This window comes from Larkinella sp. VNQ87 (genome assembly GCF_049445795.1).
In the GTDB taxonomy this organism is placed as follows: Bacteria; Bacteroidota; Bacteroidia; order Cytophagales; family Spirosomataceae; genus Larkinella.
Window position 1 is genome coordinate 402321 of the sequence record NZ_JBMSDT010000001.1, and the last position, 56526, is coordinate 458846.

The window sequence follows — 56526 nt, forward strand, 5'->3', positions numbered from 1 at the left end:
TGCCAAAGTACAACCCCGAACGCGGCAACTTTCTCTAATTAGCTTAGACGGCTGGGAAAGTACAATATCCGAGTTTTCCGCCGAACTGCGGAAAACCCCGTCTTGCCTTTGCCTGGAAGGGGTCGCGTTTCAAACGGACACTGATTATCAGGTTTTTACAGGTTCGGGCAAAAACCTATCTATCATTCTTTGCTTAACCAAAATGTTAAGCAAAAAGGGTGTGACAACCCGTAACACCCTTGTTATAGCTATCGAAGTCAGATTTCCTGACTTCGATAGCTATAACAAGGGTGTCTGATTTTGCGACATCCCCTAAACTCCCCAATATGGGTAGTTTCCATTTCCGTCCGCTGCCAATGGACGCTATTGCCAATCGAACGTGTCGCGTTTGAAACGCGACACGTAGCGCGTTATCCGTTTTTCGGACTTCGCTTATGGATGCCCCGAGAGGGGTATGGAGGTTCCATACCCCTACCTGTTATTTACCTGTTACCAGGTGCGGGGCAAACCTGACTTAGATTGAATCGAACTTAGCATGTAACGGATCGTTACGCCTGGCGCGTAGCTGGTGGCTACATACCGGCTTAAGGGTCGCGTTTCAAACGCTGCCCTTGCTCACCCTTTTGGACAAAAAAAGGCCAGCGATTAAGCCAGCCTCTACGCCCCCACCATAGGGTTCCCCCAATATCGGGTAAGTGAAGATAGCAACAACCCCAACGATTCACAAGAGAAGGACGTAATTTATTTACGTTCAAGGAAAGAAGCCACCCGGTTCTCCGCTGCCGACCTCTGCAAAAAAGCCAGCACCTAACCAGGCACTGGCTTTTGAATAAGGTCTCCTACTGTATTAAATTGCATTGCCGGGCTTAAGACAAAATTTATCAATATCTCACTTACTGATTACAACCCGCTGATTATCTAGTTTTTGCCCCATTTTGATGCGTACGTAGTATATCCCTTTCTTTAAGTTTTTCACTGAGAAATTAACCTCTTTCTTTGACTGAAAGTATTTATTTGCCTTCGCGCCCTTGACATCAAATTGCTCAATAATCTGACCATCACTATCTGCCAAGGACACCTCGTTTAACATTAGGTCTGTGTACTCAGCATCATCGAATGAGACAGTGACTAGATCATTAGACGGGTTAGGGTATGCCATTGAATAGCCACTGTACGCTTCACTCGTTACCATAAACACATCCGACTCTCCTGCCCCCAGACTGTTACTTGGCTGAACCTGCATTCTTATGTAATTGGTAGGAACTACGGTACAGATATGAGGGCTACTTGGATTAACCCAGTAACTTCCACTGCCGCCCACCTGCGTCCAGGTGTAAGAAGTTGCTTTCCCGTCTGTGCTGACGGCGCAATCCCCACTATAATTGGGGGTTGTGATATATGGGTAGCTCCCCACTGGAGCACCATCGAAGTAACGTTGAGCAATATACGGCGGTCCAGTAAAATAGCTGATGGCACTCGACACCCCACAGCCATTTGTGGCCCTCACGGAAACCGTTCCACCAAAATTTGTCGTACTGATTGTTTGACTGTTAAAAGTACCTGTATTTCCCGTTGTGCTACTCGTGCTACTATTTACCCTGAGTCCATAAGTAGTTTGCCACGTTACGGAAGTGTAATAGGTTGGATTGTAACAAGGTCCTATTGCTGCGGAGCCGGGCTGATCTTTAACTTGAACAGTGAGGGTACCTGATTAAAAGGCTTGAAGGGATGGAGGGGAAGAGAAGGTAAGTGTTGGCGTAGATTCCACGTTAAATGTAAAGGTATGTTGAACACTTCCGTCAACACCCTTAAACTTAATGATCCCGTTCTGAGGATAGCTATAAGAAATGCGAAGAATGCTTGGATCAAGTCCATTTGATGCGCTGTAGCCAGGCGGAAGAGATAGTACATTTGAGGCCGAAAGATTAGCCATAGTTCTGTAGGCAGAACCGTCATAATAACTTGCATATATATCAAAAGAATCCCCTCCGCTACTACAAGGGACAAGTAAAATGGCTCCGTCAGAATATTCCTGACCATTACTCGTGCTTTTGATCTTAAAGTTGGATTGAGCCCAAACAGGTACAGAGTTGTTTAAAATCCAAGCACAAAGAAGAAATAGAGATAGGTTTTTCATCTGGCATGAAAGTTAAAAGTGAAAACTAAGGCCAATTGTATTGATGGGAATAAATTGGTAGCTGTTCCGAGGGAATTCCAAATAGGTGTGATATCCACTGGCGAAACCCCGCTCATTCTGGGAATAGAAAACGCGGCTAATCTGAAAACTTGATTCAATCGATAAAGACAGAAAACGGGTCACAAAATATTGAAAGCCAATTAGCGCTGCTCCGCCCCGTTCCTGTGTTGTTTCGATCACATCCACGCCCGTTCCGCTATAGGGTTCAGGGTTTGGGATATCCCATATACTATAATTATCACGTTGGTAGCGCGAGAAAAGGTCAATACCACCATACATACGTGATTTGATCGCGCCTTTGCTAATCGTCAGAATCTTCTGATGTTCATACCCAATTCTCAACAGGGAGGCCTGGTTGTAATTTCGGTCTCTGAATGCGATGTATTCAGAGTTTTTTATGTAGCCCCCTCGAAGTCTGAAGGCTCCGTTTCTGCCAACTTTTCGTCGGACTAAAAGGGAATAGTTAGGCAGTGTATTCTTATTTAACAATCCCAGCAGATCCGTGCCAACCTCCCACTTTGGTTGGCTGGAAACACTATCCTTTGTCAAACCTTGCGCCTGTACCAAAAAGGTATTCAGCAGTAGATTGATGAGTATGAAATAACGTAAATTTTTAGCCATAAGGACCCGGTTTAGCAGGGAACACAGATGTTGTAGAGCAACTAACTTGAAGGCTACTTCCCCTTCTATTTCTATATGACTATACATCGTTTAACTTCGTTGCGATCACGATAAACAAAATTTGAAGGTATGTTTATGATTATGACGATTTAGGTTCAACGGCTGAGGAAAACCAATCGACCTTCATCCTGACCAACATCGTACCCCAGGCACCCCGGCATAACCGGGAGGGCTGGAATCAGTTGGAAGCTTACACCCGTAAGCTCATCACAGAGGGAAACGAAGCCTACATCATTGCGGGCACCCACGGCAAAGGTGGTGAAGGCGACAACGGCAAGGCGGAAACCATCGCGGGCGTCAAGGTAACGGTTCCGGCCGTGCTGTGGAAGGTGATTGTCGTGCTGCCGGTGGGTATTAATGATTTGAGCCGGATCAACACCCAGACGCGCGTTATTGCCGTCTGGATACCTAACACTAACGCCTACGGGGAGGAGCCCTGGAGCAGCTTCCGGGTCAGTGTTGACGACATCGAGCGGTTGACGGGCTATGATCTGCTTTCAAACGTTCCCGACGCGGTGGAACGGGAGATTGAGAGTCAGTCGGACAAGGTGACGGTGCAAGCGGTGGAGGTGGATTGGTGACAACAACTCGTTAAACACCAACAATTCTGCACTTAGATTTATAGAATGAGTTCTTGAAGAAGTAGTATAGGAGATGTCTTCTCAATCAGCACGGAACCTACTGTTTGAGGTCGTAAAGTGATCCCTCGTTTTATGTACTCAAAAAAATATCAACTCTCGTTGTCTTGGCTGAAGTCAATAACTGTTTTGACATGCTTATAATGAGCAATAATAGGGTGACCAGAAGCGACGCCACGGCTGTAGGAACAGATTAAGTAGCCCCGATCGTTTTTGAAGATGGCCATGACAACCTCACGACTGGTCTCCGACACCCGACCGACGGCTTCAGTAGTCAGTTTTCCGTCTAACTCATAGTCAACTTGATATACACGATCAGTTAGGGGTTCATAGCCTAGTTTAATCAAATAAGCAACAATGCGCTCATAGACTCTTTTGAGTTGGGATTCCTCAGTGATAAAAGGAATGAAGAATTTCATACGTGACGGTTTAGGAGTCCTTAGCCGTCGACTCTGAAAGAAAGAGGGGAGGGAGAAAGCTCGAAGTGAGACTAATGGGGTAAAGGTATCAATATAAAGTCACCAAACAATTTTAATGTAATAAACCTCCGAATCTCAGTCACATTAACCTCTCATTTATTGAACCGATTGCAACTATTTAAAACCTCGGCAACCTCATGACTTCAATCAATTCTCCGGAAGCGAAACGTGCTCGGATCAGAGCCCCCGGTATTGAGAAACAGTCTATTGCTCGAAATCTGTAGACCCGGATTGCGTATATACCAATTATCTTCTCTGGGTTGAGCATTGGTTTCGATTTGGAAAAAAGTAGCTATTTTGATCATCTCAAAATTGACTTGATCCGTCTGCTTCCCTTCCTGAATAACCGTAATCTGGTTGTTACCGACAACAAGTTGGACTTTGGGTACAGGTGGGTTAGGAATCATCGAAGTAACGGCAATCAACTCCCATCTCCCATTGAACCATTGCTGGGCTTGACTCAAATCGTCCGTATAGGTAAGATCCCCTGGATTATCTTGCTCAGGGGTCATAGCGTGATGACAACCAGCAACAATAATTAGTAACCACAGCAAGAGGCTTTTCAGAACAGGTTTCATAGGAAGAATGAGAAGCGTTTGACAAACGACCCTAAAGAATCGCCGATGGTTGGAGTTGGTAATTGTTTTAGCACCTGAAAAATTGGCGGGAAGGCTAGTTTTAGAAAAAACAGGCGCAGGAATAAGTATAATCAAATAAAAATCACCAGTCAAACAATCCTCCATTTTTGGAAAGATCTATTACGGCTATATATCTTTCAGCTAAGCCTTATAATGACAATACTAAACCTGAAATAACAATGATGAAACAACACATCTGTGCCGTACTTGCTACCTTATTTTTCACCCAATTAGCAATTGCCCAATCTACTGGCACCTTCATTGACTCGCGAGATGGCCAAACGTATAAAACGATCAGCTTTAAGGAAGCTTCGACGGGCAAAACCGTTACCTGGATGGCACAAAACCTGAACTATAAAGTTGAAGGTAGCTATGCATATGATGACAATGAGACTAATCGAAAAGAACTGGGCTTGCTTTACACTTGGGAGGCTGCGAAAAAAGCCTGTCCCAACGGTTGGCATTTATCAACCGATAGCGAATGGGCTAAACTTGTGAATCAGTTTGGCGGTATGGACTATGCCGGTGAAGCGCTAAAAAGCGTCAAAGGCTGGAAAGAAGACGGTAACGGCACGAACAGTAGCGACTTTGACGCTCTTCCGGGAGGTCAACGCAGACCCGATGGTAGTTATATGGTACTGGGTAGTCTCGGTTTCTTTTGGACGTCCTCACCCGCGGGCGCTGAAGGCAAAGCCTGGGGATGGAACTTTCACTATGGCGGCCCTCCCAGTAGCAATAAACTAAATTTAAAAAAAGCGTTCCGTTTCGATGTCAATGTCGCTGGCGGAGTCTCAGTTCGTTGTGTTCGGGATTAAGTTATTCGCATGCGGTTATGGAGATGAAAACAAAACCATACACCCAGGAATTAGAAAAAATCCGGAGGCTAATGGAAGGGCAAGACAGAAAAAAATTACTTGAATCAAACAAACGTCCCATTCATTAACCACCCGATTTATGGACTTTGAAAGTGTAGCAAAAATGGAGCGTTTAAAGAAACACTTGTCGTTATTCTTTTGCTTTCAATAGCCGGCTAATGTCATTCTCCAGATCAGCTAGATCAAGCCCGCCCGCATTGGCCAATAACACAATCAGTTGATTAGACTGGCTTCTGCGGCTCAGAAAACTGGTACAGCCCGGAAGATCACCTTTGTGATAGGCCACATCCCAGATACCACCCCGTTCGCGCAAGTACCAGCCATAACCATATTTTTCTTTGACGTGCTGGTGAACCATCAGGTTACGCATCTGTTTTGACAAAAATTCATTGGAATTCAGTCCCTGATTAAACTTGATCAAATCGGCCGTCGTTGAATAGAGCGAACCGGCGCCATCGACGACCACTAGGGAATACGGTATGACCGCGGGCTGGGCCTGATCAGTCGTCTGGTAGCCAACGGCCAGGTTCGGGATAGTATCCAACTTCCGGGCTACCCCCGACGATGCCATACCCAAGGGTCTAAAGATCAGCTCACTGAGTAAGTCAGGAAAAGACTTTCTGGCAGCTATCTCCGCTATTCTCGCCAATAGAACATAGCCCGAATTGGAATACTCGAAATCAGCTCCCGGCTCGAACTTGAAGCCGATCTGGCTCAAGTCGGCTTCGAGAAACGGACGCTTCTTTGAAATAAATTCCTTGATGCCTGACGTATGCGTCAATAAATGGTGGAGGGTGACCTTGCTCAGCTTTGCCTGATGAACCGTTTTAAAATACTTGGTCAGCCCATCGGTCAGGTTGAGCTTGCCTTGGTCGGCTAATTTTAAGATGAGTATCGCGGTAAAAGGCTTGGAAAGTGAAGCCAGTAAGAAGCGAGTACTATCAGTGTTGACTAAGTTGGCAGCTACATTGGCTTTCCCAATGCTTTTTTTATAAATGACCTTCCCTTGGTCCAGCACGAGCACATTTCCAACAAACCTATGCGCTTGAGCGGCTTTTTCAACCAGGTAATCGATTTTCTCCGGTTTGGTTTTTCCTGGGTTCGAGTCGCAACTGATCAGGTTACACACGGCCAATAGCCAGCCTACAGCCATGAAAATGGCCCTTATTACCTTGTTCATATGATAGAAGAATTAGTTAGTTAATCGATGTCTAGTAGATCGCCCGGCTTACAATCTAAAGCCCGGCAAAGGGCTTCTAAGGTCGCGAATCGAACGCCTTTTACTTTTCCGGTTTTAAGCAGTGATAAGTTCGTCATAGAGATTCCGAGTTTCTCGGATAATTCGGTCAGCGACATCTTTTTCTTGGCCATAGCCACATCCAGGTTTACGATAATGGGCATGGCTTATAGAATCGATTCGCTGTCGGTCTGGTACTCGTATCCTTGCCGGAATACTTCCGCCAAAATCAATAGCAGCAACCCCAGCGTGAACGTACGGAAATCAAAATGAAATGGATACTCGTCGAAGGTGGCCCCGGAAAGCCGGATCGTGGAGGTGGTATAAAGCCGATGCAGGATGTCTTCCAGCACATCGAAAAATACCAGAAATAACACCGAGAAGGCCATCCATTTGATCCGGGCCGCATTATTACCTGCAAACGGCTGATTCTTCGAAAAGCCGGAGAAAATCTGCTTGAGGTGCCCGGTGACAAACAGGATTAACCCGATGTAAACCAGGTTATGCAGAGTTTGAAGTAATCGCCGGCCCAGTGTGCTGTCCTCAAACGAGAGCGTCTGCCCGGAGCTGGTGACTTCCGCATCTGAGCGGCCACGCAGTTCAAACGCTGTGATCTGATCACTCACCGGACTGAAAGTCGGCTTGGTGCTACCGGAAGTCAGGGTAATGGGCCAGTCATAGCGGATGCCGTCATCATCGAGGAAAACCAAGGGGGGCGTCAACAGCAGCAAGAATTCCAGATACCACACGAAGGTAGTTACCCTATTGAGGAGCGAAGAGATTGATCGATTACCTAAAGCCTTCATACATTATTTTTTACGAAGGTAACTATTTTACGTAAAACATAAAAATATTTATGTTTTACGTAAAAACTGAGTAACTCTGGTTTAGTTACTAAATCATGGAAACAGGCGCGAGGGCCAGTTGAGGCTGGGCAATACGCTTGAAAGTGAAAGTACAGAATGGGTTTGGGTCATGACTTGTCTGTCAAATAGATAAATTACAGCAGGTGGCTTCAGACTAGCAGGATAACGACTACACCTATCTCTTAAAACGCCCGTTTTCCAGGGACAGTGGTCCATCCTGTCACGTAGGCCTTCTAGGCATAATCCAACAGTCTCAAATAGCCGTCTCCTGAATCTATGTTCCATTTTCAGTACTACGTATGAGTTTGTGACACAAAAATCAAGTAAACAAAACCTCCGAATCCCGTACAATGTAGGGCATACTATCCAATCGAGCCTACCCGAAATACATCAATATATCCTTAGCCATTCCCTGCGCAGCCTGCTGCTCGGTTTCGTCCTCAGCCACTCCAAAAACAAAAAGCCAGCCGTGAAGCTGACTCTTTGCGGGACTACCAAAAAACACCGTATGAAACCATCTTCCCTAGGGCACACTCAGGGTGATACCAAAGCGCTGGCGAATCTTAGCCAGGCCCTTCTCCAGCCGGGGGATGTATTCGTAAAACTCATGCTGAAGAAGCTGCTTTTTCAGATCACCAAAGACCTCATTTAGCAACTTTGGGGCTTGGTCTGGCGCTCGTTGATACAGGAGTGCTCCGTAATGATAAGCCCGCCGAAGGTTCGAATTGGGCGTCACCAGCCAGCGCCGAAAGGCCGTATCGACCTCGTCGGCATACGTGGCAATTCGCCACTGCTCTTTGGGCAGGCCCTGGCTCATGACCGCTTCCAGCCGAACATCCCCGAAATACGCCCGGTAAAGCACATCGACCGGATCAGTAGAAGGCTCAGCAACGGGTTCAGGCAGAACAAGCGGCAAGAGCGATGCGGCCGGTGCCACGTCCTGGCTAACGTCCACAAAACGGGCCTGAAAGTCCTTGCCGATTTTCAGCAGGTAATCCTGAAACCGCATGTCGTAGAGTACATCAAACGAATCATTCATACCCCGATCTGTATATTTCGGAGAAGTTGACCAGGTGATTCCGTGGCAAATTGACCACCTATTTGACTCGCAGACGACTTGCGAAAAGAGGCTATTGAAGCACTGGTAAAACTACAGATTTTATCCCTTTATTGATAATTTGTTTCTACTTGAGGTTTACGCTTACGACGCATCGACTCTCCCGTCAATTCCAGTCGATGTGCATCATGAACAATCCGATCCAGAATAGCATCCGCAATGGTTTTTTCGCCAATAACCTCATGCCATTTACTGACCGGTAGTTGAGAGGTAATGATCAAGGCACTCTTACCGTGTCGATCTTCAATGATTTCCATTAACGCGGCCCGACTCTGGGCATCAAAGGGCTGGATGCCGAAGTCGTCCAGGATCAAAAGTTGTTGTCGCTCAATGCGAGTTAGCTCTTTGAGATAGGACCCATCCGCTTTGGCCATTTTTAATCGGGCAAACAACTTGGGGGTGCTGGCATATAACACGGCAGCGGCCGACCGTCCGATACCCCAGAATACAGGCTTGATGGCCTAAAGCTGACGCAATATAGCTCTTGCCAATACCCGTGCTCCCCGTAATGAGTAGAGCCTCATTGCGCTTAATAAAATCGCAATCGGCCAGTCGTAACAATTGATTACGATCCAGGCTTCGCTCGGTCTGATAAGAGAGTTCCTCAATGAAGGCTTTATAGCGGAAACGGGCATTGGTGATTTGACGGTCAATCCGGCGATTCTGTCGATCATCCCACTCGGTCTCAATCAGATAGCCAATCATCTCGTCAATCGTATAACCAACCGGCTGGCCACTTTCCAAACTAGTTTTAAAGGCCTGGAACATGCCAAACATTTTCATTTTACGCATTTTGTCTAAGCTGTTGTTATTCATTGGTGTACTGGTTTAGCGTTATCGATAATAGTCTTCTCCCCGGATGTTCTCGTGGGTAGGCATCGTGGGTTGTTCAGTTAGTAGTTCGTCTTCGTAATAGTTATCCATTCCCTTTTCTAAAATTGCCTGGATGGTTTTGTAATTGTAGATACCAAAGCTCAGCGCTCGCCGACAGGCATTGGTAAGCCGCTCTTTACCCACTTTACTGGCCAGGCTTAGGATACCCATGCAGGAGCGGTATGCTTGTTCGGGGTGTTGACGACGTTCCAACACTTTGAGGATGTAGAGTCTAACATCTTCGTGGATGTCGGCAGCCCAGTCGACAAAACGGTCGGGTGACCAATCGGCCACGAAGCGGTGAGTGGATGCCAGATGTTCCTTATCGGTGGTATAGCTATAGGGACGATATTGTCGTCGGTGCAGGGCTACTCGTTGATAGCGGACAAAAATCTCCACCGTGGAGCTGGAGTAAAGCAGCTTGACTTTGCGGCCAACATAGCGATAAGGTACACTGTAGTAGTGTTTATCAGCACCCAGACACACATGTCCGTTCTTCATTACCGTCGCATGGGTTTGCTTTTTAAACTCATAGCGTAAGACGGGAACGGAGCCAGGGCTTCCCGTTCAACTTCATCAAACTGAACCGGGCCGCCGGGGCGGTCGGCGACTATAGGTGCGCCCTTTCAGTGGTTTGCCATTATGCTGCTCCAAGAGGGTCATAATGGCTTCATTGAGTTCAGTTAATGAAGCGAAAAGTTGCTTTCGTAAGGGGGCGTAGATGCGATTGTAGACAATCTTGACAGCTCCCTCGACCAGGGCTTTATCACGGGGCCGGTAAGCTCGGGTCGGCAAAATACTCGTACCATAGTGATCAGCAAAGTCGGCAAAGGTCTCATTGAGAGTGGGTTCAAAGCGGCTACTTTTGGTGACGGCCGCTTTAAGGTTATCGGGCACGATGGCGGCCGGGACGCCCCCATAATAGTGCAGTGCGTTTTCACAAGCGGCAATAAAATCTTCCTTTTGCTGGCTCATGACAGCCTGCACATACGTGAGTTGACTCGCTCCCAGGATGGCGATGAAGACCTCAACTGGCTTTTCTTCCCCCCTTATCGGATCAACCAGGCTCAACTTAACACCGGCGAAATCCACAAATAGTTTGTCCCCTGCTTTGTGGTCCAAATGCATCACAGGCTGCACACGCGCCTTCCATTGGTTATAATAAAAACAAAACTGGGTGTACTGAAACCCATCTGGATGCTCGTTGCGGTAGGCTTCCCACAGCATCAACCGGGTTACGCCTTTTCGTTTCAGTTCTTTATCGACTTGCGGCAAGTAAGCTGGTTAAATAGCGCTTGACGGTGTTGCGGGAAACACCCGTCTGAGTAGCAATGGAGAGTTTGCTACGTCCTTGGCTAAATAGCCGAAAGATGTGTCGAATCTTGCTCATTCGGACCGCCGATGCGGCTGATTGTCGAGTTAGCCATACGGATCTGGAAGTCAAGGTTGGACCGCACATGCGGTTGATCTTCCAAAAGTATGGTTGCTTCGACAGCCTGCTTTTGCTCGACACGAGGTGGTCAGTTTGCACCGAAATCACCTGGTCAATCGTTCGCGGAATTGACTGGTCAGTTTACGCCGAAATCAGGTGGTCAATATCTCCGAAATCTCCACTACCAGCCTGACTATTCAACATATGAGCTGGTTAGATAAGATCTTGCCAAAGAAGACCAGTTATATTTTTCAAAAGCCCGTTGAATTTGAGTAACCCCACTCCCAAATAAGCCTGCATTGATCAATGTGTTAAGGAAAGCGGACCTGATGAACTGGCTAATCGTTTCGCTGACGGCGACAGCTAAGGCAAAATCCAGCAAAAACAGTAAGGATAATGACTGAAATTCGCTGGCCATTCTCTACTCGAAATAATGCTGTCCTAAAAAACTGAAAAAATAAAAGCTTTTTCAGGGTTACATTTCCCACACTTCCTCCAGTGTTTTAGCCATGACGGGCTATTGTAATAATATTTAGGTTTCATTTTTTATAAACGTTAAATATTTATTGATTATCAATAAATATTTATTATTATTGCAACAGGATACAAAATCAAATTAATCATCATGAAAAGATTTTCAATCGTATTCCTACAGGCAGTTATCGTGCTTATAGGTGTTGTGGCGCTTGCCATTTTGATTCGGTTTCCCTTAACCGAGGGACGGGCCACCAATCTAGACTTGTTCAGCATTTACGCTGACCCACTCATCTTGTATGGGTATGTAGCATCGATCGCCTTTTTTGTTGCCCTCTACAAGGCTGTTCAATTTCTCGGATACGTCGGACAGAATAAAGTATTCTCATCAAACTCGGTTAAGACTCTAAAGAGGATAAAGCAATGTGCTATCCTATTCAGTATTTTCATTGTGATGGCAGGCGTCTACATAAGGGTAGCGCATCATCAAGATGACGATCCTGCGGGTGTTATTGCTATTTGTATCGTAACTACGTTTGCTTCAATTGTGGTGGCAACTGCCGCAGCAGTATTTGAAAAATTATTGCAAAATGCCGTCGATATGAAATCTGAAAATGACTTAACCATTTGAGCCATGCCCATTACAGTAAACTTAGACGTGATGATGGCAAAGCGGAAAATTTCTTTGAATGAACTTTCGGACAAAGTCGATTTGACATTATCAAACCTTTCAATCTTAAAGACAGGAAAAGCCAAAGCCATTCGTTTCAGCACCTTAGAGGCTATTTGTAAAGCATTGGACTGCCAACCGGGTGATATTTTGGAATATGTCAATGAGAAAAATGAACAAGGAACGGCCAACATCGCCTGATTAATAATGAAATTGACCTGTAAGCTGCCCTGCGAACGTTTCGCTTCTCAAACGCGATCCAATCTAAGTCAGCGTATAATAGCTCACCTGCGAGTAGCTCATGGTCTTGAATAACGGCTAACAGTGTCAACCGATTTTCATCACACTGAGTTAGAGCACACTTAACTTAATGTCCGGTAAAATGTGCAGGTCCAATTCGCACCAGCATCAGGCCGCCAGTGCCAGCGAAGAAATTTCATCACGGGCGGGTACCTGGGCAATCTTGTTGACAACTTCCTGCAGTGCCTGGTCGCGCTCCTCAACGGTTTTATACCGGATCGTGCCAATCAGAAGATTGTCAGCGCCATAAAACAGGTTAAACCGAATGTTACCGGCCAAATCCCAAAGCGGGTAGTTGGTGGCGGCAACACCAGACCGCCGGGCCGCATCCAGAGCCACCAGGCAATCCACCTTGGTAGCGAATGTCTCGCTGACCAAGATCGTTTCCCGGTTATTTTTCATCAGCCGAAATTGGTAGCCATTGCCGGATTGCGGGTGTTGTTCGATGAGAAAAAACATGGTTGTATGTATGTCAAGGAGTAAAGCGTCGAATGTAATCTGGCCCTATCAGACCAAATGCTACAATTACAACACAAAAGTAACTAATTCGTGAGATTTTATACTATACATATATTATACTATTTAAAAATTAGCACAATTGATGTAACTTTGCACACACACAATCTACATTAATTAAGAGTGTTTGGTTAACCCGGTTTCGCTCGAAGCCGGGTTCTTTGTTTTTCCCTCGGAAAATACTTGGCTGATACCCGGCCCAGCAGACCCACAAAGAGTTTATATTTACGGTATTTCTGATTCAACACGCATTCCACTCCCAATTCTTTTAATTCCTAACTGCTAACGTTTACCACCCGAATGGCTTCTTTTACCAGCAAACGAACCAAGCTGTACATTTTTTTAAGTGCCGTTTTTCTGACCAACGCCATTGTGGCCGAAATTATCGGTGTCAAAATTTTCTCGGCCGAAACTTTTCTGGGCATCGCTCCGGCCCAACTGCATCTGTTCGGCGATTTTGTGCTCGATTTCAACCTGACAGCCGGAGCTGTGATCTGGCCTTTTGTGTTCATCACCTCCGACATCATCAATGAATATTACGGTGTCAAAGGGGTTCGTCAAATTTCCTATGTCACGGCCGGTTTTATCGCCTATAGCTTTATCATCATTTATTTTGTTACCACGCTGCCCCCGGCCCAGTTCTGGCTCGACGTCAACGCAACCGATGCCGTCGGAAATAAGGTCAACATCAACAATGCCTTTGCCATGATTTTCCGGCAGGGGCTGGGCATCATCATTGGTTCGATTACCGCCTTTCTGGTAGCCCAGTTGCTGGATGCCACGGTTTTTCAATCCCTGAAACGCATCACGGGAAGCCGTAAGATCTGGCTTCGGGCCACCGGTTCGACCCTGGTTTCACAACTGATCGACAGTTTTGTGGTGCTGACCATCGCGTTCTATGTGTTCGGGAACTGGCCGTTTTCGCAGGTCATTGCGGTGGCCATCGTCAATTACATCTACAAATTTGTGGTCGCTGTAGCCCTCACACCGGTTTTATATCTGGCTCATTATCTGATTGATAATTATTTGGGGAAAGAACACGCCCGTGAATTGGCAAACGAATCGAGCATGAGTACGTTTATGTAGTAAATCGACTCATCCCGATCCCTCAACGTGTTATGATGACGAAAACCGTCTTTGCCCTGGTAGCTTGGTTCGCGACCCTCCTACCGGTTTTTGCCCAAAGCCCGCTCTTGACAATGGTCAATGCCGAGAAGGCTTTCGCTCAGTTGTCCCGTGACAGCACGACCCGCACCGCTTTTCTGCGGTATCTGGCTCCCGACGGTATCCTGTTCGTCAAAGGCAAAGTAACCAACGGCCGGGAGTTCTTTACCGCCGGGCCGGAGCGTGCCGGAAAACTGACCTGGCAGCCGGTCGCGGCAGACATCTCGGCTTCGGGTGATCTGGGCTATACCACCGGTCCCTGGGAGGCCCGGCCCAAAGCGTTGACGGATAACCCCACCCGTTTCGGGCATTACGTAACGCTCTGGCGCAAGCAGGCCGACGGAACCTGGCGGGTTGCCCTCGACATCGGTATCTCCCACCCGGCCCCACCAGCCCCACCCGCCAATCAAATCCGGGCCGTAACAGGGGTTCGTAGTGTGACCAATGCCGATACCGCCCAAAGCCGGGACGAGTTGCTGGCTTACGATCATCAGTTTGTGAAAGCACTGGAGAAGAACGGGGCTGCTACGACCTACCCACAGTTCCTGGCGGCACAAACCCGCCTATACCGCATGAACCAGCAACCCTTCCTCGACCGGACCACCATCGACTCTGCGCTGAAGCAGCCCGTTACGCTCGGTTTTCTGCCCCTCAGCGCGTCGGTGTCCGAATCGGGTGATTTGGGGTATGTATACGGTAACGCGCAGGTACTGACCAATGTAGCCGGAAAAGCCGCAAAACAAACTGGTAATTTTCTGCGCATCTGGAAAAAGGAAAGCCAGGGACAGTGGAAGATTGTGCTGGACCTGATCAGCCTGGAACCGGCGGAGTGAGGAACAAAGAGAGGCTGAAAACCGCCTTTAGCGATGTTTTCTTGTAATAAGAAATCCCTCGCTGCGAAGAAAGACGGGAAGTGCGGCAGCTTCACCGTTAGAGTCTTCGTTGGCGAGGGATTTTTTGCAAAACCGGACTAAAACCCGGTTTTAATTCAGGAGCGAAACAAACCGCTGGGGTTCTTTCACTTCAACTTTCTGGGTTTCGAGCCGGAACGATTTCGTAATTTTCGTAAAACCGTCACTGACTTCGAAGGTATAGAGCCCGTCTTTCATGGTCGCCATATCAAACTTCCGCCAGTATTTTTTGAGCCGTTTTCCGACTTTTTCCGAGTGCAGTATTTCCTGGTTGTCGCTCATCAGGGTTACCTTCAGCGGTACTTCGATGTAATTCTCGATCATCAGATTCATTTTTGCCGAGTTCACCGAGCGGTAGATGGCTACGCCCATCGATTTTGTGCGGCTGACGTTAGGAGCCGTTGCCCCCATCATTTCCTTTTCATCCGGCGTCGTTTCACCACCGGGCGTTACGGCCATAACCGGGGCACTCAGCGCCAGAAGGAGTGCGACCATTTTCAGGGTGCGTTTCATACGTATCTGCTGTTTTCTGTTGTAGTTAGGTGACTGTGAATGCTGTGTCGGATAGTCAATTAGTGATCTAAAAGTAGCGGAGTGTAGCCAGGCTCATCTACCGCAAAAGAGGGGATATTGGTAAGCTCGTCCCGATTCGGGATGAGCGGCAATATGGCGTGATAAAGCAAAAACCGGCCTGATTTGGCCGGTTTTCACCCCTAATACTTTCGCGTTAGGTCTACCTGTAAGCAAGCAACCGATTAGTCGACATCCCACCAAACGGGGGTCAGCACATCGCCGGGAGCAATGCCGGTTTCGGAAACATTCGGGTTTCGCTGCAACTCAGAATCCACATACGGCAATCGTTTCATGAATTGATTCCCCGTCAGGTTGACTACCGGTAGCGTCAGCGCCGGAACACCCGTCCGACGTTGTTCCGCCCAGGCTTCGGCGCCATTCAGGCCATATAGGGCCAGGTATTTCTGCAAAGCAATGGCCCGGATTTTATTGGTTTGTTTGGCGTAATCGACCTCCGCTTTGGTCAGGTAATCGCCGGGTTGCACCCCAAACCGGGCCATCGAAGCCGTAATGCCTTCGTTGTAGAGCTTGGCAGCGTCGTCGGTGGTCGTTCCGGTCCAGCCCCGGGCGATGGCTTCGGCCCGCAGGAACAGGCTTTCTTCGTAGGCGACCAATACGACTGGCCGGGCTTTGGCGGCATTGTCGTCGGCCGCCGTCACCCCGCTGTTTGCCGCGGTGCCCAGAATGGTTCCGTTGGCAAACCGCTGCCCAATGAAGTATTTGCCCGGATAGGAGGTATACGTCGCCGTGTTGGTCGAGGTCGTTCCGTTCGGCGTAAAGACGTATTCAATCGCGGGCGTGCGCAGATCGGCATCCAGGAAGTAAACCGGCATGCGCGGATCATTGAGCGGGGTCATGATATTCCCGATCGTGGTGCTGGCAGTCAGGTTATTCGACAATCGAAAGTTGGCCTGCCAGAGCGGGTTTTCGGTGTTAGTCGTCGTTCCGTTGGCCAATTGCAGACTTTCACCGGCCTGCAAAAACATCGATCCGCTCCCCGTGTAAAGGGCCTGAATACCGGTTCGGGCAGTGGTTGGTTCCACCTGGCTCAGCCGGAGATAAAACTTCAGCTTCAGCGTATTGGCCAGCCGAACCCATCGGTCCATCCCGGCTTCGTTGGCAGCCTGGTAGAGCATATCGGCCGTTCCCGGAAACCGCCCCTGTTTTTTGGCAATATCGGCTTTGGCCTCATCCAGCAATGCCTGCAAACCGGCGTAAATATCCTTCTGTTTGTCGTATTTTGGCGTAATCGTCCGGTCGGCGTTGAGGGCTTCGGAGAACGGAATATCGCCGTACAAATCCGTCAGAACGCCATAGGTGTACGCTTTCATGATTTTCGAAATACCGACCATGCGCCACTCGTTCTGCGGCCCGCCCTGGTTAATGACATACTGAAAATCCTGCAAAGCCCCCGAATACAGCGTAGCAAATTGCCCCCCCTGTCCGTCGAACGTCGTTGAGGTGATGTTGTATTGATCCCAGGTCCGGTACTGGTTGCCGCCTTTCGGGATGCTCCAGTACTGCGCCATAATTCCGCCCAGAATGTTGAACTGCCCTCCGACAATAAACGCCACCTGAGCCTGCCCCGCCGGTAAGGCCAGGTTGACATCCGCGACGGCCGGGTTATTCGGGTCCGTGTTGATGTCCAGATAATCTTTTTCACAAGCGGTTGTCAGGCAAACCAGTACGGTCAGGACGAGCGCTTTCAGCAAATTTCGTTTCATATGACTTGAAAAAATCAGGATCGGTTATAAGACAATTTTCAGACTGGCCCCGTAGCTCCGGGCCGATGGATACGCCAGAAACTCATAGCCCTGGGCGTTACCTGTACCGAACGAGCTGACCTCCGGGTCAACGTTTGGCTGCGACTTGGGGGTCCAGAGCATCAGGTTCCGACCAATCAACGACACCTGGATGGTCGAGAACGGCGTTTTGCCGATCAGCGATTTCGGCAGCGCGTAACTCAGGCTCATCTCCCGCAGCTTCACAAACGACGCATCGAACAGGGTGTTTTCACCGAAGTTCGACACCGTCGACCAATATTCGTAGCCACCGTTGGTTTTGACGGTCGTGTTGGGTGTAAAGGTGCCGTCCTGATTCTGAAGAACCGAGTTTGGATAGATAAACGGCTCGCGGTCGTTGTAGGTGGTTTCTTTCAGGAAACCGCCAAAACGCCCCAAGCTCGTGGTTTGCGAGAAGAATTTACCGCCCTGGCGGGTATCCACCAACACGTTGAAGCTCAACCCTTTGAATGAAACCGTATTGCTCAACCCGGCCGAAAAGTCGGGCTGGATATTCCCCAAAACCTGCAAAACCGGGTCAGCCAGCGGACGGCCCGTGTTGGGGTTCACCACAATGCGGCCTTCCGGATCGCGCAGCATTTTGCTGCCAAAGAACGTCCCGTAGGGTTCACCCAGCCGCGCCTGTAAACCGGGCGACGCTAGACCACCCAGCCCCACCGGCGCCAGCGGATTGTACAGTTCGGTTACTTCATTCCGGTTGCGGGTAAAGTTGAGCGACACATCCCAGCGGAAACCCGACACCGATTTCACCGGCGTTCCGGTCAGCAAGAGTTCGATGCCTTTGTTGGTCATGGCCCCGGCATTCAGGGTTTGGGCCAGAAAACCGGACGTACTCGAAATCGGCACGTTCACGATCTGCTGGTCGCTTTTCGAATTGTAGTACGTAAAATCGATGCCCAGTCGGTTGTCGAAAAACAACGCTTCGGCCCCCACTTCCCAGGAGGTGGTCAGCTCCGAGCGCAAATCCGGGTTCCCGCGAATGTTACCCACCGAGAAACCGGGTACGCCGTTCAAGGGAAACTGGTAGGCTGCCTGGAAACCGTCGTTAATGGCCGTCCGGGTGAAAACCGGGTTGATCTGGTAAGCGTTAGCTACTTTTCCGACCTGCGCTATGTTTGCCCGCAGTTTGGCGTAACTCAAAGGGCCTCCCCGCAAACTTAGGAAAGCCGAGGTCGGAATAAAGCTGACGCTGGCGCCCGGGTAAAAGAATGAGCGGTTTTTCTTCGGCAGCGTCGACGAATAATCGTTCCGACCCGTTACGTCCAGAAACAGGTAGTCTTTGTACGACAACTGCACATCCCCGTAAAAACCGTACAACCGCGTCCGTTGATCGACCCGCGTGGTCACCACCGTACTGGCATTGCTCAGGTCATAAAAACCGGGCACCACCAGCGGCTGGCCGTCGTAGACGCCCCGTGAGGTGTTGTAATCCTGGAGGTTATGGCCCAGAATCACCTTCAGGTTCAGGTCCGAACTCAGGTCGCGGTTGGCGGTCACGATAAAATCGGAAAGCAGGCTTTGGAAGGTCGTGTTATCTTCCACATAGCGGCCACCGAGGTTATTAATGGTTCCCTGCGCAAAGGTCTGTTTCCGGTTGTCGGAATACATATCCGTCCCGATCCGGTACGTCAGGTTGAGCCAGGGAACGGGGTCATAGCTGACTTGGGCATTTCCGAAAAACCGGTTCACGTTGTCTTTCAGCAGGTTATTATCGAGCAGCCAGTACGGGTTGTTCCGGAAACCGGCCAGGTAATAGCCATCCAGGTTGTATCGGGGATCGTTGTAGTCCTTCTGCTCGGTCACTTCTATGTCGCGCGGGGTATTGTAAATCGTTTGCAGAATGTTGGAGCGGCCCTGCCCCTGCACCCCGCGATCGCCCCCCGAGCGGGTGAAGGTCGCCGACAGGTTCGTAGAAACCTTGTTGTTGAAAAACCGGGTTCCGGCCCCCACGTTCACGGCCGTCCGGCGGTAGGTGGTGTTCGGAATCATGGATTTGGTGTTCACGTCCGAAACCGTCAGGATGTAATTTGAAGTCCCGTTGTTGTTCCGCAGCGAAAATGAATTGTTGAGCGTGACGCCGGTTTTGAAAAAATTCCGGACGTTGTTCGGTTTGGCGGTCAAAGCCACCGAATCGGGGTTCTCCTGCTGGCCCAGGGTATACAGTCCATAAGTCCGCCAGTCAGGTACTTTCTGTCCCTGTATTTTCGGCCCCCAGCTCACGTTCCCGGCGTCGACCAGGTCGTAAACGCCGTCAAAACCGGCCCCAAACTCATTCTGAAACTGGGGTAAACGAAGCGGATTTTCAAACGATACCGAGCTGTTCAGGCTGATCTGGGGCTTGTCGGTCACCGACTTGCTGCGATTTTTGGTCGTGATGATGATCACGCCCGAAGCCGCCTGTGAACCGTACAATGCCGCAGCCGCCGGACCTTTCAGAATCGAGACGGATTCGATGTTGTTGGGGTCAATGTCGGCGGCCCGGTTCGTAATGTCGACTCCGTTGTTGAGGTCGCCCCCGCCTACCGTCGAAACCGTTCCGTTGCCGTTGACAATCTGCGTGGTGGTGTTGTTGTTACTGACAATAATCCCGTCGACGACATACAGCGGCTGGTTGTTGCCGTTGAACGATTGTGCCCCGCGAATCACGACCCGCGTGGCCCCCCCGGCAGCTCCCGAAGCGCTCGAAATCTGGACGCCCGGCACCCGGCCCTGCAACGACCGCAGCATGTTCGATTCGTTGGCCCGGATCAGTTCGTCGCCTTTCACATTGGTGACCGCGTAACCGAGCGTTTTCTTCTCCCGTTCGATGGCCGATGCCGTGACGACAACTTCATTCAGCACGGCGGCTCCTTCTTCGAGCAGGATGTCGAAATTCGTCCGGTTGCCGACCGGAATTTCCTGCGTTTTGAAACCGATAAACGAAAAAATCAGCGTTGCCTCCGCCGGTACACTGGTGATCCGGAAGGTTCCGTTGGCATCGGTGGTGCCGCCCTGCGTCGTGCCTTTGATGCCGATTGTCACGCCGGGCATCGGTTCTCGGTCCGAAGCGCTCCGCACCGTGCCCGACACGGTTCTCGTCTGTGCTAACCCAATCTGACAGGTCAAAAGCAGCAGGACAAATCCTCGTAGTAGTAGTAATCTCATCGGTTTGTTGATCCGTGTTTAGTTACTGAAATCGTTTTTAAACAAAGGTCAAGAACCGAACGAGTCGGAAAATCCCGCAAAGCGGGTGATTTTAGTTTCGATACATGAAATAATGATGAAAAGTGAGAAAATGCAGTTTCCAGACGCCAAACGCCCGGTTGTCGAGGGTAGGTTGGAGAGAGCCTTGAGGGATAGAGCTACGGCTGTACTCCAAGAAAAAAACCAGCCGAAGCGGCTGGTTTTTCCATTCACGTTCATCTCATAGATCAGGTTCGGATGGCTCAGAACCCGTACTTCATTTTTCCTGTCGATGGGTACAATGGTTTTGCCCTGCCCACGTCAACGATACAAAAGTAAGGGCCTGAACCAGCGGCACTCTACCCCATACAAGGGGATTTTGTGGCTTAAATCAGGCGTTCTTTGATGGCTTTTTCGATGGCTTCGGCTTTCGAGTGGACTTCGAGCTTCCAGTAGATGTTCTTGATATGCGTCCGAATGGTTTCCTTGTCCACAAACAACTGCTCGGCGATGGTCGTGTAACTCTTGCCCTTCGAGAGCAGTTCGAGGACTTCCGTTTCGCGCGCGGTCAGGGGCGAATTGCGGTTTTTCTGAAACGAAGCCACCACCATCCGGGCGATGTTGGTGCTCATCGGCGCCCCGCCATCCTGAATATCGCGGATGGCTTCCAGCAACCGGCCCGGCTGCATGTTTTTGGTCAGATAACCGCCCGCACCGGCGCATAACGCCTTGAACACCAGCTCATCATTCTCATAAACCGTAACGACAATGATGTTGGTTTTCGGACGAAGTTTTTTAATGCGCGCAATCCCCTCGATCCCGTTCATGCCGGGCAGTTCAATGTCCATCAGCACCACGTCGGGCGCGTCCGACTGGAGGTTTTTGAGGGCATCTTCACAACGATAGTACGTATTGACAATCTTAAAACCGTAGGTACTGTTGATCAGCAATGCAAAGCCGTCCCGAATCAAATTATCATCCTCTACGATACATATTCGTATCGTCTGCGGGCTACGCAAAAGTTGAGTTCCATTCATACGTGTGTTCATTAGAGTTTGCAACAGGAAATAACTATTTATTTAGGCACTAGAATATCGATATTACACCAGCGGGGTAATTAACTCTACGAAAGGAAAGTTGATGAAGTGGTGTCGTTTTTTCACCCAATGTGCGGGATGTCCATCCGGAAGAGAACGCTCGTACCGCCCAGGTTTTCGGAGGTTATATCCACCTTGCCGCCAATTTTTTCAGCCCGGCTGCGGATGTTGTGCAGCCCATTACCCACCGTCGACTTCGGGTTGGCCTGCATGCCCACGCCGTTGTCTTTCCACTGTACCTCAATGCGCCGGTGCATCATCGCGAAATGAATCTGCGCTTCGGTAGCCTGCGAGTGTTTCAGCGTATTACTCATGGCCTCCTTGAACAGGAAGATCAAATGGCGACTCGTTCCCATCGGCAAAACCGCCTTCCGCAGATCGTCTGTAATTCCGATGGCTTCGAACGTAATCCGGCTCCGGTCGAACACATCGTCGCCAAAGTCTTTCAACCGAATGGCGATTTCCAGGAAATTATCGTGTTCGGGATTGATCGCCCAGATAAAATCCTTGGTACCCTGATACAGCCGGTTGCTGTTGTCGCTGATTTTGGTTAGCAACGGCCCGATTTCGGCCCCGTGGCCGTTCAGCTTGCTTTTGATGATCTCGGTTAGCATCGAAATTCGGGTAATCGTGTTCCCGAACTCGTCGTGCAGGTCCTGAGCGGCCATTTTCCGGACGCGCTCGTTTTCGGCCAGCGTCACCCGCTCCAGTTCCAGCAAATGCTGGACTTTCTTCCGAACCCGGTAGTTGTAAACCAGCCAGACCGCCCCGCCGATCACTGTCACCAGCATGGCCAGGAACCACCAGGTTTGCCAGAACGGCGGCAACACCCGGATCGGAATCCGCAGCGTATTCTCGTCGCTCCACAGTCCGTCGCTGTTCGATCCCCGAACTTTCAGCACATAATCGCCGGGTTTGAGGTTGGTAAAGCTGACGTACCGGCGCGTACCGCTATCGATCCAGCCGTCGTGAAACCCTTCGAGCATGTAGGCGTACTGGTTCTTGTGGGAATTGGTGTAATCCAGCGCGGCAAATGAAAACGAAAAAAAGTTTTCGCCCGGCAAAATCTCGATCCGACCGGTTTTGGCCAGCAGGCTGTCCACATTGACCGGTTTTTCAAATTTCTTGAACGACGTCAGCACCGTGCGGGGAACGTGCCGGTTTTTCACCATCCGCGTCGGCAGAAAGCTCACCAGCGAACCAATCCCACCAAAAAACAGTTCGCCATCTTCGGCCCGGTGGTAAGCATGCATGTTGAACTCGTTGATGGTCAGGCCATCGTTGATGTCGTAATTCTCAAACTGGCGTGTTTCCGGATCAAAACACGATAGACCGAGGTTGGTGCTCATCCAGATTCGGCCGCGTTCGTCCTCCAGGGCTCCGTAGACCATTTCGTTTGGCAATCCGTCGCGTTCGGTGTAATGAATGAATTTGAGCTTGCCGTTGGCCCCCTCGACCATCTGGCTGATGCCTTTGTTGCTGCATACCCAAAACCGCTCCTTGCTGTCGCGCAGAAAGCCCAGAACCTGCTCGCCCATCAGACTGTTCGGATCGTCGGGCTGATTGCCATAATGGGTAATTTTACCGGTTGCTGGTTCCAGTTTGTTCAATCCAAAACCGGTTCCGATCCAGATTGCGCCCCGCTGGTCTTCCTGAATGGCATAGACGATAAACGCTCGCAGGCTGGTCGAGTCTTTCGGATCATGCCGATAAACGGATACCTGGCCGGTTTGGGCATCGATCCGGCGCAGGCTCGAATATCCTCCGGCCCATAGGTTACCCCGCCGATCTTCGTACAGGCTCAGGACGCCGTCGCCCTTCTCGCCTTTTTTGAGCGCAATATCACTCCCCAGCCCGGCCAGTCGGCGCACAAAACGGTTGCGTTCGCGGTCGTACCGGTAAAGGCCCTCGGGCGTTCCGACCCAGAGGTTGCCCTGTCGATCTTCCCGCAGGCACTGAATTTTATCGCTGCCGAGCCCATATGGGTCCGTCGGATTGGCCCGAAACCGCTTGACGGCGGAGGTCAGCCGGTCGATCTGAATAAGGCCTTCGTGCGTGCCGATCCAGAGTTTTCCGGTATGGTCGGTCGATACGGCAAACACCAGCCCGGCCGCCGACGACTGCTGCCGGTTGGTCAGAGTGGGCCACTGCCGGAACGAGTTTTTCGACCGGCTGTACAACTGCACGCCCGCATCGTGGGTACCGATCCAGACGATGTCCTCTTTCTCGGCCGGGCCTTCGTAAATCGTATTAATCGAGCTGGTTTTCAGCCCTTTCTTTCCGAACAAATCCTCCTGAATGCTGTCGATGTAGCGAATGTGCTGGTCGCTGTAAATTTTATACCGGGAAATGCCGTTCTGTTGTGTGCCCACCCATAAAATTCCGTATCGGTCGATGTGTAGGGATGTGATCAGGCTGGCACCCACCCGCTGGAAAATCTCCGGGAAGGTTTCGGTTTGTTCGAGTTTCGGATTGATCCGGGCGACTCCACTGGCCGTTCCAACCCAGATCGTACCGTAGGCATCATAGGCCAATGCTTTCACCCACGGATCGGGTAACGGATAGGCGGTTTTGGGGGATCGGATGACCTGAGTCCGTTGCTGCCGAGCCTGGGAAGAACGAAGATCGGGTTTGGGGATAGCCAGCGAAACCAGTCCATTGCCGGTTCCAACCCACAATATACCACCGGGACCCATCAGCAGTGCGTTCACGACTTGGGCCCGCCGGTCGTATTCGTTCTCGATGGCGTAATGAAAAACCTGATACCGGGTCGAATCGGTGAATACCAGCCGTTTAACGCCCCAACTGGTGCCCAGCCACAACGTACCGAAGCGATCCGAGACAATGGCGCTGACCGACGCCAAATTGTACCGGCGTCGGTGCGGTTCGAGCAAACCGCCGTAGCGCCGGAAGCGGCCGGTCACGGGGTTGTATTGATCCAGCCCGTTGACCGTCCCCACCCAGATGTTACCCCGCATATCCTCGTGAAGTGAAATAATCTGATCGTGCGAAAGCGTGGTACTGTCGAACGGATTGTGTTTGTAGTGGGTAATCTGGTAACCATCATACCGGTTCAGACCGTCCTGCGTCCCAAACCAGACGTATCCCCGCTTGTCTTTTAAAATGCAGTAAGCTTCGCTCTGTGACAGGCCGTTATCCACTGAAATCTGGTCCAGAAACTTGAGCGCCAGTCCCCGGGCTTCCATGGAATTTCCCGTCGGCAAATTTTTCGTTGCCTGCGTGAACGCTGTCACCCAATTGATCCAGAGCAGCCCTATGCAAAAAAGTGTCCTCATCCGGCTTGGGGGACATTCTCCCCCTATTTGACAAATTTACATCCTCTCAGCCGCTTAATAAATCACCCATATTGGGGTAAATGTAACGAAGTGCTTTGGTTGTATTTTTGTTAACACTATGTACATTTAGTTTAGGTTAAGAAAGCAGTAAAAGTAGCCTTGCCTCGAACAGGGCTATTTTTATTTTACGCTCCGAATCCTCCGGAGGTTATCGCAGATCACCGCCGTGGCAATGCCCACATTCAGGGATTCGGCCAGGCCGTAGCGGGGAATCGTAATGCGCTGATTGACAAAGCGTTCCACCTCCGCTCCAATCCCATTGGCTTCGTTGCCCATCACCAGGTAGCCCGACGTTCCGAATGCTTGCTGATGAACATCGGTACCGTCCAGAAAAGCCCCATACACCGCCGAATCCCCCAACGCCTTCAGGTAATCGCCCAGGGGTGCATAATACCATTCAACCCGCGTAAACGAGCCTTTGCTGGCCGAGATTACTTTGGGGTTGTATACGTCGGCCGTGGTCGGCGAACAGATCAGTTTTCGAATTCCGTACCAGTCGGCAATGCGAATAATCGTACCCAGATTGCCGGGATCGCGGATGTCGTCCAGCATCAGCACGAATTCATCCGGCCCGGCCGACAAATACCGGTTTTCCCGGGTTTTGGCCACTGCCAGGGCCGCTTCGTTGGTCACCAGCGTCCCGACCCGCTTCAGGTCGTCGGCCGAAACCATTTCCAGCCGTACCCGTTGTTTATCCAGCATCAGGGCATTTTCTGCGTAAAACGACTCCGTGACGAGCAACACGTCAACCGGATGATCCGATGCCAGCAGTTCCAGCACATTGATACTTCCTTCCACCAAAAAGGCCCCATGTTCCTGCCGGTATTTTTTCTGGTGCAACGACTGAATATATTTGCTAAGTGATTTTGAGAGCATGAAGAGAACCAGGATTGACGACCAGGCATCCATTGTTAATACCCAATACGAATTTCGGAGAAAGTTCCGGAATCCGGCACACCTGTACCGCAATTCCTTTTGGGGCCTTTGGCTGCTCGGGCTGCTGGCCGGGTTGTCGGGCTGCGTGAGTTCGGAAAAGTTACAAAAAAATCAATACCTGCTCTACAGCCAGACCGTACGCGGCAACCGCACCATTCCAAGTGCCGACCTCGAAGCCCTGATTCCGCAGCGGCCAAATCGCCGGATTTTGCGCCTACCCATCACGTTTGGGCTGTGGGCCTACCAGTTGGGTTCCAAAACCTACGACAAAGAAGCTGCCCAGCGCGCCCTCGACGCCAAACGCCGGGAATATGACCAGTTTGTTGATCAACCCGACTCCACCAAATCCTACAAAAAGCAACTTCGACGTTTCAACCGCCAGCTCACCCGCCTGCGCCGACAGGTCGACGAAGGCAACTGGATCATGCGGAACCTGGGCGAACCGCCCGTCTATTTTTACGAGGCCGATGCGAAAACGAACGCTGAAAAAATGCAGCGGTATTTGAAAAACAAAGGGTTCCTGGTTGGCAAAGCTTCTTATAGCGTCGATAGCACCACCACGCTGGGCCGCCGGGTTCGGGTCACTTACAACATCACGGAAAACATCCCGTTTTATCTCAATCAGGTCACTTACCAAATTGCCGACTCCCGCGTCGACTCGCTGGTCCGGAAAACGCTGGACCGATCGCTGCTCAAATCCGGCGACCGTTTCGATGCGGACAAAGTTGAAGCCGAACGCATCCGGATTGAGGAGTTACTGCGAAATAACGGTTATTACAGCTTTTCACGGCAATACATCCCGCTTCCGTTTGATGTGCTCGATCTGGATGCGGATTCATCAGTAGCCGACAGCACGCGCCCGAACGCTCACCGGCTGAACATGTGGGTCAAGATTGTTAACCCGCCCGGAAAATCCAGCCACCCGGTTTTTAAAATCGGCGAGGTCGACGTGTTCGTAGCCCGCGGAGAAGACCGGGCCATGCTCGATACGGTCCGGCACAACGGGTTGCAGTATTTGCTGGGGCGGCAGAAGTATGCCATGCGCTTGCTCGACAGCCGGATTTTTCTGCGCCCCGACAGCCTCTACCGGCTCCGGAATTTTCAGGATTCCCAGCGGCAATTGTTCCTGCTGAATCAGTTCCGGTTTGCCAACATAAGTTTCACCGATACGACCGGTAACCGCCTGCGCACCCGCGTCAACCTGATTCCCATCGACAAATACGAGCTAACGACCGAAGGCGGTATTTTTGTGCTGTACCAGGGGCAGGGCTTTCCGGGCCCGTTTGGCAATCTTTCGTTCCGGATTCACAACATTTTCGGAGGCCTGGGCACGTTCGAAACATCTCTAAGGTACGGTCTGGAAGCTACCTCCGGGTATACCGATACCAAAGCCATTGATTTTGCGCAGGAATTTGGGCTGAATACCTCCTTGATCTTTCCGCATATTTTGTTTCCGGGTAAAGTCCGGTTTCTGTTTAACCGGCTTAGCCCGCGAACACAGATCGGTTTAGGCTACAACTACACCTTCCGGCCTGAGTACGGCCGACAGGTGTTGCGGGGAACGGTGTCGTATAACTGGCTGAAAAACAATGTCCATCAATACAATTTATTCATCGCCGATATCAACTACCTGAGAGCCAATATTCGGTCGTTCCGTTACCAGGCCGAACTGGATTCGCTGGCGGCTTCCGGAAGTACGATTCTAAACAGTTTTCGAAACGCTTTTGCCTCCAACATCGGTTTTATTTACACGTACAACACCAACGTGTTGGGCCAAAACCGGCGGGCCAATTTTCTGCGGATCTCGCTCGAATCGGGCGGAACGACCCTGAACTTGTTTAGCCGGGAGCAACTCCGCAGCATTTTCAATACCTCCGATACGACGGGTTTGCAGTACTACAAATACCTGCGTGCCAACGTCGATTTCCGGCATTACATTCCCATCCGACGCAAAACTACGCTGGCGTTCCGGTTGAATACCGGCCTGGTCTATGGCTACGGAGAAAACAAAACCGCCCCCTACGAAAAGCTGTTCTTTGCCGGTGGTAGCAGCAGCATCCGGGCCTGGCTTCCCCGTCGATTGGGACCGGGTTCATCGATTCCTTACTCCCAACCCGACGACAAGCTGGTGCCGGATTTCCGGCCCGGCCGACCCGGTCAGTTTCGGTACGATTTTGAACAGCCCGGCGATGTCCTGATCGAAGCATCGGCGGAGTTACGGACCCATTTGTTTCATCTGGGTGGCGACATCAACGGAGCGTTCTTTGTCGATGCCGGGAACGTCTGGACGCGCCGGGATGCCAGCAATCGTATCGGCGAGAATTTTCTACTCCGGCCATCCAGCAGTGACTACCTTCCCCGCAACTTTCTTCAGCAGATTGCTGTGGGCACCGGCATTGGCCTTCGGATTGATTTCTCTTTCTTCATCATCCGGTTCGACGGCGCGATCAAAGTGTACGACCCGGCCCGGTATTTCATTTACGACCCCGATCCCAATGATCCCAATGCCTACATCATAGAAGGCAAACGTCCCGGTGACTTCATTGATGAACGGTTTTTCCTGCCCAAGTTCCGGCTCGACAAACTCTTTAGGGGTCCTAACCCCCTCGTGATCAACTTCGGAATCGGGTATCCGTTCTAATTTTGCCAGACGAATGATTTTACTACCTGACAAACTGTCATAGTTCCTTAAAATCTTCGTACCTTTGTACTCATTTTTTTCACGAGTAGTACCGGAGAGTATACGGTTTTCAGTATTCGGTTTACGGTTCAAGATGATTCCTGACACGACTTTCTGTAAACCGTATACCAAATACCGTAAACTGAAAACCGTAAACCGAAACCCGGTTTTTAATTGATTTATGGAACGCATTACGGAGACCTTATCCATATTGTCCGAAGCCGATAAAGTGAGCGCGGACGAACCCCGCGTGCTGGAAGAAGAACTGGCCCTTGGCAAAAAACGGCTTTACATCGAAAGCTACGGCTGCCAGATGAATTTTTCAGACAGCGAAATCGTCGCGTCGGTGATGCGCAACGCCGGTTTTGCCACCACCGCGACGGCCGACGACGCCGATGTAATTTTTCTAAATACCTGCGCCATCCGGGACAACGCCGAGCAGAAAGTCCGGAACCGGCTGAAGCAACTCAACACGCTGAAAAAACGCAAACCGGAGTTGCTCGTCGGGATGCTGGGCTGCATGGCCGAGCGGCTGAAAGCCAAACTGCTGGAGGAAGAAAAAATGGTGGACATCGTGGCCGGTCCCGATGCCTACCGCGACATTCCGAAGCTGGTCGAAGAAGCCGAATCGGGGCAGAAGGCCGTCAACGTCTTCCTTTCACGCGAGGAGACATACGCCGACATTTCGCCCATCCGCCTGAATTCCAACGGCGTAACCGCCTTCATTTCCATCATGCGGGGCTGCGATAACATGTGCAGCTTTTGCGTCGTGCCGTTTACGCGGGGCCGTGAACGCAGCCGCGATCCGTACTCCATCGTCCGCGAAGCCCGCGACCTGGCCGAAGCCGGTTACAAAGAGGTGACACTGCTGGGCCAGAACGTCGATTCGTATAAATGGCAGGAGACAGAGGGCACGGAGCAGAGGGCAGAGGGCATGGGGCATGGAGCGGTTTCGTTTGCGCAACTGTTGGAGATGGTCGCGCAGGTGAGTCCGGAGCTGCGGGTACGGTTTTCGACTTCCCACCCGAAAGACATCACCGACGAGGTGCTGTACACGATGGCGAAATACGATAACATCTGCAAATACATTCACCTGCCCGCCCAAAGCGGTAACGACCGGATTCTGAAGCTGATGAACCGGACCTACGACCGGGCCTGGTATATTCAGAAAATTGACCGCATCCGGGCCATTCTGGGCGAAGATTGCGGCATTTCGCACGACATGATTTCGGGTTTCTGCTCCGAAACCGAAGAAGAACACCAAGACACGCTGTCGCTGATGGAATACGTCCGGTACGACTACGGCTACATGTTTGCCTACTCGGAGCGGCCCGGCACGCTGGCGGCCAAGAAGTACGCCGACGATGTGCCGAACGACGTCAAAATCCGGCGACTCAACGAGATCATCGCCCTGCAACGAAACATGTCGCTCGAACGCAACCAGCGGCACATCGGCAAGGTGCAGCGCGTGCTGATCGAAGGGCCGTCCAAACGCTCCGACGACTTCCTGAGTGGCCGGAATGATCAGAATAAAATGGTGGTTTTCCCGAAAGGTGACTACCAGAAAGGCCAGTACGTCAACGTTTTGATAACGGATTGCACCGCAGCCACGTTGCTGGGCGTCACGGTGTAAGGCTTTCCCTTTTCTTCGATTATGGATGTAAAAGAAGTTCAGTCGGTCAAACAGCGGTTTGGCATCATCGGCAACGCCCCCAGCCTGAATTACGCCATTAATGTAGGAATTCAGGTGGCCGCTACTGACCTGACTGTGTTGATCACCGGTGAAAGCGGAAGCGGAAAAGAGTCGTTTTCAAAAATCATTCACAGCCTGAGCAGCCGCAAACACGGCCAGTTTATCGCGATCAACTGCGGGGCTATTCCGGAAGGAACCATTGATTCTGAACTGTTTGGGCACGAAAAAGGCTCGTTTACGGGGGCTGTCGACCAGCGGAAAGGCTATTTCGAAACCACGAATGGAGGCACGATTTTCCTGGACGAGATCGGCGAAATGCCGATGGGCACCCAGGCGCGGCTGCTGCGTGTTCTCGAAAATGGCGAGTTTATCCGGGTCGGTTCGTCGAAGGTACAGAAAACCGATGTACGGGTCGTGGCGGCTACGAACGTCAATTTGCTGGCGGCCGTTGAACAGGGCAAGTTTCGGGAGGATCTGTACTACCGGCTGAACACCGTCCCGATTTTTGTGCCGCCCCTGCGCGAACGCGGGGAAGACATCGAACTGCTATTCCGGAAATTTACGACCGACTTTGCGGAACGCTACCGGATCAAGCCCATCCAGTTGTCAGAGGCTGCCAAACTGCTGCTGCTGCGGTATCCGTTTCCGGGCAACATCCGGCAATTGAAAAACATCGCCGAGCAGATATCCATCCTCGAATCGGAGAGCAATAAGGTGATTGAAGCCGAAACGCTGGCGAAGTACCTGCCCCCGGTTTCGTCGCAGGCACCCCAGGCCCCGATGGTATGGCCGGGCAACCAAACCGACGCCAATGCCATTTCGGAACGCGAATTGCTGTATAAAGTACTGTTCGACATGCGCCGGGATATGAACGACCTCAAGCGGCTTGTGCTGGATGTACTGAAAAATGAAAAGAACGGCCACGAGATTCTGAACAACAACAAGGAACTGTTCGACTCACTCCAGACCGGCGAACTGGCGCCGGAACCGGAAGCCCCGATGACCCGGCTATTGCCCGCCGGAAATCTGATCGAGATGGATGACTATGAACCGGACGACCCCAGTGACGTGACGGTGGAAGATATTACGCACGAAACCGAGGAAGACGATTCGCTCTCGCTGGAGAAGAAAGAGAAAGAAATGATTGTCAAGGCCTTGCGCCGGAATAACAACAAACGAAAATACGCAGCCCAGGCACTCGGCATTTCCGAACGAACGTTATACCGCAAGATCAAACAATACCAAATCGATGAAGAAAATTGAAAGAGTTAAGAATTATGAGTTAAGACGGGGCCGCCCGGCGGTTATGAGTTATCGGTTTAGAATCTGGAGTTTATTCTTAATTCTTAACTCTTCACTCTTACCTCTTTCTTGTGGAAAGTACTCGTTTACGGGGACGACGCTGGACCCGACGATCAAGACAATTACGGTCAATACGTTTACGACCTCGGCGGCTGGCGGACCGGCCAACTTGCCCATTCAGTTTACCGAAAAACTGAAAGAATATTACCAGCGCTACACGGATCTGAAAGTGGTCCCGTCGAACGGCGACATCATCCTGGAGGGGTCGATCAGTGGATACGACGTATTGCCGGTGGCAGCTACGGCTTCCGACCAGGCAGCCCAAAACCGCTTGCAGGTCACGGCGCAGGTGCGGTTTTCGAACACGAAAGACGAAAGCAAGAATTTCGACCAGCCCTTTTCGTTCTACCAGGACTTTCCGGCGAACCAGACCCTCTCGCAGAATGAAAGCCGCTTGTTACCTAAAATTCAGGATCAGCTCGTACTGGACATCTTCAACAAAACAGCCGCCGACTGGTAATTGTGACAAAGTGAAAGGCTAACTCATTTAAATATTAACTGTAAGCGGACGGCGAAACTGGTAACAATTTGTTAAATTTGACCAAAGCGACACGACCCTCCGACCCTTCCTCCAATGAACCGATTGGACAAAGAAACATTTTCCTTTTGGGTAACGCACCCCGAAGAATTATTACCTGCTGATTTAGAACCGCTTCGGGAGGCCATAGCCGCATATCCCTACTGTCAGTCGCTGTATGTGCTGGCCGCCAAAGCCACTTCGATTCATCAGAAAAGCCGGGCCATCGAGCACATCCGGCAGGCAGCGGCCCATGCGCTGAGCCGAAATGCCCTCCGTAAACTGATCGAAAACGAGTTTCAATGGTCGGAAAATCTTCTGAGCCGGTTGAACGAACTTTCGCTGAAACAGGTACCGATTCCGGACGACTACAAAAAGGAAAGCTACGAACTGTTCAAACGGAAGGCGGAGCAGAACGCGCCATTTTTTGCCAATCCGATTTTCGATTTTGCCAAATCCGTCAGCTTCGAAGAAGTAACGGTAGCCGAAACGTCCACGGAAGAGGCCGATGTAAAACCGGCTGCCGTCGATGCCATTTTGCCGATGATCGATGAAGTGATCATTGCGGAAAAAGTATTGCAGACGACCTTCGAAAAGTCCGAACCAGCCACCGAAGACGTTCCGCCCGCGCCCGTTGTCGACCCCGAGCGAAACCGCCAGATCCAGATTATCGACGATTTTATCAAGCGCGAACCGTCCATTCAGCGCCCGCGCCTGAGCCCCACCGAAATCGCCGATCAGGAAGACCTGACGCGCCGGATGCCGGGGAGTTCAAACACGCCCGTGACGGAAGCCTTCGCCAAAATTCTGGCCCGGCAGGGCAAACCCGACCGTGCCATTGACATTTACGTCAAACTAATGTTGAAAAATCCGGAAAAAAAAGCTTATTTTGCGGACAAAATCGCCGACTTGAAGCGGCTTCAGGATCAGTAACGTATCCTCTTTCGAACAAACACGCTTATTAAAATATCCGCAAGGACGAATTAAAAAATGCTGACGGCAATCATCGTATTAATTTGCATCTGTACCATTCTGCTGGTTCTGGCAGTGCTGATTCAAAACTCAAAAGGGGGTGGTCTGGCCGGTGAATTTGGCGGACTGGGTTCCAACCAGCTCATGGGGGTCAAAAAAACCACCGACCTGCTCGAGCAGGTAACGTGGGGACTGGCGATTGCCATCATGGTGCTGACGCTCTCGACCTACATCGTTATTGACCGCAATCCGGTTGGTGCCACGATCAACAGCGCCAACGTTGACGCGGCTGCTACCAAATCTACCCCGGGTGCAGGCTTGCAGGCTCCGGCCCAGCAGCAACCGGCCGCTCCGGCGACCGCGCCCCAGAGTGGCACAGCGCCTAAATAAATAACTCTAAGTAAACAGTAATTTGCCTGAAAATCAGACCTGTATGGAATCAAAACCCGTACAGGTCTTTTTTTAGCCATCTTTTTCGGTTCTGAAAGTATTAACCCACTACCTGGATTCGTTGTAAAGGCAGGTTTTGCATTCTGAATCTTCGCCCAGCCTGATGAGAAAAAGTACCGCTGCTCCGCTAGCCGTTTTGTGTTGTTTGTTTGCTGCTTCCTGCCACCGCCCCTATGCACGATACCAGCCCATACCGCTCGAATCCTTTCATTCTACCCGAAAAGCGAAACCGGTCGTTCCGGTCAGCGACTCAACGGCAACGGCTCCGGAAGACTGGGCCAGTTGGGTAGTACCCAAATCAGGACCCATCATAACCGAAACGTACGCATCTGCAGCTACCGTTCCTCCTCTTCGGTCACCGCAGCAGCGCGTTGGTCAGGCAGCAACCGCAACGCGGGTTCACCAGCCCATTCGGGAAACGGAAGCACAGTCATTCCCGCAGCCCCGGCCCAAGCCGAAAGCGAAAAACAACGAGAAGAAAACCTTGCGGGAAATTTTGGGGCTGAAACCGCGCAAGAAGCTCAACTGGTGGCAACGCATTCCGTGGCAATTGAAAGCGTCGATTCCGGTGATCGGCGTCGCCCTGGTTTTTGCCATTCTCGGAATCAATGTCCTGGCAATTATCTTCGGTATTCTCGGTGCCTTCCTCCTCATCCGGGGCCTCAAGCGCAGCTTCAAAGTCCGCCGACCGTTATTTTAAGTACCCACGGACTTTAGTCCGTGTGAGTTCATATCAACTTCTGGACTTGGAAGCTCACACGGACTAAAGTCCGTGGGTACATTAATCCACCTGCGTCGGCAGTCGGTATCGCTCTCCGGTTTTGCGGTGGAAGCGGTACATGACAGACAGTACCACATTGTTTTTACTACCGAGCCGCACCGGTGCCTGGTCGTATTGATTGACCAAACCAGCCTGTAGAATCCAGTGACGATCAAGCTGATAGCCTAGCCCGCCGTAAAACCGGTTTCGTTCCAGGTTCGGAGACTTTACGTTCAGAAATAACTCGTCATAGATAGAAACAAAGACGGTTTTGGATTTGATCGTCGTTTCGTTCAGCGGAATCATCAGGTTCAGCCGGTAGCGAATCCGGTTGCGAAACCGGCCCTGAATCGCAATGTTTTCCGGCGTTGACTCCCCAAACCAGCGTTGTTCGACCCGGTAGCGGTGCTCGAATTTGAGCCGGTCGACGTTCTGGCTCATCGTAATTTGCTCCCAAAGCCGGGTTTCGAGGGTCTGCGGCCCGTCGGCCAAGTCCCGGAAATTGTATGTATGATACCGACCGGTGGCAATCATGGCCGAAAAAGCCGGGCCGAGGTCGTAGCTCACTCCTCCTTTGATTTCGTAGTAATTTCCCTGATCGAAAAACGCGTTGGCACGAGCCTGCCCCTCCAGAAAACCGCCCCAGCCTTTCTCGCGGGCCGGTAGCTGAACCGTGCCGATAAACCAGGTTCCCAGCCGTTGTTGCTGACCGAATGAAAAATGGTGTAGCAGAACCAAAAAGAAAAATCCCGCAAATCGTAGGTATGCTTTAGGTATAGATAATCTTTCGGCGATTTGCGGGCAAATAAGTAAAGACATGGGTCAACAGGGGGCTTGGTATCGCACATTTAGATGCAAACATACAAAACCACTTTCACCAAAAGCCGACCCTGGTTCCTAAAATTAATTGATAAACCGGAATGTAAACGGGTATTTGTAGTATTCGCCATTGTTGGCTTTCACTCCGGCGATGATCGACAACACCAGGCCGATCAATCCCAGCACAATCAGAATCGGCACACCGATGAACAGGAAAAACAACAGGAATGAGATGCAGTATCCAATCGTCATCGTGATCTGAAAATTTACGGCTTCTTTTCCGTGGTAATCCACATAGGCCGATTTATCTTTCTGAATCTGCCAGATCACCACCGGCCCGATGATGTTACCAAACGGAATGATAAAACCGGCCAGCGCGCTTAGATGGGCCAGCATGGCCCACATGCGTTCATCGGACGGACTGAGGGACGTCACCGGAGGGGGAACCGGGTTGTTGTACGGTTGATTTTCCATGGTCGTAATGGTTTAGTGAAAGCCAAATACGTGGAAAGAAAGGATTTTTGCAATCTTTATCAAAAAAACAGCCTGTCACGGTCATGGACACCCTTCTTACCGCTATCCGGCAACTTCAATTCGTCCCCGAACCGCTGGAAACCGCATTGCGGCAAACGCTTCGTCGGCACGAATTAGCCCGACGGCACTGGTTATTGCAACCCGGTCAGATCAGTGAGCGGATTTTTTTTATTGAGAAAGGAATCGCACGCGGCTATTACCTGAAAGAAGACCGGGAAGTAACCTCCTGGTTCATGAAAGAAGCGGATTTTATTATTTCGATTGTCAGCTTCTACACCCGCCAACCCGCTCAGGAATACATTGAACTACTGGAAGACAGTGTGTTGTGGTCAATTACGTATGACCAGCTACAGCACTTATATGACTCCTTCCCCGAGTTTAACAAAGTGGGTCGATTGCTGACGGAGCGGTATTATGTTCAGAGTGAACAACGGGCGCAGAACCTTCGGATGCAGACAGCCCGCGAACGTTACGCGCAATTGCTGGCCGATTTTCCGGACATTTTCCGTCGGGTACCGCTCAAATACATTGCTTCCCACCTGGGCTTGTCACCGGAAACCGTCAGCCGGTTGCGGGCTGATCTGGCTTAGTCGACCGAACTTGATAATTGTCAATTTTTTCCCGGGGAGTAGTCGGTTACTTTGGCCTGTTCACCAAACCCCGCTACGGCCATGTTACCGGTTATTTTCATCACCTTCGCTTTTTGCTTTCTGCTCGAACGGCTTTTTCCCGGCTGGAAACTGCCCCCCGTTCCGACCTGGACCATCCGCGTCCTGGCGGTCAATTTTATTCAGTTGGTCGTAGTTCTGCTGGCCGGTTTTACGTGGGAACGCTGGTTGTCAAGCCATTCGGTTTTTTCGCTGTCCGACCACCTCAACCCGATTTTGGGCGGCATCATCGCCTATTTCATCGCCACGTTTGTGTTCTACTGGTGGCACCGCTGGCGGCATACGGTTGATTTTCTCTGGACGCACTTTCACCAGATTCACCACAGTCCGCAACGGATCGAAGTGATTACGTCGTTTTACAAACATCCGCTGGAAATGACGGTCAACTCCCTCATCGGCAGTTTGCTGGTGTACACGCTGCTGGGCCTAAGTCCGGAAGCCGGTGGCATCTATACGCTTTGCACGGCCCTGGGTGAGTTTTTTTACCATACCAATGTCAAAACGCCCCGCTGGGTGGGGTATGTTTTCCAGCGTCCGGAGATGCACAGGATTCACCACGAATACAACAAACACACCAACAATTACGGCGATATTGTCTGGTGGGACATGCTGTTCGGAACCTATCAGAACCCGAAGGAGTTCACTTCATCGTGTGGTTTTGATAACGAAAAGGAACAACAGCTCGGTGAAATGCTGCGCTTCCGGGATGTGCATAAACCGCACTAACTCCATTTGATCCGGAACATGAAACCCACAATCACCCTCGAATACTGCCCAAAATGCGGCTGGCTGATGCGTTCGGCCTGGATGGCACAGGAGCTTCTGACCACCTTTACCGACGACCTGCACGGCGTTTTGCTGCATCCATCTGAAGTCAGTGGCCGGTTTTCGATTTTTGTCGATGGGCAGAAAATCTTCGACCGCAAGGAAACCGGCCGATTTCCTGATATCAAGGAATTGAAGCAATCGATCCGGGATGTGGTCAATCCTGAGAAGTCGCTGGGGCATTCGGATAAACTACCCCCAACCCCCTAAAGGGCGCTTTTCATCCTCAAAAGCGCCCTTTAGGGGGTTGGGGGTATGCACTTCTATCCCAGTTCCACAACCCAGTCGTCCTGTACCACCAGCGTGCCTTCTTTCAGCACGACCTGCTTGACGGTTCCGGCTTTGGGTGCGGCCACGATGCTTTCCATCTTCATGGCTTCGATCACGAACAACGGCTGGTTTTTGGTGATGGTATCGCCCGGTTTGACCAGAATTTTCGTCAGACGGCCCTGCAACGGAGAACCTACATCGCCTTCCTTGCTGACCTTGGCATTGGCCTGCAAGTCGACCTTCAGCGATTTGTCGCGCACCTGCACCTGACGGCTCTGTCCGTTCAGCTCAAACGTTACTGTCCGCATGCCGTGGCCGTCGGGTTCCGACACGAACAGCAGCCGGACCAGAATGTTCTTACCTTCGTCGATCTCGATCAGGATTTCCTCGTTTTCTTTCAACCCGTACAGGAAAGCCGGCGTCGGGATGATGCTTACATCACCGTGCTGTTGCACGGCATTGTAATATTCCTCGTAGACCTTCGGATACATCTGGTACGAGAGATAATCCACGAAACCTTCGTTCTGCGGAAACTTCTCTTCAAACTTCCTGAAATCTTCCTCGAAATCAATCGGTTTCAGCTTTTCGTTCGGCCGACCGGTCAGTGGCTCCTCCCCTTTCAGCACCACTTCCTGCAATTCTTTCGGAAAACCGCCGTAGGGCTGGCCCAACTCGCCTTTGAAGAACCCTTTCACCGATTCGGGGAACGACAGTGAGGGTCCTTTCGCGATCACATCTTCCGGCGTCAGGTTGTTCGAGGTCATGAACAGGGCCATATCGCCAACCACTTTCGACGAAGGCGTCACTTTCACGATATCGCCAAACATCTGGTTGACAAGGCGGTAATTCTTCTTCAGCGTTTCGAATTTGTCGCCCAGACCCAGCGCGATAGCCTGCGGTTTCAGGTTGGAATACTGCCCGCCCGGAATTTCATTTTCGTATACTTCGGCACTCCCAGCCTTCATGCCCGACTCGAACGGAGCGTACCACTCCCGCACGTCTTCCCAATAGTTAGAATAGGCATTCAGGGATGACAAATCAATGGCACTCTCGCGCTCGTGCCCCTTCAACATCGCTACCACAGAGTTGAAATTCGGTTGCGAGGTCAGGCCCGACAGCGCGCCCAGTGCACAATCGATGATGTCGACCCCCGCATCAACGGCTTTCAGGTACGTAGACGCCTGAATCGAGGACGTATCGTGCGTGTGCAGGTGAATCGGGATGCTCACGGCTTTTTTCAGTTCGCGCACCAGCACCTCGGCCGCCAGCGGTTTCAGCAAACCGGCCATGTCCTTGATCGCCAGTAGGTGAGCGCCCTCGTCTTCCAGTTGACGGGCCATATCGAGGTAATACTGGAGTGTGTATTTTTTCTGGTTGGGGTCCAGCATGTCGCCGGTATAACAGATGGCGGCTTCGGCCAGCGCGTTGGTCCGTTCGCGCACGGCCCGGATGCTCACCTTCATGGCTTCTACCCAGTTCAGCGAGTCGAAAATCCGGAATACATCGATGCCCGATTCCCAGGATTTTTCGACAAATTTCTCGATCAAATTATCCGGATACGCCGAGTAGCCGACCGCATTGGAACCCCGAAACAGCATTTGCAACAGCATATTCGGCATGGCTTCCCGAAATTTTTGCAGGCGCGTCCACGGACTTTCGTGCAAAAACCGCATGGCTACGTCGAAGGTTGCGCCCCCCCAGACTTCCATCGAAAACAGTTCGGGATGGCTTTTGGCAAAACCTTCGGCCACGGCCAGCAAATCCCGCGTCCGAACGCGTGTTGCCAGCAATGACTGATGCCCGTCACGGAATGTCGTATCGGTGTATAAGACCGGTTTCTGATCGCGCACCCACTCCACGAATTTTTCCCGCCCAAGTTCATTCAGCCGGTCTTTGTTGCCTTTCGGGCATTCGCCAAACTTGTCGTAAACCGGAATCACGGGCGTCCGGAATTTATCGTTAGCGCCTGGCTTTACCTTTACTTCCGGGTTGCCGTTGACGATCACATCGGCCAGGAAATTCAACGCCCGCGTCGAGCGATCTTTCGGTTTTCGGAGGTCGAACAGTTCGGGGTGGTTTTCGATGAACGACACCCGCGCTTCGCCCTGCTGGAAAATCGGGTGATCGATCACGTTGAGGAGGAACGGGATGTTGGTTTTCACCCCGCGAATCCGGAACTCGACCAGCGCCCGCTTCAAACGCTGGGTAGCGCCTTTGAGCGTCCGACCCCGCGCCGACACCTTCACGATCATCGAGTCGAAATACGGCGAAATCTTCACGCCCGCGTACGAACTGCCTTCGTCGAGCCGAATGCCAAAACCGGCGGCATTGCGGTAAGCGATGATGGTACCGAAGTCGGGCCGGAACCCGTTGGCCGGGTCCTCGGTCGTTACGCGGCACTGGATGGCGTAGCCGTTCAGTGGAATTTCATCCTGGTGGTTGATGTAAATCCCGTTGTCCGACAACTTGTACCCCATCGCAATCAGAATCTGCGTCCGCACCAGGTCGACGCCCGTTACTTCTTCCGTGATGGTATGTTCCACCTGAATCCGGGGATTGACCTCAATGAAGTAAATATTCTCGTTGCGGTCAACCAGAAACTCGACCGTACCGGCATTGGAGTAATTGGCCTGCCGACCGATTTTCAGGGCGTATTCGTAAAGCTTGTTTTTGGTTTCCTGACGCAGCCCGAACGACGGAGCCACTTCGACAACTTTCTGAAAACGACGCTGTACCGAGCAATCCCGTTCGTAGAGGTGAACAATATTACCGTGGGTGTCGCCCAGCAACTGGATTTCGATGTGCTTGGGGTCGACTACGAATTTTTCCAGGAAAATGGTATCGTCGCCGAACGCATTTTTCGCTTCATTGCGGGCTTCGTTGAACGACTTCTGGAATTCTTCTTCCTGCCGGACGACTCGCATCCCGCGCCCACCCCCACCGGCAGCCGCTTTGATCATAACCGGAAAGCCGATCCGCCGGGCCTCCGAAATAGCCACTTCATAGTCTGACAAATCAACCCGACTGTCGGGAATCATCGGCACATCGGCCAGCGTAGCCAGGTTCTTCGCCCGGACCTTATCGCCCAGCGCATCCATGGCTTCCGGCGTCGGTCCCACGAAAATGATGTTTTCATCCCGGCATCGGCGCGCCAGGGTTACATTTTCCGATAAAAAACCGTAGCCGGGATGAATCGCATCGATCTTTTTCCGTTTGGCGAGTTGGATGATGCCTTCAATGTCCAGGTAGGGTTTCAGCGGTTCGTCGTCACGACCAATCTGGTACGCTTCATCGGCCTTGTAGCGGTGTAGCGAATAGCGGTCTTCGTAGGTGTAAATAGAGACGGTGGTGATTCCCAACTCGGTGGCCGCCCGCATGATACGGATGGCGATCTCACCCCGGTTGGCGACGAGCAGGCGTTTAATCGGGCGAATGTAATCTTTCATATTTCCCAAGAGCAGCAGGATGGGGTTACGAAACAGGTGAACAATGCAGCAATTTTACCGAAAAGTTTGTAAAAATCAGGTTTTACCCAATGTTCATTGGAAAAGACTGGTTTTTCGCGGAATATTGCAGCATTGCTTACTAGTTTGCAAATGCTCTTCTGGTTTACCAGGATCGTCTGGAGGGGTTGGCGTAGCGAATGAGCCAATAAAATACCGTGTGACCGCTCTCCCATAGAAGCAGAAGAACGGTCACCAACAGGAGTTTCCCCAAACGACAGATGGGCCTGCTTGTCACGGTATTGGAAAGTTAAACGGACCAGGAAAGGCACCTGTACGGTTTTTGCACAAGCCTTTTTATCCGCAAAAGTTCATCGTTGCTGTTTACTGTTCTCCGAAAATTGGAATTAGTTTGTGTCAATTGCGGGCTGGTAGTGCAACACGATGATTCCGCAGGCAAACGTCTTTGAGTCAACCAGTTTGAGGTTCGTACGCTGGCTGAAAACCGGAAGCCCCGCGCCAATGGCCGTCGGGTTGACAAACAGGTAATAGTCGTCGATCAAGTTGTGCTGAATCAGCGAACCGACAAACTGCGAACCGCCGTAGGCAATCATGTCTTGCCCGGTTTCCTGCTTCAGTTGATGGACGGTTTCGACCAGATCGCCGTTCGCCAGCGTCGCATTTTTCCCGCTGATCTGATCAAGCGTTTTCGAGAAAACAACTTTGGCCGTGTCATTAAACTTGTGCGCGGCCCAGTCGGCCGTTTCCGGATCGGCAGCCCGGGCGGCCCAGGTTTCGATGAAGCCGGATGCCAGGTTGCGCCCCAGCAGAATCAGGTCAACGGGTTCCGTCAGGGCATTCACGAAGTTGCCCAGTTCGTCGTCCCAGTTGAAGGCCATCCAATCCATCTCGTGGTTAGGTCCGGCCATGTAGCCATCGATCGATACCTGAACCTGCAATTTTAGTTTTCTCATGATTAGTATTTGTTTTGATTGTGTCCGAAAAAAACGGCTGTTTGACGAACTTCCTTCCGGTGACAAAGGTAAAAAACCGCTTCCGGACTGATGGGGCGCGATTCCGACAAGCTACGGGGGCAAGTGCGACAATTAACAAAAGAGAAAGAAGCCAGCGGTTTTCCGGGAAACCGCCGACCGAAAACCGCCTAGACCTGCACGAGTTTCCAGCGCCCGCGCCGGAACACCAGCACGGCGATCACGGCCAGCAACGACTCACTGAACGCCACCGACCAGAAGACGCCCTCCGGCCCCCAGCCGAGCGAATTCGCCAGCAAATACGCCAGCGGAATTTCAACCAGCCAGAAGCAAACTACGTTGATGAGCGTCGGTGTCCGGGTATCCCCCGCTCCGTTCAGCGCCTGGCTGATGACCATGCCGTAGGCAAAGAAGACGTAGCCCAGGCAGAAAATCCGAAGGCATTGCACAGCGATTGCCACCACGTCCGGATCGCGGTTGAAAAAACCGACAATCTCATGCGCACTGAGGAAAAACAGCACGCCCACGCCCAGCAGAAACAGCATGTTGCAGAAAGCCGCCCGCCAGGCCGAGGTTTCGGCCCGCCCGGGCTGTCCGGCTCCAAGGTTCTGCCCGACCAGCGTAGCGGCTGCATTGGCCATCCCCCAAGACGGCATAATCGTGAAGATCATGATCCGGATCGCAATCGTATACCCGGCCACGACATCACTGCCGAACGTCGACAGTATACGTGTCAGGAACACCCAACTCGCCGAACCAACCAGAAACTGCGCCGTTCCACCGGCGGCAATGCCGAGCAGGTTGCGAATGATGGCGGTGTCGGGCCGGAAATCTGTCGTCTGCACCTGCACCGCACGGTCGTTCTTCATCAGGTTCACCAATTGATACAGCGCCCCCGCCGAACGACCGAGTGTGGTGGCAACGGCCGAGCCCATCACCCCCATTTCAGGAATTGGCCCCCAGCCGAAAATGAAGATCGGACACATTATGATATTGAGACCGTTGGCTAACCAAAGTGACCGCATGGCAATGGAGGCTTCGCCCGCACCCCGCAGACAACCGCTCAGCGTATAGAGCAGCACGATAGCGGGTGAACTGGCAAAAATTAGCCGGGTAAACCCCGAACCGTTCGCAATCAGGTGCGCATCACCGCCCATCAGCCGCAGGATGTCTTCGGCAAAAACCGCTCCCGGAATCCCGATCAGCAGGGCGATGGCCACCGACACCAGAATCACCTGCGCCACCGATTTCCCGGCCTCACGGGGGTTGCCCTCGCCTACCCGGCGCGACACCAGGGCCGTAGCGGCCGTACTCAACCCGATGGCGACCGAGTAAACAATCGTCAAAACCGACTCCGTCAGGCCGACCGTCGCGACGGCTTCGGTGCTGATTTTAGCCACAAAAAAAACGTCGACAATAGCAAACAGCGATTCCATGACCATTTCGAGCACCATCGGAACCGACAACATGAAGATGGCCCGGTTGATACTACCGGACGTATAATTACTTTCTGTACCGCGCAAAGCGTCCAGTAACAGGCGAAAAAACTTCGTCATGGGAAATTAAAGAAGAAGACAGGCGATAAAATCGCCGAATAAAACAGCTTAAAACAGAATGGAGCGAACCGTTGGCCCGTTAGGCGAGACGGCAGCGGAAGAAGCGGAAGGGGCCCATCAGACGGGCAGCGGTGTTCATCGGCGCGTTAGCTTTGAGACGGCAAAAGTACGGAAAGATTCGAAGCCACCAAGAAACTTTGAGGGAACGGCAACTTTTTTTTACGATTTATCTGTTATCTTTGCAGTCCCTTAAGACGCGTACGCCCATGATTTTATTCGCCGTTTTCGGCCCCTTCCGCTTCCGCTAAAAACCGTTTTTGCATCTGACGGTTGTATTCCTTATTCTCATTTGTAACTTAAGGTCGTTGAATCAGCAATGAACCGGACGGCAGGCGCTTTTTTCCGTGCGCCGACGCGGTATCGTGGCTCGTTTGGCTCCTTACCTAATTCCATTCCATTATGATTGAAACGCACAAACAGCCCGAAACCGCCGTCCTGGTCGCTTTGGTGACGCAAAAACAGTCGGCCGAAAAAACGCAGGAATACCTGGAAGAGCTGGCTTTTCTGGCCGAAACATCGGGCGTCATTACCGTTAAATCCTTCGTTCAGAAACTCGAACGGCCCGACATCCGCACGTACGTGGGCAAGGGCAAACTGGAAGAAATTCATACGTTTTTGATCGACAACCCGGTCGACACCGTCATTTTTGACGACGACCTGACGCCTTCGCAGGTTCGGAACCTGGAATCGGCCCTGCCCAACATCAAGGTGCTGGACCGCAGCCTGCTGATTCTGAACATCTTCTCGATGCGGGCGCAAACCGCCCAGGCCAAACTCCAGGTCGAACTGGCGCAGTATCAGTACATGTATCCGCGGCTGACCCGGATGTGGACGCACTTGAGCCGGATGAAAGCCGGGGTTGGGACGCGGGGGCCGGGGGAAAAAGAACTTGAAACCGACCGCCGGATTGTGAAAGACCGGATTGCGTTCCTGAAAGAAAAGCTGGAAAAGATTGATAAACAGAGCGCGACCCGCCGGAAAGAACGCGACCGGCTCGTGCGTGTGGCGCTGGTTGGTTACACGAACGTGGGTAAATCGACGCTGATGCGGACGATGGCCAAAGCCGACGTGTTTGCCGAAAACAAGCTGTTTGCAACGGTCGATTCGACGGTCCGGAAAGTCGTGCTCGGCAACATTCCGTTTCTGCTGACGGACACCGTCGGTTTTATCCGGAAGCTGCCCACGACGCTGATCGAAGCCTTCAAATCGACGCTGGACGAGGTTCGGGATGCCGACATTCTGCTGCACGTCGTGGACGTGTCGCACCCGTCGTTTGAAGAGCACATTGGTGTGGTCAGCGATATTTTGTCGGAAATCGGCGTGGGTGGGGAAGCCGGCGAAAAACCGACCATCCTGGTGTTCAACAAGATCGACCAGTTTGAGCCCCGCGACGAGTGGATGCACCCGGAAGATGATTTTGACGACGATCTGCCGGTGGCGATCCGGAAGCAAACCGCGCTAGATTACCTGAAAAAGACGTATTTAACGCAAAAAGCCGAGCACGTCGTGTTTATCTCGGCCGAAACGCGCGAAAACGTCGACGAACTTCGGGAGTTGCTCTATAAGATGGTGAAGGAGAAGCACTACAGCATCTATCCGAACTGGCTGGAGGTGCCGCTGGCCGACTGGGCCGCCGACACCGACGATACGGGCGATTTTGGTAAATAACAGATTTCTAAGCATTTTTGCGGAAAATACCGCTTCAGACCGGCAAGGAGCTTTTACGCTTGCCGGTTTTTTCTGGTCTCGTAGTTCAACGGATAGAATAGAAGTTTCCTAAACTTTTGATCTGGGTTCGATTCCCGGCGAGACCACTTCTTCAAAAACATAATCTCCTGTAAAACAACACATTATAATAACTAAAAATGACTAGGTAGAGCATAAGTCCTACTTTCTTCAAGTTACATTTTAGCTGCCTACGAGTATACTCCAGCAAGTTGTCATTTAACATGTTGCGACTAACTGCAAACCGTGAACCTCCAAGACGATCGCTTAACCCAAGAATGGTGGACGTTGGCACTACTACCCTTCACTGTACCACGCATGCGAAATTAAACCCTTGAAACGGCCATTCCGGTTAAATACTCTTGTAAACATCTGTTTCAATGCTTACTGCGCTCATACGTTATATCCAAGAACGGTCGTCCAGTCCCCTTTCCGAGGCCGATATCAGCTTGCTTGAGGAAGCATTTATCCCTAAAAAATTAAGAAAACGACAATTTCTGTTACAGGAAGGCGAAGTCTGCAAATACATTGCCTTCATCGTGAAAGGAGCTACCCGCCAATACACAGTAGACGAAAAAGGGCATGAGCATGTACTTAATTTATGCATCGAAAACTGGTGGACGTCTGACCGCGAGAGCTTCCATAAAGAGATACCGTCTATTTACAATATCGATGCCTGGGAAGAAACCGAATTACTGTTGCTGCCAAAGGCCAATGGTTATTACGAGCTTGTCAATGCCATTCCTGCCTTCACCCAAATGCGCATAAAGCTTGACGATAATCAATACATAGCTACTCAGAAACGCTTGAATATTTCCAAAAACCACACGGCTGATTACCGCTATAAGGAATTGATTAAATTATATCCTGAATTCCTGCAGCGGTTTCCTCAACATCTTATAGCGTCGTACTTAGGTGTTACCAAAGAAACACTGAGCCGCATTCGACATCAATCGACAAAAAAATAGCCTTACTGATCATTGATTGCCCCATTACTGGCTCAACTGCTCATCACGGAAGAACATCGATTCCAGCTCCGTTAAATTGGCAATGTAGCCAGGGATATCAAAAAGACGTTTATTGAGCGTCCATAAACACAAACAGATGTGCTACCTTTTCATTTTCTAATACAAAAAAATCCATACCGGTTAATACATTCGGCTGTGGGCCTGTTCGAATAGCCCAGTAGAGCCGGGCTCCGTGTTGCGTACTTTCCAGGGGCTTTGTTACCGTAAACGTGAAATTGGCATCATCCGCAAACAGCTTGTCGATAAAGTCAGATACGGCACTAGTGCCGGTAAGGATAAAATCCTTATCATACATGATTATGCCGTCGGCATAGATGGTTTGTATCAGGGCATCACGCGTTGTACGATCTTTTTCATTCCAGACACCGGTATGTACTTGCTGGAGATTTGTCATTGACTGTGCATCCATAGGTAGGCTGGTTTGTTTTCGGTTTGGCTCTCTAGATCCATCGGTGACCGGTTTTTGATGGAACGTTTAGATCTTCAGGGCTGCTTTGATCACCGCTGCTGCCTGCAGTAAAGCTGTTTGCACTGCCGGAACGTTAGCAATGGGGTTTAGCAGACCGTAATCGTGAATCAGGCCGTTATACCGGGTGTGGGTTACCGGTACCCCCGCTTCATTCAGCTTGCGGGCGTAGGCTTCCCCCTCGTCCCGTAATACATCATTTTCGGCGGTTTGTATCAGCGTGGTTGGCAAGCCTTTCAGTTCATCCAGGGTAGCCTGTAAGGGCGAAGCATAAATCTCGTTTCGCATCCTGGCGTCAGGCAGGTAGTTATCCCAAAACCACTTCATCATGTTTTTGGTGAGGAACCGGTCGTTAGCGAACAGGTTGTACGAGTCGGTATCAAAATCAGCATTTGTTACGGGCCATAATAGTGCCTGTAATTTGAGCCTGGGACCGTTATTGTTCTTAGCCATCAAGGCCATAACCGCCGACATGTTACCGCCAACGCTATTGCCGACAACCGCCATATTGCTGCCATCCACTCCTATTTCGCGCCCATTATCGGCTACCCATTGCAGGGTTGCATAGATTTCGTTGATGGCCGTTGGGTATTGGGCTTCGGGCGAAGGGGTGTAATCGGGGAAGACGGCCACGGCACCACTGTTCACCACCAGATCACGCACAATTCGGCGGTGCGTGGGATAGTCGCCCAGTACCCAGCCGCCACCGTGGATGAAAAGGAACACCGGTGCTCCATCCTGGGTTTGCTCGGGCTTTACGATGTGAATATTTACCTGATAGCCGTTTTGAGAAATTGTTTTTTCGGTTTCTGTGATGCCGGAATAGTCAACCTCAACCGATTGCTGAGCACCCGTCAGAACCTGCCGGGCATCGGCGGGGCTGAGTGCTTCCACGGGCTTGCCATCGCCTGAATTCAGCGCCTGTAAAAAAGTTCTGATCTCCGAATAGATCTGGGGGTCATGCTCGACTTTATAGGGACGTTCCTGTGCCGTACTGCTCATTGGGTTGGGTATAAACGTTACATTATAAACTAATACATCCTGCGTGTTCCAGAAGCAACACGACAAATCTAGCGTTCCAGAAAGGTGGAGGCATTGAGGTATGATAAAAAACACCGTTGATGTGTATCAACGAATGAGGGCAGCGGAGCCCCTGGCTTGCGAAGGCAAAACTAGGGGCAGTCGCGCTACCTGAAGTTAGTCATCTGACCTGGTAGCTAAGTGCGCCGGATGGGCATTGATTAATCTGGTCGACAAGCTGTTGAGTGGTGGCACTTTCGGGCTTAATCCACGGCGCTTCTTTGGGGTGATAGACATTCGGCAACAGCCGTACACAATTGCCCGAGTGGATGCATTTTCCGGCCTGCCAGATGATTGTAATGTCGCCGTTGCTATATTCTTTCGTCATGTTGGTTACTGGTTTTGAAAAGAAACTCTCTTCGGCGTACGCCAATACGGTTTCGATTTCCTTTTTTGTTAAAAGAGCACGTCCTGATAATCAGGTGTCTTCTCAAATACCGCCCGGGCAAAGGGACAGAGGGGCAATATTTTTAGTTGTTTTTCGCGGGCAAAAGCGACAGCGGCATGAACCAGTTGTTTGCCAATACTCTGACCTTTCAGAGCTTCGCTCACGCCGGTATGGTCAATAATTATTCGCTTTTCGCCCGACCATACGTAGGTAATTTCGGCTTCTGTTTTACCAGCTACAGCTACGTAAAACTTCCCCTTTTCGCCATTGTCTTTATGCTGAATAGCCATGTATAGCTCGTGTACGTCTGTGTGTTGCAAGGGACCGTAGATTGCTTCCAGCGCAATCCGTTGTTTACCGTTTTACCCGGATGAGTTCAATCCCGGACAATGCCCCGCCGATATCCTGAAGGGGACCACCCTGCCGGAAGGTACCAATGTCAATTGGCTCAAAACCCATTGCTCTGGTGATATCGGCTATTTCTTTTTTTGCATCGGCATCATCACCACTCATGATAATAACCGAATGGCCGATGCTGGTTGGCGATGGCTGGGCGAGGGTCGCAGCCGGAAGGGTATTAAACGCTTTGACGACCCGCTGCGCAGGAAACAGGCCTGCTACGTACTCACCCGTTGGTTTGCCCGCCGTGTCGGCCAGTCGGAAAGGGCTGACGGAGACAATATTGTTGGAGGCATCGACAATGATCTTCCCGCTATACTTCTGGACTTCCCTGGCCACATCCGGTATCTGTGCCCAGGGAACGGCAATAAATAAAACGTCGGACTGGGCAATGGTTTGATTAAAGTCAGCGGCCGTCAACGATCCACCGATGGAAGCCACCAGATCTGCCAATGACGCTGGCCCCCGGCTGTTGGTGATCAACACCGGGTAGGTTGTTTTGGCCAGATGCGTAGCCAGTCCATGGCCAATATGTCCTGAACCGATGATGCCGATGGTGTAACTCATGCTCGTTCTGTTTAAAATTAATAGGTCAGTTTCCGGGCTTCGGGGGTGGTAGCGATGTGTTTCATCTTTCCGTTTCTGTACTGATTGTATAAATCGGCAATCTCTGCCTGCGTGTCGGCAATGAAAGGCCCATAGGAAACAATAGTTTCATGGGTTGGCCTGGCCGCATACAGCACGAAGCGTGCCCCGTTTTCGCCGGCCTGCATCGTCAGGTTACTATCATCTTCAGTGTCGGATACATCCAGCCAGGCCACCTGATCGTGGTTTACATCTTTCCCCGCAATTTGGACCGTGCCGCTGATGACATACAAAAAGGCATTGAAACGGGCCGGAAACTGAACGCTGATGTCAGCGCCTGCTTCCATATCAAACTCAGCAGCAATGAGGGGGGTATAATTCTTCACAGGGGAGTGAATACCGGCCAGCGAACCGCTGTACAGCCGCATAGTAACACCCTCTTTGTGCAAAACCGGCACATGTTCGGCGGGCAATATCTGAATGCGGGGGGGAACCCAGCGATCCTGCCGGGGGAGATTCAGCCACATCTGAAACAAACGCCCTTTGGTGGGGCCATCTATTGTTTCGGTGTGAACGGTGCCGCTACCGGCCGTCATGAGCTGGAAGTCGCCCTTTTTCATGGACTCCAGCCGCTCTTTTATTTCCCCATCGATCAGGAGAGATACGGTTTCAAAACCTGCATGAGGATGAGGCCCACCAGCGGGTTCATCGTCTTTTTTGTCCAGCATATCGTCCATTAAAAAAATGAACGGATCTGTTTTGGCAAAGCCGCCTGTTAAAACAGAACGGGCCACATGCCCAGCGCCCAGAAACCCCTGCTCATTGCGCGGTGTATACAGGCTGGAGACGGTCCTTTGTATCATAACGGTTGCTCTTTTTATTCAAAAGCAAACTTACCAATACTCGACCGGCAAGCCAATGAGGTATGATAATTAAACCTGTTGATGTAGATCAATGGTGAATCAACTCAGACCACAAGACTGGTAAGATTATAGGGAATGTTGCTGAAAAATGAACGTACCCAGCCCATCCTTTTCGGCGAGAAAGTCCAACGCTTCAACCAGCGGCCTGGGCGATCCAGACCGTAATCCCGCCCTCCCTCTACGATTCGGAATCCGGGCGAATCAACTGAATGTTCACAGAATCAATTTATGCTTGACGTACGGTAAATTCTCACGCTATTTGTTTTTTGAAACTGACGGGTGATTTATCTTTCGTCGGGGAGACCCGTTTTCCATCCAGTTTCCGGCAGCGGTCCGAAGGTCTCTCCTCTACCTTCTTTCATGAACACATCGATCAATCCTTCCCATAATGATTTACTCGTTGAAAACGAACAGCTTCGATTCGCCCTGGAAGCAGCTGGCATCGGCACCTGGGATTATAATTTGGTAACCGGCCTGGTTCAATGGTCGGGTATCTGTAAAAAACTCTTTGGCCTGCCGCCCGATGCCGACGTAACGGCGGCTATCCTGCTGGCCCAGGTTCACCCCGACGACCGCGAGCGGGTGGCGCTGGCAAACGCACAGGCCCTGGACCCGGCCAACACCCAGGAACATAACATTATTTTTCGTACCCTCAACGAAGCCGATGTACCCTGCTGGGTTCAGGCCAGAGGCAAAACCATACGAGACGAACAGGGCCAGATGATTCGCTTCAGTGGTATTGTCCAGGAAATTACCCAATCCGTGCTGGCTCAGCAGGTGTTGAGCCAAAGCGAAGAACGCTACCGGTACTTGTCCGCCCAGTTGGATGAACAAGTCCGCAAGCGCACCCAGGAACTCGAGGTATCGGTACGGGACTTGAAGCGCTCGAATGACAACCTGCAACAGTTCGCTTATGTGGCCAGCCATGACCTTCAGGAACCCCTGCGCAAGATTCAATCGTTCAGCGGCATTCTCCAGCAACAATTCGGGTCTCAGTTGAACGAGGCAGGGAAAGATATATTGGTCAGAATGGCGACGGCCGGTGAACGGATGTCGACACTCATTCGGGACTTATTGGCTTATTCCCGGATTGCAACCCGGCAACAGCTATTTGGTCTTCTCTCCCTGGAACAGGTTATCACAAAAGTGCTCAACACGCTTGATTGGGCCATTGAACAGCGCAAAGCGGAGATTGAAGTCGATTCATTACCGGTTATTAAAGGCGATGAAACGCAACTGGGGCAGTTGTTCCAGAACCTGATTTCGAACGCCTTGAAATTTACCCCGGAAGGGCAAACACCCCGGATCAGCATTTCGTGTTCCGATTGCGCGGTCGATGAGTTACCACCATACGTCCACCCCACCAGCAGTGCAGAACGGTTTTACGTAATCAGCGTCAGTGACCAGGGTGTGGGCTTCGACACTAAATACTTAGACCGCATTTTTCAGGTATTTCAGCGGTTACACGGCCGAAGTGACTATCCGGGTACGGGCGTTGGTCTGGCGATCTGTCAGCGGGTTGTGGAAAATCATGGCGGAGCCATTACGGCGGTTAGCCAACCGGGACAGGGCGCTACCTTTCAGGTGTACTTGCCAGCCTAGTCAGGGCGGCCATTGCCAATGTTGGGGTGGACGTTGAAAGCAACGTCCGAAAAACAGGCATTGCTTTCTCTTTTCCGGAGAATCAACAGGTGGTTGACAGAAAACCGCTACGCCCAAGCAGGCGGTTTCGGCCTGGATCGGGCCAGGGTGGGTGCGACTACGAATTAACGGTTTGAGAGGAATACGTGAACGTGACGCAACATCCTATACGCACAACGATACGAATATTGAATGTATACGTCATCTCCCCTTCGGCAACGCTTGTTTGATCACTTCTTATTCAAAATCTGCTCCCATTCGATTTGTATCTTTAGCAGGTACTCCGACATGGAATGGCCATCAAGTGTTTCCACTGGTATAATCGTTTCCGTGCCATTAGGCTCCCGAATGGCAGCATACAATACGGAATTTCCTGACTTAATAAAGTTATTGAGCACATCCAGGCACCCTTCGAGTTGATGGGAATAAAAGACCAAAGGGCGAATCTCGCCATCGGGTTGTAGTACTGAAAACACAAGCAGCATAAAGTAGTAGGTTAATGAGAGACTTAAACCGACGACTTCAACTACAGGGGCGGAAAAGAGACTCAATTTGAATGAAACAGAACCAGGTAAGCAGAACAATCCGGATGCATCAATCCGGCCAATTGGCAAACAAGGGCGTATACAGATCTCCTGAGAAAATTATACCAATCGGCCATTTTCAGGCACAACCAATGAAAGAAACAGAAGATAAACCCGAACCAGCCGACCGTCTCGCCAGGAGAACACAAGCAATTTCACTAGAGGAGACAGCCAACGACATGGTGGTTAGTACATATACAAATATACCCCTATAAAATAGGTTATTTATTGATTATGAATTAATTAACCGAAGATTAATGCGTATTAAAAACCGCTTAATGGCTACTTGTAGCCAGCCGGAATTCTACTGGTAGAAAGTGATTTTCTGCTGTCCGTCAATTTATTCCGGCACATACGTACACAGAGCACCGTTAGCTTTATTTACCATATTCGAAGCAGGCGGTTTTTGCTTGTTTATGGGTTCTCGGCGTTGAAAAGCGTCTTTTCGGGCCATAAAAGAGAAATACAAGCAGCCTTGCAGCACGAATGGCAAGCTCAATTTAACTTTGGATGCCAATTATCCCGCTTTGTTGCAGTTACTGCCTTTGTTATGCTGAATAACTATCACTTACTGCTTCAAAATATCAGTGAGGCTTTTTTCGTACTCGATACCAATGGTCAAATCAGCGACTCGAATCCGGCAGCCTCTGCGCTTACCGGGTACACTGCCGCTGAATTACAGAACCAATCGCTCGCCCTCCTTTATCCCAATCACCAGGATGTGATCAGAATGGAGCACGAACTGAATCAGGCCCGTACAAAGGGGAAACTGATTACCGAAGGATGGAAAGTAACTAAAGATTCCACCCCGTTCTGGGCCGAAATGACCTTGGCTCCCGTGTATGATCACCAGGATCAGTTCGTGGGGTATAGCTGTCTCATGCGGGATTTTTCCGAAAAAAAGCAGCTAATCCTTGAATTAAAGGAAAGGGAGGAGCGGTACCGGCTCATGGTTGAAGGAGTCAAGGATTATGCTATTTTTCTGCTGGACTCCGGGGGACACATTGTTACCTGGAACCAGGGAGCCAAGCGAATCAAAGGGTATTCAACGTCCGAGATTCTAGGTAAACACTTTTCTACGTTCTATACCCGGGAGGATCTGGAAAGCCAGAAACCGGCCAACGAATTGAAAATTGCCATCGAAACCGGCAAGTATGAAGAAGAAGGCTGGCGTGTCAAAAAGGATGGTTCTGTTTTTTGGGCTAACGTGGTCATAACCACCCTGTACAACGATCAAAACGAACTCATTGGGTTTTCCAAAGTAACCCGGGATTTAACCGAACGAAGGGAGGTTGCCGAAAAGCTCAGGCAGAGCGAAGAACAATACCGTTCGCTGGTCGAGCAGATACTTGACTACGGCATATTCATGCTCGATGAGCATGGACGAATCATTAGCTGGAATGAAGGGGCCAGACGGATTAATGGGTATTTGACTGAGGAGATTCTCAACAAACATTTTTCGATCTTTTATCCCAAAGAAGATCTGCTTAACGGTAAACCGGCCTACGAACTCAAAGTAGCCCGGGAAGTCGGCAAGTATGAGGAGGAAGGCTGGCGAATCCGCAAAGACGGTAGCCTGTTCTGGGCTCACATCCTGATTACAGCGGTTTATAATTCCACCCAAACACTCATTGGCTTCTCAAAGGTAACCCGCGACCTGACCGAACGAAAGAATACCGAAAAGGCTTTGCGGGAAAGTTATGAACAGCAACGTCTGCTGATGCAGGAATTGCAGTCGATCAACGAGGAACTGGCGGCAACCAATGAAGAGCTGGCCGCGACCAACGAAGAACTGGGCGAATCCAATCGGCTGCTGGTCGAATCCAACCAAAGCCTGCAACAGTTCGCTTTTGTAGCCAGCCATGACTTGCAGGAGCCCCTGCGGAAGATTCAGCAATTCGGGGATTTACTCAAAAGTCAGTATCTGGCCAAACCCGAGGAAGGAATTGAGCTGCTCGGGCGCATGCAGGCCGCTGCCAGTCGTATGTCGATTCTGATTCGGGACTTGCTCGCCTATTCACGCTTATCCACGCGGCAGCAGGCCACAAACCCTGTTTCCCTGACTCAGGTTGTCAGGGCGGTTTTGACGGATCTTGAGCTGGTGATTCAGGAAACCGGGGCACGGATTGAGATAGAACCCTTACCCGTGGTGCTGGGCGATGCCTCCCAATTAGGGCAATTGTTTCAAAACCTGATTAGCAATGCGCTCAAGTTTCGCCGATTGAATCAATCCCCGGAAAATCAGCCAGCAGCCGTCATTCCTCAAATCTGCATCAACGCCCAGGTCGTTGCCAGTACCGACCTTCCGGCTTCTATAAAACCGCCCAGCGCGGCAGAAACCTTCCATCAAATCAAGGTGACCGATAACGGCATCGGTTTTGACGAAAAATACCTGAATCGCATTTTTCAGGTCTTTCAACGGCTGCACGGGCGCAGTGAGTATGCCGGAACGGGTATTGGACTCGCCATTTGCCAGAAAGTGGTAACCAATCACGGGGGTGCAATCACCGCCAGTAGTAAAATAGGTCATGGTTCGACGTTCAGTGTCTACTTACCCGTGGCAGAGCGCCATCTCCATCAAAGCAAGATAGCGCGGGCAGGATCGTAAACTGATAGTCAGTCGAATCCGGTGACATCGCAGACAGTAGAATGGGACAGAACCAGGAAAGGAACACCCAACTACCACAACCGGTTTTCCTTCTTTTCCGGCTGCTACTCCGTGCCCAACCAGCCTGAGTCGTGTGAAATGCGCCTGTGAATTCTGGTCTGTTAATCCCTTTTTAATCCCCATTAAACTCTAGTTAATGTGTTGACAATTAAATACATAACGCACTCCAAACCGCTATTTTTGTCAACACATTCAAGCTCAATCCATGTATAAGCAATCCCATTTCAGTAAAGATCTCGCCGAGTGGGCGGTTCTGGTGTTCATTGCTACGCTGGGCCTTTTTTGTATTATCTCCATCTTTTAATTGCAGCTCGGTAGTCTGCCATTGCGAGTTGCTCAAGAGCGAAGACAAAACCGTGGCTTAATTATTCTTCCGTGTCTTTTTGATCGGTTTGCCGTACTTTTTCATCATCTCTTTCGCGTGGTTCCGACGCACATTGACTTTCTGGTTTTTCTCGGCTTTTTCGTGAAAAGCCCCGCCGAACGTCTCGCTTTCGTAAATCTTGACGACGGCATTTTTCATATTGATCTTCGGCTTTTCGTCCTCGAGCAGTTCGTCCGAAATTTCGAGCCCCTTTGGCAACGGCACCATCGGAATCGCGTAATTCATCAATTGCTCGATGGCTGCCTGCTGTTCTTTCTGGTGTTCGGTGATGAACGCGATGGCAATTCCGTCCCTGTCGGCGCGGCCGGTTCGGCCAATCCGGTGGATGTAGCTCTCGGGTACTTCCGGCAAATCGAAGTTGATCACGTGCGACACCCCGGCCAAATCGAGTCCCCGGGCGATGATGTCGGTGGCAATCAGAAGCCGGTACTGACCGCTTTCAAACTGCCGGACGGCATTGAACCGGTGGTTTTGCTCCTTGTTGGAATGAATCACGCCCACCTGCTCGGGAAACTCTTTCACGAGTTCGTCAAAAAGCCGGTTGGCTAGTTCTTTGGTAGAAACAAAAATCAGTACTCGGTTCATATCCGCATGTTCGAACAACAGCGCCTGGAGCAGGTTGATTTTGGTGTAAAAATTGGGCACCGCGTAGGCCGACTGCCGGATATTCTCCAGCGGGGTGCCGACCGGCGCGGCTTCGATCCGGACCGGATTGTTGAAGTACGATGAAAGCAGGGCTTCCACTTCCTCGGTCATCGTTGCCGAAAACAGCAGGTTCTGGCGTTTGGCCGGTAACAAATCCAAAATGGTTTCCAGTTGCGAGCGAAAACCGAGGTTCAGCATTTCGTCCACCTCGTCGATCACCAATCGCTTGATGTTTTTGGTTTTCAGCAACCCCTTGATCGACAGATCGATCAGCCGTCCCGGCGTCGACACCAGCACGTCCATGCCTTTCTCGACCTCGGCAAGCTGCGGTTTGATGTTGACGCCCCCGTACAGACCCACCACCGTCAGCGTCATGTACCGGGTCAACTGCTGAACGGCTTCCACCACCTGCAC

General features: G+C 51.1%; 53 protein-coding genes, 1 tRNA gene and 1 pseudogene (1 of these 55 cut by a window edge). 21 read left to right on the forward strand and 34 right to left on the reverse strand.

Annotated elements, in window-relative coordinates; genetic code table 11:
- Positions 1–889: 889 nt before the first annotated feature.
- The 3 genes from ACO2Q8_RS01725 to ACO2Q8_RS01735 form a co-directional block, all read right to left on the reverse strand.
- Positions 890–1243 carry a T9SS type A sorting domain-containing protein gene (locus tag ACO2Q8_RS01725; protein ID WP_423343043.1) on the reverse strand — a complete coding sequence of 118 codons (354 nt, stop codon included), beginning with the start codon at positions 1241–1243 and terminating at the stop codon, positions 890–892.
- 468 nt (positions 1244–1711) lie between these two features.
- Positions 1712–2137: a hypothetical protein gene (locus ACO2Q8_RS01730; RefSeq protein ID WP_423343044.1), complete on the reverse strand. Its 426-nt coding sequence runs from the start codon at positions 2135–2137 to the stop codon at positions 1712–1714.
- Positions 2138–2149: 12 nt separating this feature from the next.
- Entirely contained in the window at positions 2150–2818 is a 669-nt protein-coding gene (locus ACO2Q8_RS01735; RefSeq protein ID WP_423343045.1) for a hypothetical protein, read from the reverse strand.
- Positions 2819–2976: 158 nt separating this feature from the next.
- On the opposite strand from ACO2Q8_RS01735, the pseudogene ACO2Q8_RS01740 reads away from it, so the two are divergent.
- A pseudogene (locus ACO2Q8_RS01740) lies at positions 2977–3459 on the forward strand (DNA/RNA non-specific endonuclease); the annotation flags it as partial.
- Positions 3460–3608: 149 nt separating this feature from the next.
- Here the strand turns inward: ACO2Q8_RS01740 and ACO2Q8_RS01745 are convergent.
- Positions 3609–3935, reverse strand: a complete 327-nt coding sequence (locus ACO2Q8_RS01745) for a hypothetical protein (protein WP_423343046.1) — start codon at positions 3933–3935, stop codon at positions 3609–3611.
- 203 nt (positions 3936–4138) lie between these two features.
- Entirely contained in the window at positions 4139–4738 is a 600-nt protein-coding gene (locus ACO2Q8_RS01750; protein ID WP_423343047.1) for a hypothetical protein, read from the reverse strand.
- 74 nt (positions 4739–4812) lie between these two features.
- Between ACO2Q8_RS01750 and ACO2Q8_RS01755 the strand changes: the two genes are divergently transcribed.
- Positions 4813–5448, forward strand: coding sequence for an FISUMP domain-containing protein (locus ACO2Q8_RS01755; protein ID WP_423343048.1), 636 nt, complete (start codon positions 4813–4815; stop codon positions 5446–5448).
- 190 nt (positions 5449–5638) lie between these two features.
- Here ACO2Q8_RS01755 and ACO2Q8_RS01760 read toward each other — a convergent pair whose 3' ends face one another.
- From ACO2Q8_RS01760 to ACO2Q8_RS01800, 9 genes are all read right to left on the reverse strand, one after another.
- On the reverse strand, positions 5639–6688 hold the full coding sequence (locus ACO2Q8_RS01760; protein ID WP_423343049.1) for a serine hydrolase domain-containing protein: 1050 nt from the start codon (positions 6686–6688) through the stop codon (positions 5639–5641).
- Between the two features lie 20 nt (positions 6689–6708).
- Positions 6709–6909 carry a helix-turn-helix domain-containing protein gene (locus ACO2Q8_RS01765; RefSeq protein WP_423343050.1) on the reverse strand — a complete coding sequence of 67 codons (201 nt, stop codon included), beginning with the start codon at positions 6907–6909 and terminating at the stop codon, positions 6709–6711.
- 3 nt (positions 6910–6912) lie between these two features.
- The gene (locus ACO2Q8_RS01770) at positions 6913–7494 is read right to left on the reverse strand and encodes a hypothetical protein (RefSeq protein ID WP_423343051.1); all 582 of its coding nucleotides are present in this window, start codon (positions 7492–7494) and stop codon (positions 6913–6915) included.
- A 640-nt stretch (positions 7495–8134) separates the two neighbouring features.
- Entirely contained in the window at positions 8135–8650 is a 516-nt protein-coding gene (locus ACO2Q8_RS01775; protein WP_423343052.1) for a hypothetical protein, read from the reverse strand.
- Between the two features lie 128 nt (positions 8651–8778).
- Positions 8779–9102, reverse strand: a complete 324-nt coding sequence (locus tag ACO2Q8_RS01780) for an ATP-binding protein (protein ID WP_423343053.1) — start codon at positions 9100–9102, stop codon at positions 8779–8781.
- The gene (locus tag ACO2Q8_RS01785) at positions 9056–9544 is read right to left on the reverse strand and encodes an ATP-binding protein (protein WP_423343054.1); all 489 of its coding nucleotides are present in this window, start codon (positions 9542–9544) and stop codon (positions 9056–9058) included. The genes ACO2Q8_RS01780 and ACO2Q8_RS01785 overlap by 47 nt, the downstream gene beginning before the upstream one ends.
- An 18-nt stretch (positions 9545–9562) precedes the next feature.
- Positions 9563–10102, reverse strand: coding sequence for a Mu transposase domain-containing protein (locus ACO2Q8_RS01790; protein WP_423343055.1), 540 nt, complete (start codon positions 10100–10102; stop codon positions 9563–9565).
- 75 nt (positions 10103–10177) lie between these two features.
- Positions 10178–10876 carry an IS21 family transposase gene (istA, locus tag ACO2Q8_RS01795; RefSeq protein WP_423343056.1) on the reverse strand — a complete coding sequence of 233 codons (699 nt, stop codon included), beginning with the start codon at positions 10874–10876 and terminating at the stop codon, positions 10178–10180.
- Complete coding sequence (locus tag ACO2Q8_RS01800) at positions 10860–11060, reverse strand: helix-turn-helix domain-containing protein (RefSeq protein WP_423343231.1); 201 nt, start codon at positions 11058–11060, stop codon at positions 10860–10862. Before ACO2Q8_RS01800 ends, istA begins: the two co-directional genes overlap by 17 nt.
- Before the next feature lie 598 nt (positions 11061–11658).
- Here ACO2Q8_RS01800 and ACO2Q8_RS01805 point away from each other — a divergent pair.
- Both ACO2Q8_RS01805 and ACO2Q8_RS01810 read left to right on the forward strand, forming a co-directional pair.
- A complete protein-coding gene (locus ACO2Q8_RS01805) occupies positions 11659–12138 on the forward strand; it encodes a DUF2975 domain-containing protein (protein WP_423343057.1) in 480 nt (159 codons plus the stop codon).
- 3 nt (positions 12139–12141) lie between these two features.
- Positions 12142–12378, forward strand: coding sequence for a helix-turn-helix domain-containing protein (locus tag ACO2Q8_RS01810; protein ID WP_423343058.1), 237 nt, complete (start codon positions 12142–12144; stop codon positions 12376–12378).
- A 207-nt stretch (positions 12379–12585) separates the two neighbouring features.
- On the opposite strand, the gene ACO2Q8_RS01815 is transcribed toward ACO2Q8_RS01810, so the two are convergent.
- A complete protein-coding gene (locus tag ACO2Q8_RS01815) occupies positions 12586–12936 on the reverse strand; it encodes a YegP family protein (protein WP_423343059.1) in 351 nt (116 codons plus the stop codon).
- Positions 12937–13293: 357 nt separating this feature from the next.
- On the opposite strand from ACO2Q8_RS01815, the gene ACO2Q8_RS01820 reads away from it, so the two are divergent.
- Together ACO2Q8_RS01820 and ACO2Q8_RS01825 are read left to right on the forward strand one after the other, a co-directional pair.
- A complete protein-coding gene (locus ACO2Q8_RS01820) occupies positions 13294–14079 on the forward strand; it encodes a queuosine precursor transporter (RefSeq protein WP_423343060.1) in 786 nt (261 codons plus the stop codon).
- A gap of 32 nt (positions 14080–14111) precedes the next feature.
- Positions 14112–14990, forward strand: coding sequence for a DUF4440 domain-containing protein (locus tag ACO2Q8_RS01825; RefSeq protein WP_423343061.1), 879 nt, complete (start codon positions 14112–14114; stop codon positions 14988–14990).
- 150 nt (positions 14991–15140) lie between these two features.
- Here the strand turns inward: ACO2Q8_RS01825 and ACO2Q8_RS01830 are convergent, their stop codons facing one another.
- The 6 genes from ACO2Q8_RS01830 to ACO2Q8_RS01855 all read right to left on the reverse strand — a co-directional run bounded on the left by ACO2Q8_RS01830 (position 15141) and on the right by ACO2Q8_RS01855 (position 25934).
- Complete coding sequence (locus tag ACO2Q8_RS01830; protein WP_423343062.1) at positions 15141–15581, reverse strand: hypothetical protein; 441 nt, start codon at positions 15579–15581, stop codon at positions 15141–15143.
- Between the two features lie 242 nt (positions 15582–15823).
- On the reverse strand, positions 15824–17365 hold the full coding sequence (locus ACO2Q8_RS01835) for a SusD/RagB family nutrient-binding outer membrane lipoprotein (protein WP_423343063.1): 1542 nt from the start codon (positions 17363–17365) through the stop codon (positions 15824–15826).
- Positions 17366–17389: 24 nt separating this feature from the next.
- Entirely contained in the window at positions 17390–20587 is a 3198-nt protein-coding gene (locus ACO2Q8_RS01840; RefSeq protein ID WP_423343064.1) for a SusC/RagA family TonB-linked outer membrane protein, read from the reverse strand.
- A 404-nt stretch (positions 20588–20991) separates the two neighbouring features.
- Positions 20992–21642 carry a response regulator gene (locus ACO2Q8_RS01845; protein WP_423343065.1) on the reverse strand — a complete coding sequence of 217 codons (651 nt, stop codon included), beginning with the start codon at positions 21640–21642 and terminating at the stop codon, positions 20992–20994.
- A 122-nt stretch (positions 21643–21764) separates the two neighbouring features.
- Positions 21765–24998 (reverse strand): sensor histidine kinase, encoded by a 3234-nt coding sequence (locus ACO2Q8_RS01850; protein WP_423343066.1) that lies wholly within the window; start codon positions 24996–24998, stop codon positions 21765–21767.
- 180 nt (positions 24999–25178) lie between these two features.
- Entirely contained in the window at positions 25179–25934 is a 756-nt protein-coding gene (locus ACO2Q8_RS01855) for a TrmH family RNA methyltransferase (RefSeq protein ID WP_423343067.1), read from the reverse strand.
- Between ACO2Q8_RS01855 and ACO2Q8_RS01860 the strand changes: the two genes are divergently transcribed.
- The 7 genes from ACO2Q8_RS01860 (at position 25933) to ACO2Q8_RS01890 (ending at position 34368) form a co-directional block, all read left to right on the forward strand.
- The gene (locus ACO2Q8_RS01860; RefSeq protein ID WP_423343068.1) at positions 25933–28635 is read left to right on the forward strand and encodes a BamA/TamA family outer membrane protein; all 2703 of its coding nucleotides are present in this window, start codon (positions 25933–25935) and stop codon (positions 28633–28635) included. The two genes, ACO2Q8_RS01855 and ACO2Q8_RS01860, sit on opposite strands and share 2 nt — an antisense overlap.
- Positions 28636–28855: 220 nt before the next feature.
- Positions 28856–30307 carry a tRNA (N6-isopentenyl adenosine(37)-C2)-methylthiotransferase MiaB gene (gene miaB, locus ACO2Q8_RS01865; protein ID WP_423343069.1) on the forward strand — a complete coding sequence of 484 codons (1452 nt, stop codon included), beginning with the start codon at positions 28856–28858 and terminating at the stop codon, positions 30305–30307.
- A gap of 21 nt (positions 30308–30328) precedes the next feature.
- A complete protein-coding gene (locus ACO2Q8_RS01870) occupies positions 30329–31630 on the forward strand; it encodes a sigma-54 interaction domain-containing protein (protein ID WP_423343070.1) in 1302 nt (433 codons plus the stop codon).
- Positions 31617–32189: an LptE family protein gene (locus ACO2Q8_RS01875; RefSeq protein ID WP_423343071.1), complete on the forward strand. Its 573-nt coding sequence runs from the start codon at positions 31617–31619 to the stop codon at positions 32187–32189. Before ACO2Q8_RS01870 ends, ACO2Q8_RS01875 begins: the two co-directional genes overlap by 14 nt.
- 114 nt (positions 32190–32303) lie before the next feature.
- Positions 32304–33179: a hypothetical protein gene (locus tag ACO2Q8_RS01880; RefSeq protein ID WP_423343072.1), complete on the forward strand. Its 876-nt coding sequence runs from the start codon at positions 32304–32306 to the stop codon at positions 33177–33179.
- A gap of 57 nt (positions 33180–33236) precedes the next feature.
- Positions 33237–33608, forward strand: a complete 372-nt coding sequence (gene secG, locus ACO2Q8_RS01885; protein ID WP_423343073.1) for a preprotein translocase subunit SecG — start codon at positions 33237–33239, stop codon at positions 33606–33608.
- Between the two features lie 163 nt (positions 33609–33771).
- Positions 33772–34368, forward strand: coding sequence for a hypothetical protein (locus ACO2Q8_RS01890; RefSeq protein ID WP_423343074.1), 597 nt, complete (start codon positions 33772–33774; stop codon positions 34366–34368).
- A gap of 81 nt (positions 34369–34449) precedes the next feature.
- Here ACO2Q8_RS01890 and ACO2Q8_RS01895 read toward each other — a convergent pair whose 3' ends face one another.
- Both ACO2Q8_RS01895 and ACO2Q8_RS01900 read right to left on the reverse strand, forming a co-directional pair.
- Entirely contained in the window at positions 34450–35166 is a 717-nt protein-coding gene (locus ACO2Q8_RS01895; RefSeq protein WP_423343075.1) for a DUF2490 domain-containing protein, read from the reverse strand.
- A 165-nt stretch (positions 35167–35331) separates the two neighbouring features.
- The gene (locus ACO2Q8_RS01900) at positions 35332–35721 is read right to left on the reverse strand and encodes a DUF4870 domain-containing protein (RefSeq protein WP_423343076.1); all 390 of its coding nucleotides are present in this window, start codon (positions 35719–35721) and stop codon (positions 35332–35334) included.
- An 83-nt stretch (positions 35722–35804) separates the two neighbouring features.
- Between ACO2Q8_RS01900 and ACO2Q8_RS01905 the strand changes: the two genes are divergently transcribed.
- The 3 genes from ACO2Q8_RS01905 (at position 35805) to ACO2Q8_RS01915 (ending at position 37484) form a co-directional block, all read left to right on the forward strand.
- Entirely contained in the window at positions 35805–36371 is a 567-nt protein-coding gene (locus tag ACO2Q8_RS01905; RefSeq protein ID WP_423343077.1) for a Crp/Fnr family transcriptional regulator, read from the forward strand.
- A gap of 81 nt (positions 36372–36452) precedes the next feature.
- Positions 36453–37175, forward strand: coding sequence for a sterol desaturase family protein (locus ACO2Q8_RS01910; RefSeq protein ID WP_423343078.1), 723 nt, complete (start codon positions 36453–36455; stop codon positions 37173–37175).
- An 18-nt stretch (positions 37176–37193) separates the two neighbouring features.
- Positions 37194–37484: a SelT/SelW/SelH family protein gene (locus ACO2Q8_RS01915; RefSeq protein WP_423343079.1), complete on the forward strand. Its 291-nt coding sequence runs from the start codon at positions 37194–37196 to the stop codon at positions 37482–37484.
- A gap of 53 nt (positions 37485–37537) precedes the next feature.
- Here ACO2Q8_RS01915 and ACO2Q8_RS01920 read toward each other — a convergent pair whose 3' ends face one another.
- The 3 genes from ACO2Q8_RS01920 to ACO2Q8_RS01930 all read right to left on the reverse strand — a co-directional run bounded on the left by ACO2Q8_RS01920 (position 37538) and on the right by ACO2Q8_RS01930 (position 43535).
- Positions 37538–40990, reverse strand: coding sequence for a pyruvate carboxylase (locus ACO2Q8_RS01920; protein ID WP_423343080.1), 3453 nt, complete (start codon positions 40988–40990; stop codon positions 37538–37540).
- Positions 40991–41394: 404 nt separating this feature from the next.
- The gene (locus tag ACO2Q8_RS01925; protein WP_423343081.1) at positions 41395–41961 is read right to left on the reverse strand and encodes a dihydrofolate reductase family protein; all 567 of its coding nucleotides are present in this window, start codon (positions 41959–41961) and stop codon (positions 41395–41397) included.
- Between the two features lie 188 nt (positions 41962–42149).
- Complete coding sequence (locus ACO2Q8_RS01930) at positions 42150–43535, reverse strand: MATE family efflux transporter (RefSeq protein ID WP_423343082.1); 1386 nt, start codon at positions 43533–43535, stop codon at positions 42150–42152.
- A 459-nt stretch (positions 43536–43994) separates the two neighbouring features.
- On the opposite strand from ACO2Q8_RS01930, the gene hflX reads away from it, so the two are divergent.
- The 3 genes from hflX (at position 43995) to ACO2Q8_RS01945 (ending at position 46288) form a co-directional block, all read left to right on the forward strand.
- On the forward strand, positions 43995–45263 hold the full coding sequence (hflX, locus tag ACO2Q8_RS01935; RefSeq protein ID WP_423343083.1) for a GTPase HflX: 1269 nt from the start codon (positions 43995–43997) through the stop codon (positions 45261–45263).
- Between the two features lie 74 nt (positions 45264–45337).
- Positions 45338–45409 (forward strand) — tRNA-Arg (locus tag ACO2Q8_RS01940).
- 291 nt (positions 45410–45700) lie between these two features.
- Entirely contained in the window at positions 45701–46288 is a 588-nt protein-coding gene (locus ACO2Q8_RS01945; RefSeq protein WP_423343084.1) for a Crp/Fnr family transcriptional regulator, read from the forward strand.
- 109 nt (positions 46289–46397) lie between these two features.
- On the opposite strand, the gene ACO2Q8_RS01950 is transcribed toward ACO2Q8_RS01945, so the two are convergent.
- The 6 genes from ACO2Q8_RS01950 to ACO2Q8_RS01975 all read right to left on the reverse strand — a co-directional run bounded on the left by ACO2Q8_RS01950 (position 46398) and on the right by ACO2Q8_RS01975 (position 50129).
- Positions 46398–46757, reverse strand: a complete 360-nt coding sequence (locus ACO2Q8_RS01950) for a nuclear transport factor 2 family protein (RefSeq protein WP_423343085.1) — start codon at positions 46755–46757, stop codon at positions 46398–46400.
- A 66-nt stretch (positions 46758–46823) separates the two neighbouring features.
- The gene (locus tag ACO2Q8_RS01955) at positions 46824–47816 is read right to left on the reverse strand and encodes an alpha/beta hydrolase (protein ID WP_423343086.1); all 993 of its coding nucleotides are present in this window, start codon (positions 47814–47816) and stop codon (positions 46824–46826) included.
- 199 nt (positions 47817–48015) lie between these two features.
- Positions 48016–48222 carry a (4Fe-4S)-binding protein gene (locus ACO2Q8_RS01960; protein ID WP_423343087.1) on the reverse strand — a complete coding sequence of 69 codons (207 nt, stop codon included), beginning with the start codon at positions 48220–48222 and terminating at the stop codon, positions 48016–48018.
- 68 nt (positions 48223–48290) lie between these two features.
- The gene (locus tag ACO2Q8_RS01965; protein ID WP_423343088.1) at positions 48291–48572 is read right to left on the reverse strand and encodes a GNAT family N-acetyltransferase; all 282 of its coding nucleotides are present in this window, start codon (positions 48570–48572) and stop codon (positions 48291–48293) included.
- Between the two features lie 64 nt (positions 48573–48636).
- Entirely contained in the window at positions 48637–49248 is a 612-nt protein-coding gene (locus ACO2Q8_RS01970) for an NADPH-dependent F420 reductase (protein WP_423343089.1), read from the reverse strand.
- A 17-nt stretch (positions 49249–49265) separates the two neighbouring features.
- A complete protein-coding gene (locus tag ACO2Q8_RS01975; RefSeq protein WP_423343090.1) occupies positions 49266–50129 on the reverse strand; it encodes a pirin family protein in 864 nt (287 codons plus the stop codon).
- A gap of 420 nt (positions 50130–50549) precedes the next feature.
- Between ACO2Q8_RS01975 and ACO2Q8_RS01980 the strand changes: the two genes are divergently transcribed.
- Positions 50550–51791 carry an ATP-binding protein gene (locus ACO2Q8_RS01980; protein WP_423343091.1) on the forward strand — a complete coding sequence of 414 codons (1242 nt, stop codon included), beginning with the start codon at positions 50550–50552 and terminating at the stop codon, positions 51789–51791.
- Positions 51792–52060: 269 nt separating this feature from the next.
- Here ACO2Q8_RS01980 and ACO2Q8_RS01985 read toward each other — a convergent pair whose 3' ends face one another.
- Positions 52061–52315, reverse strand: a complete 255-nt coding sequence (locus ACO2Q8_RS01985; protein WP_423343092.1) for a hypothetical protein — start codon at positions 52313–52315, stop codon at positions 52061–52063.
- A gap of 649 nt (positions 52316–52964) precedes the next feature.
- Between ACO2Q8_RS01985 and ACO2Q8_RS01990 the strand changes: the two genes are divergently transcribed.
- Positions 52965–55022 carry a PAS domain S-box protein gene (locus ACO2Q8_RS01990; RefSeq protein ID WP_423343093.1) on the forward strand — a complete coding sequence of 686 codons (2058 nt, stop codon included), beginning with the start codon at positions 52965–52967 and terminating at the stop codon, positions 55020–55022.
- A 421-nt stretch (positions 55023–55443) separates the two neighbouring features.
- Here ACO2Q8_RS01990 and ACO2Q8_RS01995 read toward each other — a convergent pair whose 3' ends face one another.
- Positions 55444–56526, reverse strand: partial view of a DEAD/DEAH box helicase gene (locus ACO2Q8_RS01995; protein WP_423343094.1) — the 3' portion only. 249 nt of this gene lie beyond the right edge of the window; only the last 1083 of its 1332 coding nucleotides appear in the window; its start codon lies off the right edge, out of view; its stop codon occupies positions 55444–55446.

Bases quoted from the DNA above. Each gene is read 5' to 3' on its own strand.
- ACO2Q8_RS01725 (WP_423343043.1), bottom strand. From the start codon at position 1,243: ATGCAGGTTCAGCCAAGTAACAGTCTGGGGGCAGGAGAGTCGGATGTG.
- ACO2Q8_RS01730 (WP_423343044.1), bottom strand. From the start codon at position 2,137: ATGAAAAACCTATCTCTATTTCTTCTTTGTGCTTGGATTTTAAACAAC.
- ACO2Q8_RS01735 (WP_423343045.1), bottom strand. From the start codon at position 2,818: ATGGCTAAAAATTTACGTTATTTCATACTCATCAATCTACTGCTGAAT.
- ACO2Q8_RS01745 (WP_423343046.1), bottom strand. From the start codon at position 3,935: ATGAAATTCTTCATTCCTTTTATCACTGAGGAATCCCAACTCAAAAGA.
- ACO2Q8_RS01750 (WP_423343047.1), bottom strand. From the start codon at position 4,738: ATGGAGGATTGTTTGACTGGTGATTTTTATTTGATTATACTTATTCCT.
- ACO2Q8_RS01755 (WP_423343048.1), top strand. From the start codon at position 4,813: ATGATGAAACAACACATCTGTGCCGTACTTGCTACCTTATTTTTCACC.
- ACO2Q8_RS01760 (WP_423343049.1), bottom strand. From the start codon at position 6,688: ATGAACAAGGTAATAAGGGCCATTTTCATGGCTGTAGGCTGGCTATTG.
- ACO2Q8_RS01765 (WP_423343050.1), bottom strand. From the start codon at position 6,909: ATGCCCATTATCGTAAACCTGGATGTGGCTATGGCCAAGAAAAAGATG.
- ACO2Q8_RS01775 (WP_423343052.1), bottom strand. From the start codon at position 8,650: ATGAATGATTCGTTTGATGTACTCTACGACATGCGGTTTCAGGATTAC.
- ACO2Q8_RS01780 (WP_423343053.1), bottom strand. From the start codon at position 9,102: ATGGCCAAAGCGGATGGGTCCTATCTCAAAGAGCTAACTCGCATTGAG.
- ACO2Q8_RS01785 (WP_423343054.1), bottom strand. From the start codon at position 9,544: ATGAATAACAACAGCTTAGACAAAATGCGTAAAATGAAAATGTTTGGC.
- ACO2Q8_RS01790 (WP_423343055.1), bottom strand. From the start codon at position 10,102: ATGAAGAACGGACATGTGTGTCTGGGTGCTGATAAACACTACTACAGT.
- ACO2Q8_RS01800 (WP_423343231.1), bottom strand. From the start codon at position 11,060: ATGTGCGGTCCAACCTTGACTTCCAGATCCGTATGGCTAACTCGACAA.
- ACO2Q8_RS01805 (WP_423343057.1), top strand. From the start codon at position 11,659: ATGAAAAGATTTTCAATCGTATTCCTACAGGCAGTTATCGTGCTTATA.
- ACO2Q8_RS01810 (WP_423343058.1), top strand. From the start codon at position 12,142: ATGCCCATTACAGTAAACTTAGACGTGATGATGGCAAAGCGGAAAATT.
- ACO2Q8_RS01815 (WP_423343059.1), bottom strand. From the start codon at position 12,936: ATGTTTTTTCTCATCGAACAACACCCGCAATCCGGCAATGGCTACCAA.
- ACO2Q8_RS01820 (WP_423343060.1), top strand. From the start codon at position 13,294: ATGGCTTCTTTTACCAGCAAACGAACCAAGCTGTACATTTTTTTAAGT.
- ACO2Q8_RS01825 (WP_423343061.1), top strand. From the start codon at position 14,112: ATGATGACGAAAACCGTCTTTGCCCTGGTAGCTTGGTTCGCGACCCTC.
- ACO2Q8_RS01830 (WP_423343062.1), bottom strand. From the start codon at position 15,581: ATGAAACGCACCCTGAAAATGGTCGCACTCCTTCTGGCGCTGAGTGCC.
- ACO2Q8_RS01835 (WP_423343063.1), bottom strand. From the start codon at position 17,365: ATGAAACGAAATTTGCTGAAAGCGCTCGTCCTGACCGTACTGGTTTGC.
- ACO2Q8_RS01840 (WP_423343064.1), bottom strand. From the start codon at position 20,587: ATGAGATTACTACTACTACGAGGATTTGTCCTGCTGCTTTTGACCTGT.
- ACO2Q8_RS01845 (WP_423343065.1), bottom strand. From the start codon at position 21,642: ATGAATGGAACTCAACTTTTGCGTAGCCCGCAGACGATACGAATATGT.
- ACO2Q8_RS01850 (WP_423343066.1), bottom strand. From the start codon at position 24,998: ATGAGGACACTTTTTTGCATAGGGCTGCTCTGGATCAATTGGGTGACA.
- ACO2Q8_RS01860 (WP_423343068.1), top strand. From the start codon at position 25,933: ATGAAGAGAACCAGGATTGACGACCAGGCATCCATTGTTAATACCCAA.
- ACO2Q8_RS01855 (WP_423343067.1), bottom strand. From the start codon at position 25,934: ATGCTCTCAAAATCACTTAGCAAATATATTCAGTCGTTGCACCAGAAA.
- miaB (WP_423343069.1), top strand. From the start codon at position 28,856: ATGGAACGCATTACGGAGACCTTATCCATATTGTCCGAAGCCGATAAA.
- ACO2Q8_RS01870 (WP_423343070.1), top strand. From the start codon at position 30,329: ATGGATGTAAAAGAAGTTCAGTCGGTCAAACAGCGGTTTGGCATCATC.
- ACO2Q8_RS01875 (WP_423343071.1), top strand. From the start codon at position 31,617: ATGAAGAAAATTGAAAGAGTTAAGAATTATGAGTTAAGACGGGGCCGC.
- ACO2Q8_RS01880 (WP_423343072.1), top strand. From the start codon at position 32,304: ATGAACCGATTGGACAAAGAAACATTTTCCTTTTGGGTAACGCACCCC.
- secG (WP_423343073.1), top strand. From the start codon at position 33,237: ATGCTGACGGCAATCATCGTATTAATTTGCATCTGTACCATTCTGCTG.
- ACO2Q8_RS01890 (WP_423343074.1), top strand. From the start codon at position 33,772: ATGAGAAAAAGTACCGCTGCTCCGCTAGCCGTTTTGTGTTGTTTGTTT.
- ACO2Q8_RS01900 (WP_423343076.1), bottom strand. From the start codon at position 35,721: ATGGAAAATCAACCGTACAACAACCCGGTTCCCCCTCCGGTGACGTCC.
- ACO2Q8_RS01905 (WP_423343077.1), top strand. From the start codon at position 35,805: ATGGACACCCTTCTTACCGCTATCCGGCAACTTCAATTCGTCCCCGAA.
- ACO2Q8_RS01910 (WP_423343078.1), top strand. From the start codon at position 36,453: ATGTTACCGGTTATTTTCATCACCTTCGCTTTTTGCTTTCTGCTCGAA.
- ACO2Q8_RS01915 (WP_423343079.1), top strand. From the start codon at position 37,194: ATGAAACCCACAATCACCCTCGAATACTGCCCAAAATGCGGCTGGCTG.
- ACO2Q8_RS01920 (WP_423343080.1), bottom strand. From the start codon at position 40,990: ATGAAAGATTACATTCGCCCGATTAAACGCCTGCTCGTCGCCAACCGG.
- ACO2Q8_RS01925 (WP_423343081.1), bottom strand. From the start codon at position 41,961: ATGAGAAAACTAAAATTGCAGGTTCAGGTATCGATCGATGGCTACATG.
- ACO2Q8_RS01930 (WP_423343082.1), bottom strand. From the start codon at position 43,535: ATGACGAAGTTTTTTCGCCTGTTACTGGACGCTTTGCGCGGTACAGAA.
- hflX (WP_423343083.1), top strand. From the start codon at position 43,995: ATGATTGAAACGCACAAACAGCCCGAAACCGCCGTCCTGGTCGCTTTG.
- ACO2Q8_RS01945 (WP_423343084.1), top strand. From the start codon at position 45,701: ATGCTTACTGCGCTCATACGTTATATCCAAGAACGGTCGTCCAGTCCC.
- ACO2Q8_RS01950 (WP_423343085.1), bottom strand. From the start codon at position 46,757: ATGGATGCACAGTCAATGACAAATCTCCAGCAAGTACATACCGGTGTC.
- ACO2Q8_RS01955 (WP_423343086.1), bottom strand. From the start codon at position 47,816: ATGAGCAGTACGGCACAGGAACGTCCCTATAAAGTCGAGCATGACCCC.
- ACO2Q8_RS01960 (WP_423343087.1), bottom strand. From the start codon at position 48,222: ATGACGAAAGAATATAGCAACGGCGACATTACAATCATCTGGCAGGCC.
- ACO2Q8_RS01965 (WP_423343088.1), bottom strand. From the start codon at position 48,572: ATGGCTATTCAGCATAAAGACAATGGCGAAAAGGGGAAGTTTTACGTA.
- ACO2Q8_RS01970 (WP_423343089.1), bottom strand. From the start codon at position 49,248: ATGAGTTACACCATCGGCATCATCGGTTCAGGACATATTGGCCATGGA.
- ACO2Q8_RS01975 (WP_423343090.1), bottom strand. From the start codon at position 50,129: ATGATACAAAGGACCGTCTCCAGCCTGTATACACCGCGCAATGAGCAG.
- ACO2Q8_RS01980 (WP_423343091.1), top strand. From the start codon at position 50,550: ATGAACACATCGATCAATCCTTCCCATAATGATTTACTCGTTGAAAAC.
- ACO2Q8_RS01985 (WP_423343092.1), bottom strand. From the start codon at position 52,315: ATGCTGCTTGTGTTTTCAGTACTACAACCCGATGGCGAGATTCGCCCT.
- ACO2Q8_RS01990 (WP_423343093.1), top strand. From the start codon at position 52,965: ATGCTGAATAACTATCACTTACTGCTTCAAAATATCAGTGAGGCTTTT.